Source organism: Streptomyces sp. NPDC001137 (genome assembly GCF_040298885.1).
In the GTDB taxonomy this organism is placed as follows: domain Bacteria; phylum Actinomycetota; class Actinomycetes; order Streptomycetales; family Streptomycetaceae; genus Streptomyces.
Map to the genome: position 1 here is coordinate 228,450 of NZ_JBEPBA010000011.1, position 53,795 is coordinate 282,244.

Sequence of the window (53,795 nt, forward strand, 5' to 3'; positions counted from 1 at the left end):
GCCGGCACTGCCCGTCTGCAACACCACATGCCATCCCGGCAGATCCGTGAACGCGGCCACACACTGGTGGTAGATCTCCTGCGCTCCGTGGTACGCCGAGCCGGCCAGCGACACCAGCAGCACCTTCTTCGCCTCGGCGGGCCGCGTCCAGCCGTCCTGCTCCCGGTCGACGCCGAGGCACGGGCCGACGAACGTCACCGCCTCGGTGTCGACACGTTCCGCGTACGGCTGCAGGGCGCGCGGGATCATGGCGAGCACTCGCTCCGGGCGGCCGGTGAACTCCTCCACGTCCGTGGTCACCGCACCGCACCGGACCAGCCAGTCGGCGAACCGCGCCCGGTACGCGGGGCCGTTGGGCAGCTGGGCGTATGCCGCGGCGATCTCCTCCCGGACGCCCTCCCAGGCCACATGCCCCGCGGCCAGCTGCACATGGCCGCGGCCCTGCGCCTCGGCCAGCGCGCGGCCCGCGTACGCGCCGACGTCGTAGAGATAGAGGTCGGCGGGATCGTCGTCGTACACGGCGTGCAGCTGTGGCAGTACGGCCATCGCCTCGTCGAGGAAGCGGGAGGCGGATCCGATGGGATCCTGCGGCCAGTCCTGGCCGGCGACCGTGAGGGTGGACGTGACGCCGATCACCTCGGCGCCGGTGGAGGCGACCGGCTCGGCGAGGGGGCCGGCGTTGGCGTACGTCACGCGATGACCGCGCGCCACAAGCTCACGGATGATCTCCAGGCTGGGCAGCACATGCCCGACCAGAGGCGTACCGACCATGGCGATATGAGCAGAACGGGGCATGTCAGGACTTCCTTGGATAGAGGTCTCTACGACACAGCAACGCCAGGAAGCCCGCTTGAGCAACGCACTCCTCACCCCCAACCGCCCACGCGCGCACGCCGCGGCCGGCCGCGGGACGTCGGCTCCGGGGGCTCGCGATCACGGTGGCGGCGAGTGCAGCCACCACCCCCGGCACCCGTTCCCGGCGGTCGCCGCATCCCATTCCCCCGTTCCAGGGTGGCCCTGTTCTCCCAGGTCAGAGTGCGTTTCGGTGTTCCATCGTCCCCAACTCCCCGCTGGGCGTGGCCGTTGGGACGGATCGCCTCACATGCTTCGGTCATCCGATCAGCACCACCACCCGAACTCCGAAGGGGCACAGCAACATGTCCGGTCTCCGTACCTCCCGCACCCGTCTCGCAGCCGCCGCCACAACCGCCGTTCTCGCCGCGCTCTCCCTGACCGCGTGCAACAACGGAACGGGCGCCCACGACGAGGGCGCGGCGGCGACGCCCTCCACGAGCGCTTCGTCCGGTGCGACTTCGCCGGGCGCGGCCTCCGGCTCCACGGGGTCGACCGGCTCCACGGGCTCCACCGGCTCCACGGGTTCGGGCTCCTCCGGCGGCGGGTCCACCACCGGATCCAGCACCGGTTCGAAGCCCGCCGGCGGCACCTCGGCATCGAAGGTGCCCGGCTCGGCAGGCAGGCCGGTCACCTGCGAGGGGTCCAACACCAAGACGGTCGCGGCCCCCCTGAACCGCCCGGTGAACCACATGCTGCTCACGGTGACCAACACGGGCAGCAGGACCTGCTTCCTCTACGGCTACCCGGCCGTCCGGTTCACCGACGCCCAGTCCGTTCCTCCGGTCATCGAGGACTCGCAGCCGCAGGCCGTCGTCACGCTCGATCCGGGCCAGTCCGGATACGCGGCCATCAGCCTGTCCGCCACCGACGGCGGCAGCGGCAGCGGCAGCGGCCACACCGCGAAGTCCCTGACCGTCTACTTCCAGGGCCGCTCCATGAGCGGGAGTGTCGGCACCGCCGCCCACCCGTCGCTGCCCGCCCAGGGCGTCCACATCGACGACTCGATCAAGGTCACGTACTGGCAGCAGGAGATGAACGACGCCACCAACTGGTGACCCGTCGGCGCCAGTTCGACGACCAGCACCTCACCGACGCGGAAGGCAGGCACCCACCATGCGCAGGATCACCCGCTTCCTCACGGCCTACGTCGGCGCCGCCTTCCAGGTCGTCGTCATGGGCAGCACGAGCCGCGTGGCCGAGGAGGCGGGGGTCCGACCGCCGGCCCTACTGCTGAGTCATTCACATGTCGAGGGACTCGTCGGGCCGGACCACGCACAGGGCCCAGATGATGAACCCGGAGAGCGCGATCATCACGACGGACCACACCGGGTAGTACGGCAGGGAGAGGAAGTTGGCGATGATGACGAGTCCGGCGATGGCCACGCCGGTGACGCGCGCCCATGTCGCGGTCTGGAACAGCCCGAGGCTGACGATGACGGCGACCGCGCCCAGGGCGAGGTGAACCCAGCCCCAGCCGGTCAGGTCGAACTCGAAGACATAGTTCCGTGTGGTGAGGAAGATGTCGTCCTCGGCGATGGCCATGATGCCCCGGAAGATGTCGAGCAGGCCGACGAGGATGAGCATGACGCCCGCGAAGGCCGTCAGCCCCCCGGCCCACCCCTGCTTCGTCGCGTCCGCCTGCCGTGTGTGTGTCGCGGTCATGCCGGTGCCCCTTCGCGTGTCGTCCTGCGCGTGTCAGCGTCCGTGGGCGGAGGGGGTGGTGCCCGAGCCGTTGGCCGGCCCGTGGCCGGACAGGACCAGTTCCTTCGCCTTGCTGAACTCCTCGTCGGTGATGTCGCCGCGAGCGCGGATCTCGGACAGCCTGGCGAGTTCTTCGACGCTGCTGCGTTGCCCCTGGTCGCCCACGGCCTCCCTGATGCGGGCGTCGAAGGCGTCCTGCTGTGCTCGGGCCTGCGCTATCTCTCGGCGGCCCATGTTCTTGCCGCGGGCGATCACGTAGACGAAGACACCCAGGAAGGGCAGGACGATGGTGAACACCAGCCAGCCCGCTTTCGCCCACCCGTTCATGTCGTCGTCACGGAAGATGTCGACGATGACGCGGAAGAGCAGGACGAACCACATGATCCACAGGAAGAACAGGAGCATGCTCCAGAAGACGCTCAGCATGGGGTAGTCGTACGCCAGGTACGTCTGCGCGCTCATCTCACTCCTCCATCCCGGGCGCTCGCCCGGACGCCATTGCGTGCTCGCTTCAGTGTGGGCAGGGGCCAGGGCGCGGTGCCTCACCCTTCGTGGGTGAGCGTGCGGGCCGTCCGGTCCGCCCGGTCGACGTGCTCCCGCGGTCGGTTCAGGGGCCGGTCGTCAGGTCGTCGCGGAGGGGCCGTCGGAGCCTGGGCCGCGCGCCCTTCGGAGCGCGGCCCGCCATGCGAGGGCGACCGCGGCTTCGGCCAGAGCGAGCAGGACGAGCCACAGGCCGAGCAGCCGGGTCAGGGCGCGGGCCGATTCAGCCGGCAGGGCGAGCACCACGATCCCCGCGACGATGCCGAGCAGCGCGACGCCCAGGACGACGCCGCGGTGCGGCATGTCCTTGGCGGCGATGCACGTGTAGAGGGTGAGAACGCCGGACACCAGCCAGACGACGCCGACGATCAAGGACAGCGCGGCGATGGTCTGCAGCGGGTTCCGCAGGCACAGCACCCCGGCCAGGACGTACAGCACGGCCAGCAGCAGCCCCGGGAGCCGTTCGCCGTGTTCCTCCCGGCCGAAGCAGGTCACGAACCGGAACGCCCCGGTCACCAGCAGGTGCAGGCCGATGAGGACAGCCAGGATGTGCAGGGTCTCGTCCGGCCAGACCAGCACGATGACGCCCGGCACCAGCGTCGCGACCGCCGAGCCCAGGATCCAGGTCCACGAGCGGCCCAGTCGCGCCAGTACGTCCTCGGCCTCACTCACCGGGCGGGGGGCCGCCCCGTCGGCAGGGGGTTCCGGTTCGGCAGGCGACGCCGGATCACGCGACATGGTCATGGCTCCTCCTCGCGCGATCGTGCGGGTCGCTCCCGGACCGCCGACGGGACGGTGCGTGGGAACCCCTGGCTGCCTCAGCGTCCCGCCGGCCGGCCGACCGGCGGGTCACCCACGGCGGGTGATCGGGCGGCACCACCGTGGTGAGCAGGGCGCGGAACCCGGTCGCGGGCGCCCACCGGCCGGGACTGAGCCGTCCCCCTCCCGGCTCGGGTCCCCGAGTCACCACCCAGACCCGGCTGCTCTCGTCTCGGGATCGTCAGTCGGCCCGGTCCTCCGGCAGTCGCCGCATCTCCAGGACGCGCAGTCCCAGCGACTGCAAGCGGGCCAGCAGCCCGTAGAGGTGCCCTTCGTCCACGACGGGGCCGAACAGGACTGTCTGACCGGACATCACCACGTGGCCCAACTCCGGGAAGGCTTTGGTCAGCGTTTCCGACATGTGTCCCTCGACGCGGATCTCGTAGCGCATGGGCAGTTCTCCCGCGGACGGCGTGGGGGGCAGGCGGACGGCGCCCTTCCCTGCGATCGTCCACCCCCCTGCCTGGCCGGACCTCACCCGGTACAGGTGACCCGCCGCCCGGTGCATGTGTGATCTCGTGTGATATCCGACGGCGCGGGCCGGGGCCCCGGCCCTGCGGCACCGGCCGAGCCGCGGTGGAGACGCTCGTCGTGCCATACGAGGAGAAGCCATGGACGACTACCCCCCGATCGCCGATCACGGGCTCGTCGGCGACCTTCAGACCGCGGCGCTGATCGCCGCCGACGGCACCGTCGACTGGTGGTGCACCCCGAGGTTCGACTCTCCCAGCGTGTTCGCCTCCCTGCTCGACAGCGACCGCGGCGGTCACTGCCGGCTGGCCGCCGACCCCGGTGACGAGGTCACCGTCCGCCAGCTCTACCTTGCCGACACCGCCATCCTGGTGACCCGCTACATGGCCCCGGACGGCGTCGGCGAGGTCGCCGACTTCATGGAGCCGAACCCGTCGACGACCCCCTCCGCCCTGCACCGCCTGATCCGGGTGGCCCGTGTGGTGCGCGGCAGCCTGCCGTTCGAGCTGATCTGCCGGCCGCGCTTCGACTACGGCCGAGCGGCGCACTCCCTGGACCGCCTCGACGACGGGTCCGTCGTCTTCCACGGCCCCGACACGGACCTGCATCTGCAGGCCACCGCCCCGGTCGACCTCCACCCCGACGGCAGCGACGTCACCGCCCGCTTCACCCTGCACGCCGGTGAACTGGCCGCGATCGTCCTCACCAGCGAGAGCGGCGACGCCTCCGCCCGCAGCGGGCGGCCCGGCGGCCCGGCTCCCGACGCCGAGGCGACCGCCGCGGCCTTCGACGACTGCCGCACGTTCTGGCTGTCCTGGCTGCGCTCCTGCCGCTACCGCGGCCGCTGGCACGAGATGGTCGTACGCTCCGCGATCACCCTCAAACTCCTCACCTACGGCCCCACCGGCGCCCCGATCGCCGCCGCCACGATGGGACTGCCCGAGCAGGTCGGCGGCGAACGCAACTGGGACTACCGCTACACCTGGATCCGGGACGCTTCGCTCTCCGTCCGCGCACTGATCGACCTCGGTTTCACCGACGAGGCGGGCGCCTTCCGCCGCTGGCTGCGCGACCGCCTCGATGCCGGTACGTCCGCATCCGGCGAACCGCTCCAGATCATGTACCGCGTCGACGGCGAACCCCACCTGGTCGAGGAGGTCCTCGACCACCTGGAGGGGTACCGCCGTTCGGCACCCGTCAGGGCCGGAAACGCGGCCGCCGACCAGCTCCAGCTCGACATCTACGGTGAGGCGGCCTATGCCCTCGCCCAGGCCGAGGACATCGGCGGCATCCGGGGCTGGAAGGCCTTCGGCGGCCTTCTGGACTGGCTGGCCGACCACTGGGACCGTCCCGACGAGGGCATCTGGGAGACCCGCGGAGGCCGCCATGACTTCACCTACAGCCGACTCATGACCTGGGTGGCCTTCGACCGCGGCGTCCGCCTGGCCACCACCCACTCACGCCCCGCCGACCTCGACCGCTGGCTGGCCGCCCGCGACAGCGTCTTCCAGCAGATCGTGGACCGCGGCTGGAGCGAGAAGCGCCGTGCCTTCGTCCAGCACTACGACACGGACGTCCTCGACGCCTCCCTGCTGCTCATGCCACACGTCGGCTTCCTCGCCCCCACCGACCCCGACTGGCTGTCCACCCTCGACGCCATGGACGAGGAACTCGTCAGCGACAGCCTCGTCTACCGCTACGACCCGGCCGCCTCCCCCGACGGGCTGCTGGGCTCCGAGGGCACCTTCAACCTGTGCAGCTTCCTCTACGTCGAGGCACTCGCCAAGTCCGGCCGTATCCACCAGGCCCGCTACGCCTTCGACAAGATGCTCACCTACGCCAACCATGTGGGTCTGTTCGCCGAGGAGATCGGGCCGTCCGGAGAGCAACTCGGCAACTTCCCCCAGGCGTTCACCCACCTGGCCCTCATCGACGCCGCGATCGCGCTCGACGAGAAACTCGACCGGGCAGAGGACGCGGCCCGCTGACCGCCGGGCGTACGACACGACGCGAGGGAGCGCAGGGACCATGACCGCGCAGAGACCCCCAGTCGGCACCCGCCCTCCGCCGCAGGCCGGTTCCCACCGGCGGGCCCTGGCCCCGCTCGCCCTTGCGCAGTTCATCTGCAGCTTCGCCGGGTCGAACATGAACGTGATGATCAACGACATCAGCCACGACCTCGACACGACCGTCCAGGGCGTCCAGGTCGCCATCACGATCTTCCTGCTGGTCATGGCCGCGCTGATGATCCCCGGCGGCAAGTTGACCGACATCCTCGGCCGTAGGCGCTGCTTCCTGACCGGCCTCGTCGTGTACGGGATCGGTGCCGTGCTCAGCGCGGTGGCGCCCGGCCTCGGCGTGCTGATCCTCGGCAACTCGATCCTCGAGGGCGTCGGCACCGCTCTGCTGATCCCGCCGGTCTACATCCTCACCACGCTGCTCTTCGCCGACCTGACCTCACGCGCACGCGCTTTCGGCATCGTCATGGCGGCCGGCGGCATCGGCGCGGCGGCGGGTCCGCTGATCGGCGGTCTGATCACCTCGGCGATCAGCTGGCGGGCCGCGTTCGTCTTCCAGGCCCTGGTGATCGTGCTGATCGTCGTCCTGAGCCTCTCGCTCGAAGACCCGCTGCCGCCCGATCCGGGGCGGCACTTCGACGGCCCCGGCGCCGCGCTCTCGGCGGCCGGCCTCGTACTGATCGTCACGGGAATCCTCGCCGCCGACAACAACCTCTGGCTGATGGCCGCGCTGCTGGCGGCCGGGACCCTCGTCCTGGTCTGGTTCCTGCGGTGGGTCCGCAGAGAGGAGAAGGCCGGGCGGGAGCCGCTGCTGTCGACCGGCCTGTTCCGCAACCGCACGTCCAATCTCGGCCTGATCACCCAGAACGCCCAGTGGCTGGTGCTCATGGGCACGTCGTTCACCGTCGCCGCGTTCCTGCAGGTCGTCCGCGGCTACGACGCCGTCGACACGGGCGTGATCTTCACCGCGGCCACCCTCGGCCTGCTCGTCTCCTCGCTCGCCGCCGAGCGCCTCGCGAAACGATGGCCGCAGCGCTCACTGATCATGAGCGGGTTCGCCGTGGCCGTCGCGGGGATCGGCGTTCTGATCGGTCTTGTCGCCGGCTCCTCCGGACCGTGGGGGTTCGCCCCGGGCCTGCTGCTGATCGGCCTCGGGCTCGGCGTGATGCTGACTCCCTCCGTCAACGTCGTCCAGTCCGCCTTTCCCGAGCAACGCCAGGGCGAGATCTCCGGTCTGTCCCGCAGCGTCTCCAACCTCGGCTCGTCCTTCGGCACCGCCATCGCCGGCACCATCCTCGTCGCCGGCCTGTCGAAGAACGCCTACGCCTGCGCGATGGCCGTCCTCGGTGTCGTGGGGCTCGGCGGCCTGACCGCCGCCGCCTTCCTTCCCCGTACCACCGCGCCGACCGCGGGCCACCACCCGGCCGACCTCCGGCAGACGCCGGGACCACATCGGTAACCGGCCCCAGATACCCGCAAGTCGCTCGTCGGCCCGTTCACCGACGCCGGTTCACAGCAGTTCGAGGTCGCGCGCCCGGCGCACCGCTTCGTTGCGCCGGTTCACCCCCAGCTTCCGGTAGACGCTCTTGAGGTGGGTCTTCACCGTGTTGACCGACACACAGAGGTCGGCGGCGATCTCCTCGGTCGACATCATCGCGGCCAGCCGCTCCAGAACGTCGTGCTCGCGTCGGCTCAGCCCCGCCGCGACGAGCGACAGGGGCCGCTCACCGACCGCGGCCGGCTCGCCCGGTCGTGACGGACCAGGCGTGAGCCAGCCCGCAGCCAGCTCGCGCAGTGGCTCGGTGGAGAGGAAGGAGCTGATCCACGGCCGGGCGTCGAGGAACGGTCTGCGAAGTCGCTCGCGCCGGGCATCGAGGAGTGCCTGCTCGACGAGCCTGCGGGCGGTCGCCGTGTCCCCCGCCGCGTCCGCGACCCGGGCTCTGACCAGGCCGCCCCGAACGGACACCGCAGGCCCGGTCCGGCCCCGGAGCACCGCGATGCTGTCGAGCAGGTCGACCGCCGCTGACGGACGGCCCGCGGCGAGCAGCGTCCGCGCGGCCTCCACGGCACATGCCGGTTGGTCACCGGACACCCCCTGGAGCACCTCGGCGGCCCGGTCCGGCCGCCCTTCGGCCAAATGCGCGGCGGAGGCGACCAGCGCCTCGTGACCCGCTGCCCAGGGCGAGGGCACGACGGCGCGGACGTCCGGGTGCGCCGCCTCGACGGCCGTACGTGCGTTGCCCTGGAGCAGCAGCAGACGAGCCCTGGCCATGGCTTGTCCCGCGGCCATCACCGGATCGTGTGCCGTGGAGGAGAGCAGGTCCGTCTCGTCGAGGAGAGCCTGGGCCCGGTCCAGCTCGTCGCGGTCGACGGCCACCGCGGCGAGCACCAGCAGTCCTATGCCCGTGCCCGCGACCGGTCCGGAGGCGCACGGCTGGGACGGACCGAGCCGCCCCGCCTCGGAGACCCCCGCCAGAGCCTTGCGCTCCGCGCGGCCGATCCAGCCGTTCAGGTAGTCGATCAGTGCCAGGTGTCCCATCGACTCCTCACGGGGGAGCACGGTGGACGATCCGCCAGGAGTACCGGCCACCGTGGTCAAGGCGGCCCGCGCGTCCTCGAAGCGCCCGGCCCACAGGCGTGTGGAGCCCAGATGGGTCAGCAGGAGCGCGGTGACTTCGGGATGCTTGTCCAGGAGATGTCCGGGGACCTCCCGCTGGAGTTCATCGGCCGCCTCCGCGGCCTTCTCGGCCCGTTCCGGAGAACCGGTCAGCCGGGCGGCCAGTGCCTCCAGCAGCGCACAGCTCAGTTTCGCGGCCGGCCCGACAGGCGCCGAGGCCAACCGCTCCTCGGCTTGGTGCAGGTGGGAGAGACCGCGCTCGACATCGCACCGGGACAGGTCGCGGGCCGCCCGCACGAGGTCCGTCGCGGGGCCGGTGGCCTCGAGGTCCATCCCGGCGAACAACTGGTCCAGGTCATCCGAGCGCAGGCCGGTGAAGAGCTGTCCGATCGCCAGGTCGTCGACGAGGGCACCGGCGGTGAAATCCCAGTCGCCCGAGGCCGCGCCGTGAGCCAGTGTCTCCGGGAGGGATCCGCAGCTGAGCAGCCACCGCGCGGCCCGCCGGTGGAGTTCGGGCTCCAGCCCGGGCAGGCGCACCCGCAGATGGGCCCGGAGTATCTCCCCGAACAGCGGGTGGAGCCGGTACCACGAGTGTCCGAGGTGCTCGACGAACGCGTTCGCGCGGTGCAGTCCGACGAGAATGGGTTCGGCATCGGTCCGCCCGGTCAGCGCGTTCGCCAGGTCCGGGCAGAAACGCTGCAGGACGCTGACGCGCAGCAGGAGGTCCTGCGCCTCGTCCGTCTGCCGCTTGAGCACCTCGGCCAGCAGGAAGTCCGCGACCGTACTGCGGCCCGCCTCGAACTCCTTCAGATACAGCTCCGGGTCGGCGCTCTCCCGCGCGGCCAGGGCGCACAGGCGCAGGCCGGCGGCCCAGCCCCGGGTGCGGTCCACCAGGGCGTGCGCGGCGTGGACCGGCAGGCTCAGACCGTGCAGCTCCAGCAGGGCGACGGCCTCCTCGGGGGTGAAGGCCAGCTCCGCCGCGCGGATCTCCGTCAGTTCGCCGGCCGTCCGGTAGCGGTGCAGCGGCAGCAGGGGTTCCGTGCGGGTGACGAGGACCAGGTGCAGGCCCGGGCCGGCGTGGTGCAGGACGAATTCCAGCTGCTCCGCCACCTCGGGGGCGGTCACGCGGTCGTACTCGTCGAGCACGACCACGAGGGGCTGGTCCAGTTCGTTCAGTTCGGCGGCGAGTGTCGCCAGCACCCTGTGGTCCACCCCGGCCGCCTCGGTCAGAAGCCCGAGGGCACCGGCGGCCGGCACACCGCACGTGCCCAGAGCCTTCAGGACGTACGCCCAGAACACACCGGGACGCACGTCCCCCTCCTCAGCGGTGAGCCAGGCGACCGGCTCCCGCAGTCCGGCGGCCCAGTCGGCGGTCAGCAGGGTCTTTCCGGTTCCGGCCGCTCCGTTGACCAGGGTCAAAGGCGTCCGAAGAGCCTGATCCAGGTGCCGGACGAGCCGCTGCCGCCGCAGGTATGTCGCCGGCCTCGACGGCGGCGCGATCCGGGTGCGGAGAAACGGGTCCCCCAGAGGATCGACGCCCACACCAGTGGGATCGGTCGGTCCTCGAGCACGGTCGTCGGCATCGGCCACGGCGCTCACCACCACTGTCCGTCGAAGTCGCGTCCTGGGCAGCGCTCTTTCCTCCAGCATCCCAGTGTTCCTGCTCCCGCGCGCGGGATCAGGGACGTGCGTGCTGGTCAGCCCGGGACCGAGCCGTCCTGGAGGTCGGGCCGGAAGGTGCCGATCATGTCATTGCCCGGCTGGATGACGCCGTAGCTGTTCTCCGGTACCTCGTTCCAGGCGCCGGGGAGGTCGCCCAGTGGTTCGGACACGACGAGGCGGGTCTCGTCGGAGATGTCCCGGAGGTACTCCGCGTCCGGGTGGAGTGCGCGCAGGGTGTCCACCCTGGTACTGAAGTACAACGACCGTGAGCGCCCTTCACTGGAGTAGCGGAAGGCCCATACGCGCTCGCCGTCGGCCACCGCGACGGTCATCTGGAGCGGGTGCCGGACGCCGTGCGCGTGCCCCGTTCTCTCGACGAGGCCCGCCATGCGTGCCACGGCTTCGGGCGGATTCTCCGGCAGGCCGAAGGTCAGGGCGAGGAAGAACATGAGCTCGGAGTCGGTGGACCCCTCGATGTCGGGGTACAGCGCCGGATCGACGGCCAGGGCGAGATCGCGCCTCAGGAGGCGGAATCCGTCGATCATCCCGTTGTGCATCCACATCCAGCGGCCGTTGCGGAAGGGATGGCAGTTGGACTGCTGCACGGCTGTCCCGGTCGCCGCCCTGATATGGGCGAAGAAGAGACCCGAGCGCACGTGCTGGGCGACCTCCCGCAGATTGCGGTTGTTCCAAGCCGGCCCCACGTCTCGCACGATCGCCGGAGTGTCGGCCGTGTCCTGGGCGTACCAGCCGATTCCGAAGCCGTCGCCGTTGGTCGTCTCCACCCCCATACGGGAGTGCAGACTCTGGTCGATCAAAGAGTGGGCCGGCTTCAGCAGAACCTGGCTGAGAAGGACGGGGGTGCCCGAATAGGCGATCCAGCGACACATCTGGGATCCCTCCACTCCTGGGGTCAACAGCCGTTTCGCCGCCTTCGCAGAGGCCGCTGATCGGTGGCTGTGCGGTGCTGAGGGGCCGACGCGGCGCGGGCGTGAAGAGCGACATCGACGCCCCCGACGACGCTGAATGCGGCGTTCCGCGATGCGGGGGCGGACGGAAGCGAATCCGGCATGTACTCAGCAGTATCGCTTGCGCGCGCCCCCGGGGCACGCGGGCCGCATCACGCCGGGGCCTCAGTGGGGGCGACGCCCCGCCGCGGTCCGTCCCATCGTCCTCGCGAGCCGCCCCACCTGGCGCCAGTTCATGGCGGGTCTGCCAGGGGGGACACCGGGACGGTGGCGGGGCACGCGTACCCGGAGGGCGCGCGGCTCGATCCGGCAGTGGACGGGGGTCCGCAGGACGAGGGCCTCACCGTCGACGCCCACGGGAACGCTGGGCGCGTCCGCGGCCACCACGACGTCCTGGGCGGTGAGTGAGACGAGGCCGGGTGAACGCCTGCCGCGGAGCATCCCGGCCGCCTGTGCGGCGTTGTCGACCTTGACGCCGAGCACCCCGAGAACACCGGAATCCAGCCGCTCGCGACGTCCCAGCCCCGCCGGATCGTCCGTCCGGTAGGGGTTGTTGCTGACCAGTACGGCCTGTGGTGCCTCGATGACCGCCTCACCGTCCGCGGTCTGCGCGTGGACGGTGAGGCGCGGGCCGCTGTGACGGGTCAGCAGGTCCGGGAGCAGCTGGAGGGCGGTGCGGGCCTTGTCCTCGCGGTACGCGGGGCTCTGGACGACGGTCGCGTAGGCGCCGAAGGAGGCGTTGTTGACGAAGACCCGGTCGCCGACATAGCCCAGGTCGATGCGGAGTTCGACGCCGTCGGTGAGCGCGTTCAGGCACAGTGAGGGATCCTCCCTGTCCAGGCCGAGGTCCAGGGCGAAGTGGTTGCGGGTACCGGCGGAGATCACCATGAACGGCAGCCCGCGCTCGACCGCCACTCCCGCGACCAGGGCCTGGGTGCCGTCGCCTCCGGCGACGCCGAGCAGGTCGGCGCCCTCGTCGGCGGCCTGCCGGGCGAGCGCGGCCACGTCCTGGTGATGGGCCGGGTCCAGGACGACGACCTGCGCGCCGAGGTCCTTCGCCTTCTCCTCCAGATGGAAGCTGCCGACCTTTCCGCCGCCCGAGCGCGGGTTCATGATGAGGAACGGTCGCCGGGGGGAGGCGACCGCGCGTTCCCGAACACCGGTCGGCCCACGGTCGGCGGCCAGCGCGGTCCGGCCGCTGAGGACGGCCAGCACCCACAGCGCGAGCGAGACGAGCGCAACCCACAGCAGTCCGGACACCGCGTAGAGCACGACCACGGCGACGGGCGAGCCGAGGGCGAGCACGACGGCCAGCGCCCTGGCCGGGCCGGTGCGGGCCAGCGCCCACCACACACCCGCGGCCGCGATCACCAGCCCGGCCAGCCCCACTCCCACCAGCAGAACGCTCTGGAGCCCGGCGAACAGCAGCAGGACCACCGCGGCCGCCGTTCCCGCGGCCAGGGACAGGCGCGCTGTCCAGCGCGGAGCCGGGCGTCTCCTCACGAGTGCTGCCCACTTCATGCGACCTCCCACGTGCGGACGTGCCTGTCCCATCACATCGGAGCCCGCTTGAACCGGAATCACCCGCCAAGGGCGATCCGGTGGACAAAGACCCAAGGGCCCGGGTCAGGAACCGAGCAGCTTGCGCTTCTGGTCCTCGAACTCCGCTTCGGTGAGAACGCCCTGGGCCTTGAGGTCGCCCAGCTGCTTCAGCTGCTCGATCTTGCTGGTCATGTCGGTGGCCGGGGGAGCGTACTGCTCGGCAGGAGGTGCCGGCTGCGGTGCGGGCGCCTGGTACTCCTGCTGGGCCGCCCATCGCCCCTGCTGCCGGCGGGATACACGGTTCGACACGGCGGTCGCCGTTCCGGCGACGACGGCCGTGCGGGCGATTCCTCGGAGGAGTCCCGGCATGGCGATCTCCCTTCTCGCTTCCAGTTGCTCGTCAGGGCGAGGTCTCGGTCGCGTCGAGCGCGGCCAGAACGGCCGGCGCGGGAATCCTTCCGGAGGCGACCAGCTCGGCACCGCCGCGGTGCAGGGCGGCGGCGAACGGGGCGGCCCAGAGGTTCTCGTAGATCAGGACGCCGGCGGAGTTGCCGGGTTCCAGGGCGGCGGCTGCCTCTTCGAGGTCGTCCTGGCCCAGCAGCCCGGAGGACGCTCCTTCGAAGACGGCCAGGTCGAGTCGGCCGTCTTCGGTGAGATCCCCGATCTCCAGGACGGTCACCGATCCGTCGGTGTCCTTCCGGATGAACGTCAGGTCGAGAATCCGGATGAGGCCGCGGTCCACCAGGTCGACCAGGATGGGGAAGCCCTCGCCGGTCATGCGGTTGCCGGGAAACTCGACGACCAGATAGTCGATCGGTCCCATCTCGCCGGATGTGTCGACTTCGTCGAATGCGTCGCTCACGGCGTCACCTCTGAGCTCGTGGCCGTCCCCCCAAGCCATTGCATCATCGGACCGTGCCGGTCGCACGTCGTGCGCGGTCACTCGTCGGGCTCACCCGGGTCGCGCCTGCGGCATCGCATGGGTCTTCTGGTGCCCATGGCACCCACAGCTGACGAGCCGCTCTCGAACCGCGAGCGCAGCGAACTGGACGAACTGCGGCACCGCGTGGGTGCCCTCGAGACTGGCGTGCGCCCGCAGGCGGCCCGGCATCACCCGTTCCGGTCCACGGGCTCCGTCCTGCTGATCCTCCTCGCGGCCCTGCTGTCGCTGCTGTCCGTCGTCGCGGTCTGGGCGAACAGCATCGTGCGGGACACGGACCGCTACGTCGCAACGGTGGGACCCCTGGCAACCGATCCGGATGTGCAGAAGGCGGTCACCCGGCGGGTCACTGACGCGGTGCTGGCACAGATCGACGTGGATGCGCTGGTCAAGCAGTTGCAGGACACCGTGTCGGAGAAGGGCGTCCCACCGAAGGCGGCCCAGCTGGTCGGCAATCTGCAGGCACCGATCACGAACGGTCTGAAGCAGCTGGTCAGCGGCACCGTCGAGCGAGTGGTCACCAGCAGTGCCTTCGAGACGGTCTGGGTGGAAGGCAACCGCAGAGTGCACTCGGCCGTCGACAAGGCCCTGACGGGCAGAGCCGACGGCGCGGTCTCGCTCGAGAACAATCAGGTGGCCATCGACGTGGGGCCGATCGTGGCCAAGGTCAAGGAGCGGCTGGTCAGCGCCGGGCTCGGCGTGGCCGCGAAGATCCCGGAGGTCCACACGAACTTCGTGGTGTTCGAGTCGAAGGACATCGGCAAGATCAGGACATACATGAGGGTGCTGCAGATCATGGGCGGCTGGCTGCCCGTCATCGCCCTGCTGGTCGCCGCCGCTGGGGTCTACACCGCGTTCAACCGCCGGCACGCGCTGATCGGGGCCGCGTTGGCGGTGTTCGCGGCCATGCTGATCCTCGGCATCGCGCTCACCGTCTTCCGTGACGTGTACCTCGACCATCTGCCCGCGGGCGCCTCGCCGGCCGCCGCCGGAGCGGTGTACGACGCGCTGATCAAGTTCCTGCGCGCAGGTGTACGGGCGCTCGGTGCCGTAGCCCTCATCACAGCCGTCGGCGCTTTCCTCAGCGGCCCGTCCCGGATCGCCGTCCTCGTCCGCACGAGCTGCCGCAGGAGCATCGGCGCCGTGCGTGACGTGGCGGTCTCCGGAGGGCTTCGAATGGGGGCGGTCGGGCGGTTCGTGCACCGCTTCAAGCGGTGGATCGGGGTCGTGATCGTGGTGGTCGCCGCGATCGTCCTGTTCACCTGGAACTACCCGACCACGATGGTCGTGGTGTGGACCGCGGTCATCGTGCTGGCGTGCTTCGCGATCCGCGAATTCCTGGACACCGGATCCGCACCTGCCGCCACCGACTCCCGGACGACCACCGCTCCCTGACGTATCGCCAGGGCTGTCTCGTGGATACCGCGCGTCGCCCGCGTGTTCAGGCGGATCCGGAGCCGGCGCGGTCCACCGATTCGCCGGCGGCGCGACGGTACTCGGCGTTGATGCGCTGCGCTTCCTCGAGCTGGTCCTCGAGGATGACGATGCGGCACGCGGCCTCGATCGGAGTCCCCTTGTCGACGAGCTCCCGGGCACGCGCGGCGATCCGCAGCTGGTAGCGGGAGTACCGGCGGTGCCCTCCCTCCGAGCGGAGCGGAGTGATCAGACGAGCCTCACCGATGGCCCGGAGGAAGGCCGGGGTGGTGCCGAGCATCTCGGCTGCCCGGCCCATTGAGTACGCGGGGTAGTCGTCGTCGTCCAGACGATCATTCAGGGGGTTGTCCGATGTCATGTCACCTCGCTGTGCAACGCGTCGAGGGGCCCTGGTGCCGTACGGCACCAGGGCCCCGAAGGAAATTGAACACCATCTGTCGGCCCTACTGCTGTGCCGACCTTCTGTTTCCGCTACCCGGCTCGGCAGAGGGGGGTGCGGGGGGATCGCAACTGCTTGACCGGGGATCACCATCCATTCGGGGGTCCAGCGGTACCCGGGCCGAGCTCCTCGGACCGGGCGTTCCTGATGGCGTCTGCCCGCCAGTTCGTCTCTGGCGGCTCTTGTTCGACCGTCTCGTACGAGAAGAAGCATACCCAAGCCAGGGGCGAAAATCTACTCCCGCGAGAGAAGGTTTCACTCTTCCGGTGGAGTAAGAACCCTGCCGTGACCGGACCTCATCGGTGGGCGGACGCCGCCTGCCTGTCACCGGGCGCGGTGACTTCGGGCCCCGCGGGGGTTTCGGGTGCGGGTGGGCCGCATAAGCTCTGCTGTCATGTCGAACCCTGATGAGCTGCTCGTCGCCATCTCCGCCGCGGTGGAGTCCGAGCGAAGCAATCAGATGTCACTGACCGTGGTCGTCGGCGGCGCCGTCATCACCGGCCGGCTGGCTCCGGAGGCCGTGTGGAGGGAGCGGGTGGCGGAGGTCCTGAAGGACTCGGACCGTCTCGGCCCGTTCGCGGACGTCTTTGCGCGCGGTCCGCGAGGGAACCGGTCCGGTCACGGCGAGGCGCCCACGCATCTGCACTTTCATCTCGCCCGGATCCTGCAGGGCACCCTCGGAATTCCGGAGACGGGTGGCATGTACCGAGTCGCGATCGAGGACGTCAGCGCATGGACCGTAGGAGATCTCATTCACTTCGACCGGTGAGACGCCGCCTCCGCCCACCGGGACAGGGGTGAATCACCCCGGGAATAGAACGAGCTGGGGCCCGCACCTCAAGGTGCGGGCCCCAGCTACGAAGTATGCGTCAGTGCCGGTGCGTCAGGCGGGAACGATGTTCTCGGCCGTCGGGCCCTTCTGGCCCTGCGCGATGTCGAACGACACCTTCTGGCCCTCCAGCAGCTCGCGGAAGCCCTGGGTGGCGATGTTCGAGTAGTGGGCGAAGACGTCGGGGCCGCCGCCGTCCTGCTCGATGAAGCCGAAGCCCTTTTCCGCGTTGAACCACTTCACAGTGCCGTTAGCCATTGTTTCTCCTTCGGAGGCGGTGTACGGGAATACGCCCTGTGCGCATTCCGTGTCGCCGTGATGATCAGCCGTCGGAAAAACCTTCTGGCAACCACACCTGCAACTGACTTCGACAGTAGCACGGCGCGATCGGCCTTGCGTGCTGGAAAATACCGCTCCACCAGATGGTCGAGAAATACTCGCCGTACCCCGCACCTATTTCTCATTTCACGGCTACAGATATTGCTTTCCGTGGACGCGGCTTTCCTGCTGTGACTCAGTGGCTGAGCCGGTTGACGGCAGCGGCGGCGATGCCTTCCACGTAGCCGGGGTCGTCGCTGGGCTGACCGGTGAGTTCGACGATGCCGAACCTGTGGCCGCTGCGGATCACCGCGACGCCGCCGGCGACCTTGCCGTCGCCGTTGAAGGCCGGGTACCAACTGCCCTCGCCGGCCTTGACGGTGATCGCGTGCCCCTTGCCGTAGTACCAGTGACCCTGAGGCTCGTCCTGGCAGGCGCGCACCAGCTTGTCGAGCTGCTTCTTGTACGAGGCCGCCGATGTGTCGGTGGAACCGTCCGCGGCGGATTCGGTCAGCGAGGTGCCCTTGGTGTCGAAGGCCCAGGTCACCTCGGCATAGGCGGCGGCCTTCCCCTTGGTCAGTTCTCGCATCGTCTCCTCGCCGGAGCATGCCGACAGAGCTTGCTTTCCGGTCAGGCCCACCGTCGCGCGGACCGGAACCAGGCCCTGCTGGAAGAAGTCGTCACTCTGCAGCAGACCGGCGGAGCCGAGGCCGGGTCGGGCGGGAGCGGCGGCAGGCGCGGTTGCCGACCGGTTCGCGGAACCCGTGTCGGCGCCGGCGGCGGGAAACGCGCCGATGCCCACCGCTATCAGTGCGGCACCGACGGCGGCGGCCACTCCTGCGGTACGCCCGCGACGCGCGAACTTCCTGTGGCCTGCCTGGTTGTCGAACATCTCATCTCCTGTCTGGTCGCGACGCGGTTGGCGTCGTCGTACGTCTGGGAGATGCCGGAGGTACGGGAGATGTTGGATGGCGATCCGCCGCAATCGGCGTGATCCACGTCACATCTGTCGGCGGGATGGGCGGAGGTGGTCTCAGAGCCGTGTCACGGCCGCACGGACGATCCGCGTCATCGCGGCGGAGCCCAGGCAGGCATCGACCTCCAGGACCCCGTAGTGCGAGCCGTTGCGGAGTACGGCAATGCCCCCGCACGGCTCCTTGCCCCGGGGAGCGGTCCCTGTGGTGTTCAGATCGCCGCTGTAGACACCCATCCAACTCGCGGTGATGTCCGCGGCGACATCAATCGTGTGCGTCGGCCCGTACACCCAGTGCGTGGCCGGTTCGCTCTGGCACGGCACCTCCTCCAACAGCAGGCGTTCGGCGTAGTTCTGGGCCAGCGCCCGGCTTCCGGCGTCGTCGGCGACTTCGCGTGCGACCTGATCGTCGATGTTCCCGGCCTGGGTGGGGTCGCCGTCGGTCCCCGCCTTTTCGTTCGTCACCAATCCGCGGAAGTGCGCGCCGTACGCTCCCAGGGTCTCCCCGAGGGTCTTCTCGCCGGTGCAGGTCGCGTTGGCGTAGTTGCCGTCTCCGACACGGTCGCGCACGTAGATGCGCTTGGAGAGACCGACTTTCCTGAACTCGGCCGCTGTCAGCAGGTGCCGGTTCGTGATGGGACCGCTCGCGGGCCTCGGCGCCGGAGAGCCGCTGCCCGGCGAGGACGCCGCAGCGCTCGGCGTCGTCCTCGGCGTGCCCGCGGCAGAGGGCGCGGGCAGCACGAACCGGCCGGTCAGCAGGCCGAGTCCGACGGCTACCGCCAGGACGAGGACGATCGTCCGAGGCCGCACGGCAGCACCTCCCGGCCCGCGGTCGCGCTGATGCCGGGTGGAAGCGGGGAGCCGGGGCGTCTCAGAAGCCACCGCCGAGGCGGTCCCGCATGAAGCGACGAGCCTGATGGATGCGGTCCTTGACCGTGCCCAGAGGAGCGTCGGTGATCTCGGCGACCTGAAGATAGGTCAGATCTCCGAGATCGCGGAGCACGAAGGACTCCACGAGGGCCGGGTGCCGCTCCTCCAGCGCCGCCAGCGACTCCATCAGGTCCAGGCGGGTCCCCGCGATGACGCTCGTCGTCCGGGGGTCGACACCGTCGGGAACGACCGCATGACTGTCCTCCGCGCGCCGGCGCATCGAGCGATACGTTGCCCTGGCGGCGTTTGAGGCGATCACGGTCACCCAGCCGAGGAACGAGCCCCGTCCGCTGTACTCGTGCAGATGCGTGCTGATGGAGAGCAGGGCGTCCTGCGCGGCCTCTTCGGCGTCGGCGTGGTGCGGAAGGAACCGGGAGCAGCGGCGCATGACGGTGGGCCGAAGCCTGACGAGGAGGCGGTCCAGGGACGCCCGGTCACCTGCCTGGGCAGATGCCACGAGCTGCGTCAGCTCATCCTCCTCGAACACCCTGCAGTCCCCCCGCTATCGTCCGCCCTGGACCCCCACTGGGTCGCACGGAAGCCCCCACCTCGCCCCGGAAAAATGTTGCCACATGCAGAAGCTAGGTCGTTATCTCCTCGAGGACAGGCTGGGAGCCGGTTCGTTCGCCACCGTCTGGAAGGCATACGACCCCGAGCTCGACACCGATGTCGCGGTCAAGGTGCTGGCCGACAACTGGGCGTCGAACGCCGATGTACGGCAGCGCTTCCTGGCGGAGGCGAGGCTGCTGCGCCGGATCTCCAGCCCCCGCGTCGTGCGGGTTCACGACGTCGGCGTCCAGGACGACCGGCCCTACTTCGTCATGGACTACGTCCGCGGTGGCACGCTGGCCGAGCAGACAGGGCACTGCCGGCCCGCGGAGGCGCTCCGGCTCGCGGCCGAGGCCGGGTACGCGGTTCAGGTGCTCCATGACGCGGGTGTCGTCCACCGCGACATCAAGCCGTCGAACCTCCTGCTCGACGCCGGCCGCACACCTGCCGCCGTACTGGTCGCGGACCTCGGCAGCGCGAAGCAACTGGCCGACGCGTCGGGGCTGACGGTGACCACCGGCACTCCCGCGTACATGGCGCCCGAACAGGCCTTCCAGACCGGCGGGTTCGACGGTCGAGCCGATGTGTACGCCCTCGGTGTCGTCGCGTTCGAGTTGCTGACCGGACGCAAGCCGTTCGGGTCGGGCGGTCGCACGGTCCTGGCGACGCGGCAGGCGTCGACGTCGTCGTTGCCGGCCCTTCCCGGAGAGCTGGGGGTCCCGGACGGCGTCGAAACACTGCTTCGTGCCGCGCTGTCCATAGAGCCTGACGAACGACCGCAGACCGCACAGGCCTTCGCGGACGCGCTGCTGAGCGGGGGGATCGAGCAGCGGACGTCGGTCAGGTCCTCGGGCCCGACGCGCCTGACGGTCTGGCTGGCGGCGGTCGTCGTGTTCCTGGTGACAACGGCACTGACCTGGTTGCTCCGCTGAACCCACGGGCGGCGACAGCGTCCCCGTGGTCCGCCGCGGTGCCTCGGGCCCGCCGGGGCCGGGTATCGCCCGTGCACTGGGTGTGGCAGGCGCTAGGTGATCAGGGCGACCACCATGGCGATCAGCCCGATGGCCACCAGCGCCACGACCGCCATGATCAGGGCGAGCGGCATGGCGCCCCACCCCTTGCGTAGTTCGGGCGGCTCCGGATGGGAGATGCCGTAAGTGCCTCCTTCGGCGGGTGGTGTCTCACCGGGGGGGGGCACACCGCCGCCTGCTTCGATTCCGGGGGTTCGTCCCGGGTCGGGATCAGGAGTCGTCATGGCGCACGCTCCTTTCCTGGCTCAGCCGGTTGTCGCTGGTTCCGGGGAGCGGTCCGATCGAGTCGGGTCGCAGCCGCCCTCCTGGGGACGAGGACGCCTCACTTGTTCGGCCTCGCGGCGCTGATGTCGCCGAGGGCCGACTCGGAGTCGCGCTCGATGGCCAGGTCGCCGATGGAGACGATGCCCACCGCGTGCTGTTCCTCGTCGACGACCGGGACACGGCGCACCGCATGCTCGCGCATCACTTCCACCGCGCGGCCCACATCGTCGTCGGGCCGAACCGTGACCAGGTCGTCGCTGCATGCGTTCGCCACGGTCGTCTCGTTCGGGTCCGCGCCCTCAGCCAGCGCGCGGACCACCAGGTCGCGGTCACTGACCAGCCCCCGCAGCCGCTCGCCCTCGGCGACCAGAACGGCACCGATGTTCTCGTCCCGCATCAGCCGGGCCACGGTCGTCAAGGACGTCTGCGGTCCGACGGTCGTCGGGGCACCGGTCATGATCTCGCTGACATGCTGGGTCATGAAACTGCCCGCCCGTGGAATGGGCAGTGCTTTCACCGCCGCTCGGTCTGCCGAGTACCCCTTGGGCAGCCAGACCCACACGTCCTTCAGCGTTCCTCCGTCCGGGCGTGCTCTTGGACTCCCGCGGTCACGGACTCGCCAGGATCGGGCACCGTCGTTCAACGAGCCCCGCTCGCGTGTGCCGACGGGCACGACCGCCGAATGCTTCGGGCTGCCTCCCCGGGGAACTCGGTCGATCCGAAAGACCTCCGACGCAAGCGGGGTGCACGTAGATGTCCAATCCACAGCAACCGGAACAGCGGCGCAGTGAGAAGGGCGGCGCGACCCCCCAGGATGTCGCCGAACTCAAGGCCCGGCAGTCCGAGTCAAAGGGCGGCGGACGTGCCCACGGCACCGACAAGGGGGACAAGGGCGGCGGCGAAGGCGGCGGGGTACCGCCGGACCAGCAGGCCGAGCACCCGTGATCCGGTCACGTACGAGCTCTACTCGCGCACGTCAGCATGGCAGGCGTGAGCGCGCGACGCTGATCATGTAGCAACCGAACTCAATGCCGCCGAGGCTTGGACACGACTGATCCGCGCCGGTCGTGTCAGCCCTCGGCGGCGCTGTCGCGGTTCAAAGGTTCAAAGGGCCCCAAGTGGCTTCTTGCCTTCGATGCCGAGCGGGGTCGCGGACAGGCCGGGGGGCGCAGCTCGACGGCCGGCGTTCATGCAGCCGTGGTCAGTGCGGTGGCCGTCGCGATCGCCGTGTCGGCGCGGGCGTGGACGACCAGGCGAATGCCCTCTCCGGTGTCGGCGCCGGCCGCGAGGAGGCGTCGTAGGGGGGCGCTGTGGGTGGCCACGGACATCACCAGGTCGAGGCGGCTGCACAGGCGGTGGGCGCGCAGGACCACGCTGAGCGTGGCTTGGGTCGGCGCGGGATGGTCCAGGACGATCACGACCGACGCCGGCTTGTATCCGTGGACGAGGTCGCTGATCTCAGCGAGCAGTGCCGCCCTCATGTCGACGCCGGGATCGTCGTGCACCGTGATGACGAGCACACGTTGCTCAAGCATGTGAGACACCATCACGTTTCCCCTCTTTCATGGAAGAGCGCCTGATATGCGGATTCCCCGGCAGCGGGATTTCCATGTGTTGCGCGGTCCGAGAAGTGGCGAGGCAGACGTACGCCGTCAGCCGCTGCCCCGGGGCGAGTTGGTCGACGGCGGCATGAGATGCCGGGCGAGCACGTCCAGTGCCTGCGTGACCTCCCTCGACCTGACGCCGGTGCGCGAAGGCCCTGGCCGAACGCACCGGGTATGGGCTGCTGGACTTTCCCGGCGGCCACAACGGCAACACCGGCCACCCCCGGGCCTACGCGGCCCGCCTCAGGGACGTGCTGAACGGTGCGCCATGAACGCCGCGTCGGGGCGGCAACCTTTTCGTCCTCTGCGGCAACTGGGAGCTGGAAGGCCGAGTCGAACTACCGGATGGACGGGCATGAGGGCAACGAAGCACGCCGCGCCGCAACCGTGGCGCAGGCGCGGACTGGTCACGGGCACTCCCTTGGCGCTGCCGGTCGTCGGTGTGCCGGCGTGCCGTACCTCCGGGAGCGGAACCGGTGTCGGGCTCACCGACATCCACGGGGAGCGGCTGCCCGTCGACGGCACCGGCGTCCGGTGCGGCCGGCATTGACCAGCCCGCCGGACAGCCTTCACCGGTCCGCAACCGAGCACTACCGCCGTTCGAATCCCGGGCCGGTCACTGTTAGGCTGCGCCCCCCGATGTTGTTCAACGCGCAACCAACGCGCACATCATTGCCAGGAGAGGGCGACCGGGGGATGGTCCTCGATGACGCGTCCGCGGAGTTCCACGAATTCTTCGAACGCCACTATGCCGAACTCGCCCGTCTGGCCCACCTCCTGACCGGCGAGACCGACGCGGCGGACGACCTCGCGGCGGATGCCCTGGTCGCCCTGTGGCAGCGCTGGGACCGGTTCCGGCAGGCCGACCACCCGCTCGCCTACGCCCGCGGTGTGGTGGCCAACCTGGCGCGCGGACGGGTCCGCAGCGCGGTGCGGGAGCGACTGAGGATCACGCTGTTCTGGTCCCGCAGCCCCGAGAAGGTGGAGGGGCCGGACACGGCGGCCGTGCTGGACGTCCGCGCGGCGCTCGCCCGGCTGCCGTACCGCAAGCGCGCCTGTGTGGTGCTGCGGCACGCCTTCGACCTGTCGGAGAAGGACACGGCGGCAGCGCTCGGCATATCGGTCGGAACGGTGAAGAGCCAGACCTCGAAGGGAATGGCCGAGCTGGAAAGGATACTGGGCGCACGAGCGGCCGGGGACCTGGTGGCAGGGAGGAGGAAGCGGTGAACGACGAGATCGCCCGTCAGCTGCGCGAGGCCGCCGAGGCCCACCGGCCCGACCGCGCACGGATGCTGGCCCGGGTGCAACGCGGCATGGCCGGCCCCGCCGTCCGGCACCGGGCGCGGCCGTTTGCGAGGTCCGGGACCAGGGTCGCGCTCGCCGGGCTCGCCGCCACCGGCATCCTGGCGACCGGCGGCCTCGCCGTCGCCGCCATCGTCGCGCACTCGTCGCCGCCGACCACCGTGACCACGCCTGCCACGACCCCGTCCCCGACCGTCAGCTCCCCGCACCCGACATCGGCCCGCCCCACCCCTGTCGCACCGGCCCCGGCCACCACCACCCCGGGCAGCGCGCGCCCGACTCCGCCGACCGCCAGTCCCTCGCCGACCGCCGGCGGGAGCCAGGACGGGCCGCTGTGGTCGGCCGGCTCGTTGGACCCGCGCAGCAACGTCTACTGGACGCAGAGCGACCTCGCCCTCAAGACGACGCAGCCCCTCACCTCGCTCACGGTCGAGATCCGGATCGTGCAGACCGGCGGCACGAAGATCACCGGCACCTGGCAGACCCTGCCGAGCGCTGACTTCACCGTCACCACCCAGGAGGCCGGCGGCACGCTGGTCTACCGCTGGGTCCTCAAGCCGGGCCTGACCGTGCCGGCCGGGAGCCATGAGTTCGCCGCCCAGTTCAACAACGGCACCGGCGTGCGCCGTGTCGCGGGCGACGGCTACCGCGTCGACGCGCAGGGTTCGAGCGGCTCCGCGTCGGTCCGGGGAGGGTTCGTCCCGGCCCGGTGAACGTCGGCAGGCCGCCGTGGAACTGGGTGGGGACGGTGACGGCGGCCGCGCCAATTCTTCCCTCGATCGCGGCAACCTTTGTGTGCATGGCGGCAACTGGCAGGTAACCGGGTCCGGATCAAGGCCCGCTGCGCCAGAAGGACATGCCGTTGTCAGATCAGAACCGTTCTCATCGCCGCCGTCCGGCCACCCGCCGCGTGGTGGCCGCCGCCGTGGTCCTCGCCGCCGCGGGGGCCGCCGTACCGCTGGTCGCGCTTGCCGCACGCACGCCGGATTCCGCCGCACCGGCCACGGCCGCCGACGCGGCGGCCGGCAGCGGCCGTTACTTCGGCACCGCAGTGCCCGCGGGCAAGCTCGGCGACTCCGCGTACTCCACCATCCTCGACCGGGAATTCAAGATGATCACCCCGGAGAACGAGATGAAGTGGGACGCCATCGAACCCTCCCGCGGAAACTTCACCTTCGGGTCCGCCGACCGGATCGTCGACCACGCCACCGCGCACGGCCAGCGCATGCGCGGCCACACCCTGGTGTGGCACTCCCAGCTGCCCGCCTGGGTCAAGTCCATCACCGACGCGGGCACCCTGCGCTCGGTGATGAAGAACCACATCACCCAGGAGATGACCCACTACAAGGGCAAGATCTACGCCTGGGACGTGGTCAACGAGGCCTTCGCCGACGGCGGCAGCGGTCAGCACCGCAGCTCCGTGTTCCAGGACGTCCTGGGCAACGGCTTCATCGAGGAGGCGTTCCGCACCGCCCGGGACGCCGACCCCGCCGCCAAGCTCTGCTACAACGACTACAACATCGAGAACTGGTCCGACGCCAAGACGCAGGGCGTCTACAAGATGGTCAAGGACTTCAAGGCGCGCGGTGTGCCCATCGACTGCGTGGGCTTCCAGAGCCACTTCAGTGCGGGCGGCCCGCCGGCCAGCTTCCAGACCACCCTGTCCAACTTCGCCGCGCTCGGTGTGGACGTGCAGATCACCGAGCTCGACATCGCCCAGGCGTCCGCCACGGCGTACACCAACGCCGTCCAGGCGTGCATGAACGTCGCTCGCTGCACGGGCATCACGGTCTGGGGCATCCGCGACAGCGACTCCTGGCGCACCGGTGAGAACGCCCTGCTGTTCGACGCGAGCGGCAACAAGAAGCCCGCCTACAGCGCCGTGCTCACCGCCCTGGGCGGCAGCAGCGGTGGCGGTAGCGGGAGCGGCAGCGGCGGTGGCACACAGGCCGTGGGCATCACCTCCGGCACCGTCTACACGCTCACCAACGCGGCCGCCGGACGCGTTCTCGACGAACCCGCGGGACAGAACGACAACGGCACCCCGCTCCAGGTGTGGGACGCCAGTGGCGCCGCCAACCAGCAGTGGAAGGCCACCCAGAACAGCGACGGCTCCTTCACCCTGACCAACGTCGCCAGCGGCCGGGTACTGGACGAGCCGGCCGGCCGGACGGCCAACGGGACGAAGCCGACGGTCTGGGACGCCAACGGCGGCGCCCACCAGCACTGGAAGGCGAGCCGGAACAGCGACGGCTCCTACACCCTGATCAACGTCGCGTCGGGCCGGGCCCTGGAGCTCCCCGGCGGCAAGACCGCCAACGGCACCCCCGTCCAGATCTGGGACACCAACGGCGGCGGCGCCAACCAGCGCTGGACCTTCCAGGCGGCCGCGGCGCCGAAGAGCGACACGACCGCGACGCCGACGAGTGCCACGACCGGGGCGCCGACGAGCGCCACGTGTGCTCTTCCGTCGACGTACCGGTGGACCTCGACGGGCGCGCTGGCGCAGCCGGCGAACGGGTGGGCCTCGCTGAAGGACTTCACCACCGTCACCTACAACGGCAAGCACCTGGTCTACGGGTCCAACTTCTCGGGTTCGTCCTACGGCTCGATGGCGTTCAGCCCCTTCACGAACTGGTCGGACATGGCATCGGCCCGTCAGACCGGCATGAGCCAGAAGGCGGTGGCGCCCACGCTGTTCTACTTCGCGCCCAAGAAGATCTGGGTGCTGGCGTCCCAGTGGAGCGGCGGCTGGGCCTTCAACTACCGCACCTCCAGCGACCCCACCGACCCGGGCAGCTGGTCCGCGCCGCAGCCGCTGTTCACCGGCAGCATCCCCAGCAGCGAATCCGGCACCGGCCCGATCGACCAGACCCTGATCGCCGACGACAAGAACATGTACCTGTTCTTCGCCGGTGACAACGGCAAGATCTACAAGGCGTCCATGCCGATCGGCAACTTCCCCGGCAGCTTCGGCTCGTCGTACACGACCGTCATGAGCGACACGACGAAGAACCTGTTCGAGGCGCCGCAGGTCTACAAGGTGCAGGGCCAGAACCAGTACCTCATGATCGTCGAGGCGCGCGGCGCGAGCGAGCAGCGCTACTTCCGCTCCTTCACCGCCACCAGCCTGAACGGCCCGTGGACGGCGCAGGCCGCCACCGAGTCCAACCCGTTCGCCGGCAAGGCCAACAGCGGCGCCACCTGGACCAACGACATCAGCCACGGCGACCTGGTCCGCAGCAACCCCGACCAGACCATGACCATCGACCCCTGCAACCTGCAGTTCCTCTACCAGGGCAAGGACCCCAACTCGAACGCCTCCTACGACAACCTGCCGTACCGCCCCGGCATCCTCACCCTGAAGCGCTGACTCTCAGCCCGACGAAGACAACGAAAGGCGCCCCCATCGAAGAGATGGGGGCGCCTTTCGTTGTCTTCACCACCCAAGCGACTACTTGAGCGGGGTACCGCCCGAGTTGTGATAGGCGATCACCTTGTTGATCAGGTTCCCGCCGTCGGACTCGACCGTGGTCTGTTCCTGCTGCCCAGGCCCGAAGAACAGGCCGGCGATGTGGGCGTCAGCGACCTGGTCCATGTGGGAGAAGAACCAGTCCACCTTGTCGTCCTTGTAGTGGTTGAGGGTGTTGTTCTGCGCCATGTTGCCCACGGGGATCTGCCACAGGACCACCGGCTTGCCCACGGACTCGGCCATCGTCTTGTAGAACTTCATCGTGGCGGCGGCCTTCTGGTCGTTCCAGAAGTGGTCACTGCCGCCGTGGGCCGGCTGCGCGTACCAGCCCGCGTCGCGGTCCGACACGTCGGTGGCCAGGAAGTCGGCGTTCTTCGCGCCGAAGCTCTCGTAGGACTTGACGCAAGCCTGCGTGTTGGTCTCCCAGTCGAAGCAGGAGAGGTGCATCCCCGCCTCGGTGTTCGGCGCGTACTTGTGCGCCATCGAGATCAGGCACTGGGCGAGCCCGGTGGCGCTGTTCTCCTGCGATCCGCAGTCCGTCGGATTCGCGCTCTTCACCTGCGCGGGAACCTGGTGCGGATCGCCGAGCGAGCGGACGTAGCCCCAGAAGTCGGGCTCGAGGTCGATCGCGGCCTGCGTCTTGCCGATCTTCTGGAGGAAGAAGCGGTAGTCGTTCAGGTAGCGGGTGAGCAGGTCGGTCCGGTTGATGGCCTTGACCTCACCCGGACCGTCGCCCTCGCCCGCCGCATCGCCGAGGTCGCGCAACGAGTACCAGGTCCACAGCATCTTCTGAGGACGCGAGCTGCCCTTGTACGTCGCCTGGGACACCACGTCGTCCCGCCAGGTCACGTACGTGCCGGGCGCCGTGGTGCTGCCGTTCCAGCAGCCCCACCAGCCCGACCAGTCGTCGTGGCATTTCGCCGCCGTGTAGTAGTCCGACGAGGGCGCGGGCTGGCTGTGCACATAGGCGTAGCGCGCGTCGAACGGCGCGGCGTTCGCCGAGGCGTCGGACATCGAGCCGCCGATGACCACCTTGTCACTGCCCAGGAAACGCCTCGCCGAGCTGCCGCCACCGGCCGTGGGTGACGGAGACGCGGACGAGGGCGAGGACGACGGTCGCGGGGCGCTCGGAGCCGGGCTCGCGGGCGCGCTGCTGCTCGGCGTGGTGGGCGTGCCGCCGCTGACGTTCCCGACCTCGACGAGCTTCCACTGCTGATCGGCGCGGCCCCGGTCGCGGTTTTGGACGACACCGCTCCCGTTGGTCTTGGCGGCGTTGTGGACATCGACGGCCATGCCACTGAAGCGGTTGACCAGACGCACGTAGCCGTCCGGCGACTTGGCCAGTTTGAACTGCTGGTTGGTGCCGTTCTGGTCTTTCCACTGCACGACGGCGGAGCCGGCGGTCTTCGACCAGCCGAGGTCGTCCAGGACCTTGCCGGAGGTCCGGTTCTGCAGCCGGAAGTAGCCGTCACCCGCGTCGATGAACCGCCACTGCTGGTTGGGGCCGCCGTGACGGCTCCACTGCACCACCGCGGCGCCGTCGTTCTTGGCGGAGGCGCGGTCGTCCAGCACCTTGCCGCTGTTGCGGTTGACCAGCACGTACCACTTCTTCAGGTCCGGAGTCTTCTTCTGGTCCGCCGAAGCCTGGCTGACCACGACAGCCGAGCCGGCCACGACCACCATGGCGAGACCCGCCCACAGACCCCGACGCGCGAGCAACCGACGGCCACGATGCTTGCGGCGACCACCGGGCGCACCACCGTCGGCAGGGTGGCCGCCGACGGGCGTGGGTGGGCCGGGGACATGTCTGTGCTCTCGTTCCAGGGACATGCCTGCGCTCTCTCTTTCAGCCGTTGCATCTGACCGGACCACTTGGCCGGACAACACTCAGTGGTCCGAGAGGCCGAAAAGGTTGCCGCGAAGATTCACAGATTTTTTCGCCTTGGGGTCATAGCTGTGTGGCCGTGCGGATCAGCCCGGCGAGGGCGAGCGAGCGGCTGTGCGCGGGCCAGACGATGTGGGTGACGACGGGGGGTGCGTCGGTCAGGGGGACGGCGGTGTGCTCGGCCCACAGCCAGGCGCGGGCGGAGTCGGGGAAGACGGCCACGGTGCGTCCGAGGGCGATCAGTTGGGCCAGCTGCGTCTGGTCGTGGATCTCGGGGCCCGGGCCGGGTGGGTACGTGCCGTGGCGGGGCCAGCGGGCGAGCGGAAGGTCGGGGATGTCGCTGACGTCGGCCAGGGACAGAGTCCTGCGTGCGGCGAGGGGGTGCCGGGCGGGCAGGATGGCGATCTGCCCCTCGGTCGTCAGTTCCTCGCTGTCGAACCCGGCGAGGGAGTTGAACGGTGTGTGCATGAGCGCCACATCAGCGCGGCCGTCGCGCAGCATCTCTCCCTGCTCGCACGTGCCGCTCGGCAGCACCTCGATCTCGGCGGCGTCGGGCTCGGCCGCGTAGGCGTCGAGGAGCTTCTGCAGCAGCTCGTGAGAGGCGGCGGCCTTCACTGCCAGCACCAGGCGGTTGCGTCGGCCCCCCGGACTGTCGGCACCACCGGCGCGACGGGTGCGGCGAGCGGCGGCGGTGGTCGCGTCGAGGGCTGCGCGCCCCTCGTGCATCAGCACCTCTCCGGCGCCGGTCAGGGATACGCCCCGGCGGTTGCGTTTCAGCAGGGAGACACCGAGGCGCCGCTCGAGCTGCTGGATCGCCCGGGACAGCGGTGGCTGGGCCATGCCGAGCCGCTCGGCGGCACGGCCGAAGTGCAGTTCCTCGGCGACGGCCATGAAATATCTCAGCTCGCGGGTCTCCAAGGTGTCCATGGCCCCAGCGTACGTCGGTGATACCTACCGGGTATGACAGGGCACTGTATCGGTGTTGGATGCGCCACTCGACCGCGAGCGAGCATCGACGTCATGAGCGAAACGAAGATCGCGCTGGTGACCGGCGCGAACAAGGGAATCGGGTACGCAATCGCGAACGGGCTGGGCGCTCTCGGCTACCGCGTGGGCGTGGGAGCCCGCGACGCCGCCCGGCGCGAGGCCGCCCTTGAGAAGCTGCGCGCCGCCGGGGTGGAAGCGTTCGGGGTGCCGCTGGACGTGACCGGCGATCAGAGCGTCACCGATGCCGCGGAACTGATCGAACGGCAGGCCGGGCGTCTGGACGTCCTGGTCAACAACGCCGGCATCTCGGGGGATACGGGCCCGGGGTGGGTGCAGGATCCGACCACGCTCGACCTCGATGTGGTCCGCGCGGTCGTGGAGACCAACGTCATCGGTGTCATCCGGGTGACCAACGCGATGCTGCCGCTGCTGCTGCGGCGCTCGCCCTCGCCGCGCATCGTCAACGTCTCCAGTTCCGTCGGCTCCCTGACCCGGCAGGCGGACCCGGACATCGAGATCGGACCTGTCATGGCGGCCTACGCGCCGTCGAAGTCGTTCCTCAACGCCGTCACCGTGCAGTACGCCCGGCAGTTCGCCGGTACGAACATCCTGATCAACGCCGCCTGCCCGGGCCTGGTCGCGACCGACTTCACCGGCTTCCACGGGCCGCGCACTCCCGAGCAGGGCGCAGCAACGGCGATCCGACTGGCCACGCTGCCCGACGGCGGTCCGACCGGTTCGTTCTTCGAGGACGACGGCGTCGTCCCCTGGTGACCCCGAAACCGTTGGGGACCCGGCTCGGTGTCCGTGCCGCGCTCGCTCAGCCGCCCTCGCCGATACGGCGCAGGAAGGCGCGTGTGCGTGCGTGGGCGGGGTCGGTCATGAGCTTCTCAGGGGGGCCTTCCTCCAGGACGGCCCCCTGGTCGAACATGACCAGCCGGTCCGCTGCCGAGCGGGCGAACCCCATCTCGTGCGTGACGACGATCATCGTCATGCCGTCGTCGACGAGTTCCTTCATCACGGCGACGACCTCGCCGACCATCTCGGGGTCGAGGGCGCTGGTCGGTTCGTCGAAGAGCATCAACTCCGGCTTCATGGCGAGGGCGCGGGCGATGGCGACGCGCTGCTGCTGGCCGCCGGACAGGGCCGACGGCCGCGACGACGCCTTGTGTTCGAGGCCCACCCTTGCCAGGAGCGCCTGCGCCTGCTCCCTGGCCTCGGCCTTCGGCATGCCGAGGACCTTCGTCGGCGCCACGGCCACGTTGTCGAGCGCGGTCAGATGGGGAAAGAGGTTGAAGCGCTGGAAGACGAAGCCGATGTTGCGGCGGCGCTCGGCCACCACCTTCGGCCGCTCCTCCACCGGCCGAGCGGACACCGGCTGATCGGAGCCGGACCGCCGTGGCCGGTAGCCGACCGGGAGGCCGTGGATGAGGATCTCGCCCTCGTCGATGCGTTCGAGGTGGTTGAGGCAGCGGAGGAACGTGGTCTTGCCGGACCCGGACGGCCCCACCATGACCACGACCTCGCGGGCCCGGACGTCCATGGAGATGCCGTTCAGCACCCGGGCGTCGCCGAAGCGCTTGACCACCCCGCGTGCCGACATCACCGCCGACGCGTCAGCCGGACTTGTGATCGGTTCCATGTCAGTGGGCCTCCTTGCCCACGAGCGCGGCGTCCTCGCGGCCGGTGGTGCGGCGCAGGCCGCCACCGGCGAGCCGTTCCCGCAGCGAGGGTGTGGTGATCACCTGTCCGGGATCCGCGAGTCTGCGCTCGATGAACCGCTGGACGAACGACCAGACCGTCGTCAGCGCGAGGTAGTAGCAGGCGGCGACGAGGAAGATCTCGAAGGTCTTGAAGGTCGCCGAGTTGATCGACTGCGCGGTCAGGAACATCTCCTGGAGGCCGATGACCGACAGCAGGGAGGTCGACTTCATCATCAGGTTGAACTCGTTGCCCAGCGGCGGAACGATGATCCGGATCGCCTGCGGCAGCAGCACGACCCGCATGGTCATCGCGGGGGTCATGCCCAGCGCCTGCGCCGCCTCCGCCTGCCCCGGATCGATGGCGTCGAGGGCCGCGCGGAAGATCTCGGCCATGTACGCGGCCTCGTTCACGGCGAGCGTCAGAATGGCCGCCTGCACGACGCCGAGGAGCACGAGCCCGCCGACCTGGAGGTCGGCGAAGCGGTAGATGCCCGCCGCCGCGAGGCCGTTGTAGACGAGGACGAGCTGGACGAGCAGGGGCGTGCCGCGGATCAGCCAGACATAGGTACGGCCGCCCCAGCGCAGCGGGGCGAAGCGGCTGCGCTGGGCCAGCGCGACGGCGAAACCGAGAATCACACCGAGCAGTTGGGCGATGACCGATATGTAGACGGTGCGCCAGAGTCCGTCGAGGAACGCCCCGGAGGGCGAGAACAGGTAGTGCCAGAAGAACGGCCAGTCGAAGCCGGCCGGCTGCCCCGCGTCGGCGAGCACGGTTGCGTGGGTCACGTCGTCCTCTCTCTGCGCGCCTGCCGCGGAATCAGTTGGCGATGTCGTCGCCGGACAGGTTCCACTTCTTGAGGATCGCGTCGTACGTGCCGCTCTTGCGTACCGCTGCCAGTGCCTTCGTGAGCGCGTCGTGCAGGGACGCGTCGTCCTTGCCGGTCGCGGCTCCCACCTTGATGCGATTGAACGGCTCGCCCACGAGGCCGAAGGTGCCCGGCTGCTGCTTCAGCACATACGCGGCGGTCTCCAGCGTCGTGCCGTAGGCGTCCACCAGTCCGAGGCGCAGTTGCTGGAGGGCGTCGCTGTCCTTGGTGAACTGCCGGATGTCGATCTTCGGCTTCCCGGCCGCCGCGCACTTCTCGGACTGGTCGGTGAGGTACTGGACGATGGTCGTGCCCGTCTGCCCGGCGGCCTTCTTGCCGCACAGGTCGTCCGCGCTCTTGATGGTCTTGGCGTTCTTCTCGGCCACGACGAGGGTGTTGGAGGCGTACATGTACGGGACGAAGTCGACGACCTTCTCCCGTTCCGGCTTGATGTAGAGCTGGCTGATGATCGCGTCGCACTGCTTGGCCTGCAACGCCGGGATGATGCCGTTGAAGCTGGTGTTGGCCCAGTTCGCCCGGACCCCGAGTTCGGCGGCCAGCGCGTTCCCGAGTTCGATCTCCGCTCCCACCGGCTTCTGCGCGGCGTCGTAGTACGTCAGCGGCGGCGCGCTGATGTCCGAGCAGTAGGTGATCTGACCGCCCTTCACGAGCGCACCCGCGGGCACCTTGACCGACGCCGCCTTCGCGGCGGTGTCGGTGCCGCCGGAGCTGTCGGCGCATCCGGTGAGGGCCATGGCGGCCGCGGCGGCGGCGCCGGTCAGCACGGACACCGATCTACGGGAGAAGGAGAGCGACCTGGCCATTTCCGAACCCCTTTGAGAGTTCGCGCTGTTGCGCGGCGATGGAAGTCAATGCCATAGTCGATAACGTTGACTATGACTGGGAAGCTAGGCCCGCCGCTCTTGGACTGTCAAGAAGTCCCCTGTAACGCGGCGGTTAAAGAGGCCGCACCCCAGGCGGCCGCCGGCGCACTCGGGAAAGAGAACGATGTCCGCACTCACCGAACGTCAGCTCGCCGCGAGGGGCGGGGAATGGGCCGTCGCCACACCTCACGCCGCGGCGAGCGACGCGGCGGCCGAGGTCCTGCGCGGGGGCGGCAACGCGGTCGACGCGGCGCTCGCCGCCGCCGCCATGCTGACGGTGGTGTACCCCAACCAGTGCTCGGTCGGCGGCGACCTGCTGGCCCTGGTGGGCACCCGGGACGGCGACGTCCGCTTCGTCAACGCGAGCGGCCGGTCCCCGCGCGCGATCGACGTGGCGTCGCTGACGGCGGCGTACGACCTGATGCCCGTGCTCGGCGCCCTGCCGGTGACGGTTCCCGGCGCGGTCGCCGGGTGGGGCGTACTGGCCGATACCTGGGGCACCCGTCCGCTCGGCTCGGCGCTCGCGCCCGCCGAGGCCGCCGCCCGTGAGGGGGTGCCCGTGGCGTCCGGACTGGCCCACGACCTCGCCCGCGAGAGCGGCAACCTGGCGCGCGATCCCGGCATGCGCGGCGTGTTCTTCGCCGACGGCGAGGTCCTCACGGCCGGGCAGACGCTGCGCCAGCCCCACCTCGCCCGCTCCCTGGCCCGGATCGGCTCGGAAGGCCCCGCCGCGATGTACGGCGGCGAGGTGGGCGCGAGCCTGGTGAAGCTGCTCGCGGCAGGGGGATCCGCGATGACGGAGGAGGACTTCGCCGCACACACCGTGGAACTCTCGCCGGCGCTCGCCGTGGAGTACGACGGTGTCGAGTACCTGTCGGCCGGCGCGAACTCGCAGGGCCTCTACTTCCTCCAGGGCCTCAAGGCGCTCGACGTGGTCCGCACCCTCCGCGGGCCGCTCGACCCGCTGGGACGCGACGCCGGCGTGGTCGCCTCCGTACTCGCCTGGACCGCCGGCGACCGGGACCGCCACTGCGCCGACCCGGAGTGGAGCAGCGCCCCCGTCGACCACCTGCTGTCCGACGCGTACGCGCGGCGCGTCGCCGAGCACGCCATGGCCGGTACGGCGGTCGACCTGCTCGGCCGGCGCAAGGCGACCGGTGACACCGTCGCGGTGGTGGTGGCCGACGCGGACGGCACCTGGGTCTCCCTGATCCAGAGCGTCTTCCACGGCTTCGGCGCCGCCCTGCTCGACCCCGGCACCGGGATCGTCCTGCACAACCGGGGTGCCTCGTTCTCCCTCGACCCCGCCTCGCCCAACCAGCTGGCCGGCGGGAAGCGGCCGCTGCACACGCTCATGCCGGTTCTGGTCCGCGAAGGGGGCGAACTCGTCGGTGCGCACGGCGCCATGGGGGGACGCGCGCAACCCCAGGTGCACACCCACATGGCCCTGCACCTCGCCGCCGGTTCCGCTCCCGAACACGCCGTGTCGGTGCCACGCTGGGTCCTCGGAGCCATGGAGGCGGGGGTGACGACCGGCGCGGGAGTCGTCAGCACCGAGCGGGACGTCCCCGCCGCCGGCGTCCGCGCGATCGAGGGGGCGGGCTTCACCGTCCGCTCGCTCGGCGCGAACGACGACGGGGTGGGGCACGGCCAGTTGGTCCGGCGAGTCGCCGGGGACGGCCGACCGCACCTGGCGGCGGCCACCGATCCGCGCGCGGACGGTTCGGCGGTGGCCGGCATGACGCCATGCGGGTGCGAGACCATGGGAGCGATCGACGTGGGGAAGGAAGCATGACCGACAGCAGTGCCAGGACGACCAGGAGGGCGAGCCGGAGCCGGCTGCCGCGCGGCACCCTGAGCCAGGAGCTGATCGTCCAGGCGGCGTTCCGGGTCGCGGACTCCTCCGGCATGGAGAAGCTGACGTTCCAGGCCCTCGGCCGTGAGCTGTCCGCCCATCCGACGGCGATCTACCGGCACTTCCGCAACAAGGACGAACTGCTGCTGGCGCTCATCGACGCCCTGCACGAGGAGGCCCTGGCCAACACCCCGCCGCCCACGGACGACTGGGCCCACGACCTCATGCAGATCGCGATCCACACCCATGCGGCGTTCCTCCGCCATCCCAGGGTCGGGGCCCTGGCAGCCGCGCGCACCGCCCGCCGGGAGAACGAGTTCCGTTCCGTGGAGCGCAAACTGGACTGCATGCGCCGGGCCGGCCTCGACGACGCCGAAGCCGCCCGCTACTACCGGGTCTTCGCCGACCTGGTGCTGGCCTACAGCGCCATGGACGCGAGCCTGGCCGCGCTGTCCCCGGAGCTCCGGGACGCCGATCTGCACGCCTGGAAGACCGACTACCTCACGCTGCCGCCCGACAAGTACCCCAACATCGCACGTGTCGCGCCACGGTTCGTTGCCCTGGACGACCCCCAGAACTTCGTGACGGCCGTCCAAGCGGTCATCGACACGGTCCGCGCGAAGTCGGAGCACGAGACCCGCTGCACCTGAGCCGCCTCGACAGCACTCGCGCAGCCCCGGGGCATCCCGGCACACCTGCCCCTCCACGTCCTGGTCGGCGACCGGGACCCGCTCAAGGCCGGTCTCGCGCTGAGTGACCTGCTCGTCGCCCGCTACGGGCAGGCCGGCCTCACCGACATCACCTGCCGCGTCCACCCCGAAGCGCGACACGAACTGTTCAACGAGACCAACCGCACCGAAGTCGAGGGTGATCTTCCGGCCTGGCTGGAGCGGATACTCACGCACATCGGAAACGAGGCGGTGCTGCCGTGAGCACGCGCAACTGCCGCAGGTGCACAGTTGGCCAACTCCCTCTGGAATCCGGGTCGATGGCGTGCGCGAACCTGTGATCTCCGTCCCTTACTTGTGAGTTATCTTTTGGGGGCCGTGGGGTTCATGTGACCACTTGTGGGGCGCTGATCCTTTCGCGCCACTGAGTCAGACCCCCCACTACATCGGCTTGACCTCCTTCCGCCGGCGTACATCACGGAAAGTCCCCCATGAACCCCGAACCCGAAGCCGTGCCCCCATCCGCCTTCACCCCGGGCGGTCGCCACCGGCATCGCAAGCCGAAGCAGCTCGGCGCGGGCGCCCGCCGAGCTCTGGTCCTCGCCATGGCCGTGCCCGTCGCGTCGGCGGTGCTCGCCGGGCCCTCGGCCTTCGCCGCCGACGCAAACACCACCGCGACCACGCCCGACGCGGCCCCGAACGCGGGCGAAGACCTCGATCCTGCCGACCAGGCGATCGCCGCGAACCTCAACACCCGCGTCAACGACGCCCGCTTGGGCGGCAACGTCAGCGGCGTGGTGCTGGACGCCGAGTCGGACAACACCGTCTGGGACCACAACGGCGCCACCGCGCTGATGCCGGCGTCCAACACCAAACTCGCGACCGCGACCGCCGCCCTGACGGTGCTCGGCCCGGACCACCGGTTCAAGACGAAGGTCGTCTACGGCGACGGCACCCTCACCCTCGTCGGCGGCGGCGACCGGACGCTGACCACCGCGGACCTCGCCGACATGGCCAAGGACGCCGTGGCCGGGCTGAAGGCGGCGGGTCTCACCGGCGTGAAGGTCGCCGTGGACGACAGCCTCTTCTCCGACTCGACCCTCGCCCACGGCTGGAAGCCCGACTACTTCCCGGGCGACGTCGCTCCGGTCCGCGCCCTCGTCGTCGACGGACACGCCGTCGACGACACCTCGATCGACGCCGGACAGGTCTTCGCCCAGCAACTCGCCGCCGACGGCATCACCGTGGACGGCGACGTCACACGCCGGACGGCGGACATCACCGACGTACCGGTGGCCCGTCACAGGTCCGCCCCGCTGTCGGACATCGTCCACCACATGCTCAAGGTCAGCGACAACAACATCGCCGAGACCCTGCTGCGGATGACCGCACTGGGCGCCGGGCAGCCGGCCACGTTCGAGGGCGGCACGGCGGTCGTGCGCGACGTGCTGAGCCGGCGGTACGGAGTGTCGCTGGAGAACTTCGAGGTGTACGACGGGAGCGGCCTCTCCCGAGCCAACCGCATCCCGGCCCGGACCCTGGCGGAGATCCTCGACCTGCTGACGGAGAAGCGCTACGAGGACATCCTGGGCTCGATCCGCGACGGCCTCCCGGTCGCGGGCGAGGCCGGCAGCACGCTCGGCCCGGAGTGGGGCCGCTTCGACGACGAGAACTCGAAGTGCGCCGTCGGCAAGGTGTACGCGAAGACCGGTACCCTCACCGGCGCCATCGCCCTGAGCGGCCTGACGGTGGGCAAGGACGGCCGGTGGAAGGTCTTCTCCTTCATAGAGAACGACTCGACGGCCAGTAACAGCGCCATCAAGGACGCGATGGACGGCCTCGCCGCGACCGTGAACGGCTGCTGGGCATAACGGCCGCCGGGCCTGACGCGAACGTGTGCCCCGGGTGCGTCGGAGAGAAGGGCGCTCCGGGGCGGCCGGGGACGGCGAGGTTGCGGTGTTCGTCCGCGGCCCCAAGCATGGGGTCGGGGAACAGCGACAGCGCCCCTCAGGAGGCGCCTCCCAGGAGGACATGAGAGCCATGACGTTTCCTGCGCCCCGGTCCGCAGGCCGTCGCGGGACACAGCGCACTCAACAGGCATGCGTGCGACGGGCATGACCGACGACGACCGTCCGCTGCGCTGTCTGGTCACCGGCGCCACCGGCTACCTGGGTGGAAGGCTGGTGCCGGAGTTGCTGGCCGCCGGGCATTCCGTGCGCTGCCTGGCCCGCTCGCCCGGCAAGCTGCGGGATCATCCGTGGGCCGGGCAGGCGGAGGCCGTGCGCGGGGACGTGACGGACGAGGGCGCCGTGCGCGCGGCCATGGAGGGCATGGACGTCGCGTACTACCTGGTGCACGCGCTGGGCACCGGTCGGGGCTTCGAGGAGACCGACCGGCGCGCGGCACGGATCTTCGGTGAGCAGGCGCGGTCAGCCGGAATCCGCCGGATCGTCTACCTCGGCGGACTCAGCCCTTCCGGAGTACCCGAGCACGCACTGTCACCCCATCTGCGGTCCCGCACCGAAGTGGGCCGCATCCTCCTGGCCTCGGGCGTGCCGACCGCCGTACTGCGGGCAGCCGTGATCATCGGCTCGGGTTCGGCCTCGTTCGAGATGCTGCGGTACCTGACCGAGCGCCTGCCCGTGATGGTGACCCCGAGCTGGGTGCGCACCCGCATCCAGCCCATCGCCGTCCGCGACGTGCTCCGCTTCCTCGTGGGATGCGCGAGGCTGCCGTACGACGTGAACCGCGCCTTCGACATCGGCGGACCGGACATCGTCACGTACGAGGAGATGATGCGGCGGTACGCCGTCGTCGCCGGGCTGCCGAAACGGGTCATCCTCCCGGTTCCGGCGCTCACCCCCCGGCTGTCCAGCCTCTGGGTCGGTCTGGTCACCCCGGTGCCGGGCGCTCTCGCGCGCCCGCTGGTCGAGTCGCTGAGGCACGAGGTGGTCTGCGCCGAGCGGGACATCGTCCGCCATGTGCCGGACCCACCGGAGGGACCGGTCGGTCTGGACCGGGCGATCCGGCTGGCTCTGCGGCGTGTGCAGGACGCGGACGTCGCCACCAGGTGGTCCTCGGCCTCGACTCCGCGCGCCCCCAGCGACCCGCTGCCCACCGACCCCGACTGGGCGGGCGGCAGCCTCTACACGGATCACCGCGAGCGTACGGTCGCGGCGTCGCCGCAGGCGCTGTGGCGGGTGGTGGAGGCGATCGGCGGCGAGAACGGCTGGTACTCCTCGCCGCTGGCCTGGTCCCTGCGGGGCTGGCTGGACACCCTCGTCGGCGGTGTCGGTCTGCGCCGGGGCCGCCGGGACGCGACCAGGCTGCGGGTCGGCGACAGCCTGGACTTCTGGCGAGTGGAGGAGATCGAGCCGGGCCGGCTGCTCCGGTTGCGCGCCGAGATGCGGCTGCCGGGCCTGGCCTGGCTGGAGATGGCCGTCGACCGGGATCCACAGGGGCGCACGGTGTACCGGCAGCGGGCCCTGTTCCATCCGCACGGCCTGGCCGGGCACGCCTACTGGTGGGGCGTGGCCCCCTTCCACGCCGCGGTCTTCGGCGGCATGGTCCGCAACATCGCCGCCGCGGCCGAATCGGCTGCCCCCGAACCGGCCCGCACTCACTGAGGGGGCTCGAGGAACTGTGAGCGTCTCGGTCGCCCTGTTCACCGCCGACCTGCGGGTGCACGACAACCCGGTCCTCCGGGCCGCTGTGAAGGACGCGGAACGTGTGGTCCCGCTCTTCGTCGTCGACAGCGGCATCCGCCGCACCGGTTTCACCGGACCCAACCGCGCCGCGTTCCTCGCCGACAGCCTGGCCGATCTCGACGCCGCCCTGCGGGCAAGGGGCGGCCGGCTGGTGGTGCGCGTCGGTGACGTGGTCGAGGAGACCTGCCGGGTGGCGGCGGAGACCGGGGCAGCCGTGGTGCACATCGCGGGCGGGGTGAGCCGCTACGCGGCACGGCGCGAGGACCGGCTGCGCACGGAGCTGGCCGGCGACCGACGCGAACTACGCGTCCACGAGGCCTCGTTGACGGCCGTGCCCCCGGGGGCCCTGACACCCGCGGGCAAGGACAGGGACCACTTCGCCGTCTTCACCCCGTACTTCCGCCGATGGGAGAGCTTCTCCGTGCGCGGCGTCCTGCCGGCACCGGACGCCGTACGGCTGCCGGACGTGGCCTCGGCCGGTCTTCCTCGCGCGAAGTCCCTCGCGTCGGGCTCCACCTCGCCGGGCCTGCCAGCCGGCGGGGAGTCCGAGGCCCGCCGCAGGCTGCGGGCATGGCTGGCGGGCCCGCTGTCCGCATACGAAGACCGGCACGACGACCTGGCCGCCGACGCGACCTCCCGGCTCTCCCCCTACCTGCACTTCGGCTGCCTCTCACCCACCGAACTGCTCCACCGGGCCCGTGCTCAGGACGATCCCGGTGCGCGGGCCTTCGTCCGCCAGCTCGCCTGGCGGGACTTCCACCACCAGGTCCTGGCGGCCCGCCCCGACGCTGCCGACCACGACTACCGGCCCCGGCACGACCGTTGGCGCCGCGCCACGAAGGAGTTCGAAGCCTGGCAGGACGGCCGCACGGGCTACCCCGTCGTCGACGCCGCCCTGAGACAGCTTCGCCACGAGGGCTGGATGCCGGGCCGTGCCCGCCTGCTCGCGGCGAGCTTTCTCACCAAGACGCTGTACCTGGACTGGCGGGCGGGAGCGCGCCACTTCCTGGACCTCCTTGTCGACGGCGATGTGGCGAACAACCAGCTCAACTGGCAGTGGGTCGCCGGGACCGGCACGGACACCCGCCCGAACCGGCTCCTCAACCCACTCGTCCAGGCACGCCGGTACGACCCCCGCGGGGAGTACGTACGCCGCTGGCTCCCCGAGCTCAGCCACCTCGACGCCACCGCGGTCCACCGCGTCGTCCACCTCGACACAGCCACCCGGTCGGGCCTGGACTACCCCGCCCCGATCGTGGACCTCGCCGCAGCCACCACCCGATTCAGGCAGCGGCGGAGAGCCAACTGACCGAACAAAGACAAACCCCAGGCGCGTGAGTCGGATTGCACCGTTGTCGACCGTCGGTTTCCGCTCTCCTGCCCGGCGACGGCCCGACCAGCGATATCTCCGTCACACTGTCCGCCGGAACCCTGCGGGCCATCCGTGAGCGGGTCGGCAAGCGGGGCGTATCGGCGTACCTGGAGAGGGCGGCCCAGCGGCAGATCGAGCGGGACAACCTGGACGAGCTGATCGCGGACTTCGACGAGGTGCACGGCCCGGCCGACCCCGAGGCCGTGGCAGCCAAACGTGCCCGACTGACCGGCGGCGCCTCAAATGCCGGGACGGCCGCGTGAGCGGTGCCCTGGTCCTGGACAGCGAGGGTCTGGCAAAGGCCGTACAGCGTGATCGGGAAATCCTCACTGCCGGACATCCACGCGTTGGTTCGGAGAAGGTCTGAGCCGAGGCGCTTTGCAGCCGAACTCGCGCTCTCAGCTTGGCAAGCGACGGCGCTTTCAGGTCGGAGCGCCTCTGACCTGGCCGTATGCATCTGACGTAGCGGCTGGGAGTGCGGGGTCGCACCGCTGTCGACCGTGGTTGACCGCTCGGTACGAGTGTCGGAGTGCCCTGCCGGGTGGGTGTGCACTCTCCGGCCCCGTCGGCGGGCGTAGGCTCGAAGGCACCGAGGGCACCTCGTGTGCCGGCTCACGCGCCGGTGCCGTTCTCGGCGAACGACGACGCCGGGCCGGACCCGTCCGGACCCGGAGCAGGGTTCGCCCATGACCGTGAACACGCCGGACCGCCCGCAGACCGCCCACCTGGGGACACCCGGCCGACAACCGGCGCTTACCGAGGCGCCGCCGCAGCGGCGCCGGCAGGGGCCCTCACCCGAGAAGGGCGAGTTCGTCCGCCCGCTGACCCGGTGCCAGATCGACGACCGCATGGAAGAGCTCGGCGAGCTGTACACCAACACCTCTTCCCACCAGGTGCGGGCCTCGGACGCGTCGGGCCAGGACCGGTCCGCCGTGTTCCGGCGACGGCTCGCGGGCCACATGCGGCGACCGGGGTTCGAACTGCTCGTGGCGGAGACCGCCGGCCCCTCGGGCGCCATCGGCCTCACCGCCTGCGCCTACGGTTTCCCTGTGCGTGGCGACGGGCCCTGGTGGGACGGCCTCGACGGGTGCCTCCCGCAGAGCCTGCTGCGTGTCGCCGCCTTCGGCAGGCTCTTCGCCGTCGCCGACATACTCGTGGAGCGACGGGTACGCACGCAGGACCAGAGCCGCGAGTGGAACCTCGCCCGGCGCCTGCAGAAGCGTCTGCTGAGCGATCACTCAGCCGCGCTCGGTGTCACGCTGGTCGACCGGGACAACGCGGACATGCTCGAAGCACTTCTGTCCTGGGGCTGGCGCTGCCTGTCGGCCGACGCCCGTGAGGCGTCGCATCTCGCTCCCGGCCGATTTCTGGTGCTCCGCTGACCGACGGGTGGCGACCAGCGACCGGCGGGCGTGGGCCCGTCAACCGCTCTCGGCCGGCACTCGTGTCGACCGCACTGCCCCTTCTCGTGTTCCACCCGTCCCGGATCCGTCCCGACCCTGGTGAGGCACCATGCGCTGTGTGATCGCCCGTTATCCCTTCGACCTGTCCAAGGCGGTCGTGGAGATGTCGATGGAGAACGTCCTGCCCGAGGCCCTGACGGGGGAATGTGTCGTCATCGGGGGCCGGGTGTACCCCGTCAAGCAGGTGGGAGTGGTGATCACCCGCCAGGACCCGCGCGACTTCACCGCCGCGGAGATGGTCCGGGCACTGGTCCGTCTCGGCTTCACCTGCCGAACCGCACCTCAGCAGCCCTCGCCGACGCCCGGCCTGTCGTACGGTTCCGTCGACCGGTCGCTCGGCTGACCCTCCCGTACGTCCGCCGTGATCCGGCCGATCCGTGACGCGGCGGCCCTTCTGCGCGCAGCCCGCCCGCGCAAAACCTGCGGCCGCCCGGCCACCGGCCGTCCGGCGTGCTTCGATCGTCCCCGGGCACGGGAGATCCATGCCCGGTACGGGCTGCCGTACGTCATCGGGCCTCTGGGTCGGCAGTACGTGTCGATATGGGGGCGAGTGCTGCGCCCCGCGCTGCCGTTGGCGTTCCGCGCCAGGCGTCCTGGGCGCTGGCGTAGGCGGGGAAGCGGCCGAGTACCCCGCCGTCCAGCATGACGAGTTCTATGCCACGGCTGCTGTGGACGACGCGGACCCAGCCCTGCCGGGCCCGGCAGTCGTCCCACGCCTCGCACAGCGGTTGCAGGATGCTTCCGTCCGCGAAGGTCACCTCGCGGAGATCGACGATGAGGAAGACGCGTCCGCACCCGGCGCGGGCACCCTGCAGAGCGTGCACCAGGCGAGTCATGGCGGTCAGGTCCAGCTGGCCGCGGGCGCACACCATCCGGCATTCGTCGAACAGTTCGGGCATACGGAAAGGCTCGGACGGGTCGTGATGAGCGCACATGCGCCCCATCTCCTCTGCCCGGTTGGAGCTTGGACGAACGCTGTCCGCCGTACGGGATCAGGCGTCCTGGAGGCCGGTGCCCCCGAGCGCTTCCGAGGCGGCCTGGAGGGGGCTACGGGCACCCGCGTCCGGGGTCGGTGCGGCCCCGGGACGGGAGTGACAGGTGAAGCCGAGGCGGGCCATGGTCCGGATGACCTCGCCGCTGGTGAAGTCGCGGCGGTCCTGCCGGGTGATGACCTCACCGACCTGCATCACGGGATAGCGGCGGCGGCCGATGGTCACGGAATCACCGGTGACGATCTCGGGCCTGACGCCCGCCATCGAGTCCAGCACTCCGTGCTTGGTCAGTTCGAACGGGTAGCGGGCGATGACACAGCGCATGGTGCCTCACAGGGAGAAGGTGGAAGGGCGGACGAACGGGCACGGTCCGTCGAGGACGTCTCGCAGCCGGACGTGGTCCGTGTAGGCGGAACTGTCGCGGTGCACGGCGAGTTGGGCCCGGGTGACCGAGCCGGTGCGCTCGTCGTCCCCGTCGCACAGGAGCAGGTGGTCCACACCGGCACCGGCCATGACAGACAGGGCCACCTCGACGGTCATGTCGTCGAACACACGCAGCTCGATCGCGTCCACGTGGTCGACCCGGGCCATGACCTCGGGAGTGCTCGGGTTTCGATGAGTCTGGATCGGTGTCACAGCTGCCTCCTGCGGTACGTGCGGATTCTCTGAGCGCGACGGGCTTGCGCAGGCGGTCCGTCGCCGACCGGCGACGGACCGGCGACATGTCATGCTGCGCGGCGCCTCGCCGCGGACCGGCCCCGGGCGGGGCGCCCCCGTCGGCTGCGGGCCGAGGCCGACGCACCGGACACGGCCCGCCGGGGCGGCTCCGCGGTCGGCGTGGAGATGACGACCGGGACACCGGACGGGGCCTTGGCGCCGGTGATGCGGCTCAGTTCCGCCTCTCCCGAGCGCACCGCGGTGATCGTCGGGCTGATGCCGGCCGAGGCCATCAGCCGGCTCATGTCACGGCGCTGGCCCGGGGTCACCAGGGTGACGACGCTGCCCGACTCGCCGGCCCGGGCCGTACGGCCGCCGCGGTGCAGATAGTCCTTGTGGTCGCCCGGCGGATCCACGTTGACGACCAGGTCGAGGTCGTCGACATGGATGCCGCGCGCCGCGACATTGGTCGCCACCAGCGCCGTCACCTGCCCGCTCTTGAACTGCGCGAGGGTCCGGGTGCGCTGCGGCTGGGACCTGCCGCCGTGCAGGGCGGCCGCCCGGACACCGCTGCCGAGGAGGTGCTTGGTCAGCCGGTCCACCGCGTGCTTGGTGTCCAGGAACATGATCACCCGGCCGTCGCGCGCGGCGATCTCGGTCGTCGTGCGGTGCTTGTCCGCCTCGTGCACATGGAGGACGTGGTGCTCCATCGTGGTGACGGCACCCGCCGACGGGTCGACGGAGTGGACCACCGGGTCGGTCAGATAGCGGCGGACCAGCTTGTCGACGTTGCGGTCCAGGGTGGCAGAGAAGAGCATCCGCTGGCCTGAGGGACGCACCTGGTCGAGCAGCGCGGTGACCTGGGGCATGAACCCCATGTCGGTCATCTGGTCCGCCTCGTCCAGGACGGTGACGGCGACCTCGCCCAGCCGGCAGTCGCCCCGGTCGATGAGGTCCTTCAGCCGCCCCGGCGTCGCGACGACGACCTCGGCCCCGTCCCGCAGCGCATGCGCCTGCCTGCCGATCGACATCCCGCCGACCACGGTGGCCAGCCGCAGCCGCACGGCGCGGGCGTACGGGGTGAGCGCGTCGGTGACCTGCTGGGCGAGTTCGCGGGTGGGTACCAGGATCAGGGCCAGCGGCTGCCGTGGTTCGGCTCGGCGGCCCGCCGTACGGGCCAGCACGGGGAGGCCGAAGGCGAGGGTCTTGCCGGAGCCTGTGCGGCCGCGGCCGAGTACGTCACGGCCGGCCAGGGAGTTCGGCAGGGTGGCCGCCTGGATCGGGAACGGCACGCTCACGCCTTGGTGGCCGAGCGCGGCCAACAGCGGTGCCGGCATGGCGAGTTCGGCGAACGACTCGACGGCGGGCAGTGCGGGCTCGATCGTCTTGGGCAGCGCGAACTCGCCGCCGGGCGCGGCCTGTCGGCTGTCGTGGACCTTGGGGCGGCGCCGGGCGCCGGAGCGGTTTGCGGGGGAGCCCTCGAAACGGTCGTAAGGGCGGGTGGCGCGCGGGGTTCGCTGGGGGCGTTGAGCGCGTGAAACGCGTGCTGTGTTCATGTGGATTCTTCCTCGATGCGGGCGCGTATCAAGGAATTCCCGCAGCATGATGAACGGCGCAGAGAATCGCGAGAACGAGCCGAAGACGACAGGGGCGATTTCCCCTGAAAATGCAGCGAGCTGGGGCCCGCACCCCAAGGTGCGGGCCCCAGCTGCGAAGTGTGCGTCGGTGCTGTGGTCAGGCCGGAACGATGTTCTCGGCGGTCGGGCCCTTCTGGCCCTGCCCGATGTCGAACGACACCTTCTGGCCTTCCTGCAGCTCGCGGAAGCCCTGGGCGGCGATGTTCGAGTAGTGGGCGAAGACGTCGGCGCCGCCGCCGTCCTGCTCGATGAAGCCGAAGCCCTTTTCGGCGTTGAACCACTTCACAGTGCCTGTAGCCATGTCATTTCTCCTTCGGAAACGGTGCTCGGAGTTCGCCCTGTGCGGCCTCCGTGTCGCCGCGATGATCAGCCCGTCGGAAAATGAACCTTTTGGCAACCACAACTGCAACCTGTCTCGACAGTAGCACGCGCATTGGGCCACCTGTCGCGAATAATTCCGCTCAACCGGATGGGTGGGAGAAATATTCCTCCTCCCCCGTGCCTAATTCTCTCTTCGAGGCAACAGATATTTGCCGATCAGCGGGTCAGCAGCGCGCTCGCGCCGAGGTGGAGCGCGGGGTCGGCCGCCGCGGTCATCAGCCGGGAGGCTTCGTCGGCGGACTCCTGGGGCGGGACGACGAGGAGCACGCGGCGTCCGGCGCTGTCGCAGTCCAGCGTGATGACATGCTTCTCGCCCGCGGATCGGGTCGCTTCCACGGTGATCACTCGGCCGGGTGCCATCACCGTGTGCGGTGCGTCGGGCCATTGAGCGGCGTCCACGGTGACGCACACCGTGGTGCCCAGGTCCGGCTCCAACGTGGCGACGAGTGACGGCAGTTCCAGTTCAAGCGCGTCGCAGCGCGGCCACCAGGCCCCGTCCAGCGGGCCGTGGCCGACTCCCGGGGTGAGAGCCAGACGGGGCAGGGGCATTCGGTAGTCGTGCCCGCCGTCAGTGGGCAGGTCTTCGGCAGGCGTTCCGCCGGGTTCCATCGTGCGCTCCCGTCCGGGAGCCGAGGGCGGCTGCCCGCTTGGTCACTCGCCGGGAACGGCACCGCCGGTCGCGCTGCGCGAAAAGCCCTCGGTCCGTCCAGGCTACGCCTGGACGGGGAGGAGCGGTTCGAGGAGCGACGCCCTGGCCGGTCAGGCCGGTCACAGCGCCAGAACCGCGCGCACTCTGTTGCCGCCCCCGTCGACCGGATCGATGTCGAAGCGCTGTGCCAGGCACCGCACCATGGCGAGGCCGCGCCCGCTCTCAGCCCACGTCGTCAGCGGCCGAACCTCGGGTCGGCCGGGGCTGCCGTCGTAGACCTCGACGGTCACCTGGGTGTCCGACACGTGCAGGCGCAGGCGGCAGCTGCCGCCGTGCCGCGTGGCGTTGGTGACCAGCTCGGAGACGATGAGGGTCGCGTCGCCGATGTGCTCGGCGTCGAGCCCCGCCGTCCGGCGGTCGGGCCGGGCGAGGAACCGCGAGGTCAACTTGCGCGCCCTGCCCGCCGATTCGGCCTCGTCGGGCAGCAGGTACTCGACTCGTGCGGAACGCCGATGGGTACGCCGACGCGTACGCATGGCGGATCACATCCCCTCCTGGGCCACCCGACCACCATGGCCGTGGCCGTTCCCCCGCCGCGGCATGTCCTGCCCGGCCGGGCCTGCCCGGTGCTGATGCCCGTTGCAGGTGATCGCCAACCGGAAACGGCTGAGCCGGGCACCGCCGGCGGGACACGCTGCCGCGCCGTGGAGGTCACGTCTCCCCTGCCGGACGGCGGCTTCCTCCCCCGTCCCGAAGGAGCGCGCTCGCGGTGAGGCGGAGCGCGGGATCGGCCGCGGCCCTCATCAGCCGCCCGGCCGTGGCGGTCTCGGTCCCGGGCGGAACAATCAGTAGGTCCCGGCGTCCGACGCCGTAGGCGAACAGCCGGATGGCGTGCGGGTCGAACCCGGATGTGAACCACCTTGCCCGCACCGTGTGGCCGGCGACGGCCAGGTCGCACGGTGCCTGAGGCCAGGCGCTGCGGTGTGCGGCCATACGAGTCACACGCCCCCACGACCTGTCGAACGCCTCGATGAGAGCGGGCAGTTCGGCCGGAAGATCGTCGGAACGGGGCCACCAGGCGCCGCTCACGGGGCCGTGCGGAAAGGTCGGCGGACGCAGGGTGAGACGGACGGGCCGAAGGGAAGAAGGTCGTATCCGCCCGGGCGAGGCGCGTTGACCGGTGGGCGCGTTCATGTCGCGGTCCCTGTCCCCGGGCCGCCGTGCGACGGACCGGTGTCGTGGTGCGCCGAGAGCGACGCCGACGGGGAGCCGGCGTACGGGCAACTCCTGGTCCGTTCCACGCTACTCCGCCCCGGCGCGTGGACGGGCGGGCCGCGCCCGGTGGATTCTCCATGGCCCTCAAGGGTTCTCACCCGGGGCGAGTCCACCTAGGCTTGCCGCATTCCGCCGTGCACACGTTTCGTCGGAACGCACGCCGGTCGGCAGCTCGTTGGCTGTCTGTGTCCCGAGCCCCGGGCAAGGATCGAGTCTCAGCCTCTGCAGAGCGGTCGGCTTTCGTCACACGTTGTGGTCGGCTCCAGTGCTCGCCACGTCCTGCTTCCCCTCGTCGCGAGACCGGCGCGGTGCCTCCCGCATGCCGTCGCGCGGTCCGATGCGGGGCACACGGCCCCCAATCGCGCGCCCGTGAAGGGGGCTTCGGCCGCGCGGGGAGTCCCAGACGGCCGCTGCCGGGGATCGAACAACCGGCGGCGGCCGTCGGAAGGCGCTTGCGCGGGCGGACCTGTGGCCGTTCGCGCGCGCAGCAGCCGCCCCGTTCAGGCGCGCAGCAGCCGCCCGGTGATCTCCCGGTACTCCCGCAGCGCGAGCCGGAGTTCGGCGGACTGCGTCTCGGGATCCCGGTCCTGCCAGCCCGCGCGCAGGGCGCGCCGACGTTCCGTAAGGGCGTTCACCAGCGCCTCGGTGGCTTCGTCGAAGGCGTTCTCGGCCTCCTCCAGGGCCTCGCCCGGAGCGTCCGCGAAGGTGTTCACGGCGTGTCCGAGGCGCCGGACGATCCTGTCCCGTTCGTCGGTCGGGAGCAGCGGTTCCACGCCCGGGGCGCGGCGCCCGGCGAGGCCCGGGGGCCGGTCGGCGGGTTGTTGGGCGCGTGTCTGGTCGTACATCGTCGTATTCACCGTTCCCGTGGTGATGGGGGCCGTCGCCCGAAGACGCCTTTGGCCTTCCCGGCGGCCTGCTTCAGGCTGCCTGAAGCCCGAACGGCCCTGCCATCACGGCTCTGCGCCGTCCCGTCAGTCAACGTCCGGCGACGATCCGTGTCAACGCGGCACCGGCCTGACCAGCGGTCTGCGAGGGCTTCCCGGCACGGGGAGTACGGTGGTGGGGAGAAAAAGGGTGCGTCGTGCCCATCCGACAGGTCGTCTCCAGTACGCCACCCATCCAACCACGGGCAGCCCGTGACCCCGGCCGCACCTCCGTCCCAGCGGCCTCCGCCGAGGTCAAGGAGCTCCTCCATGTCACCCGGCTCCACCACACCCACCGCGGCGACCCCGCCGGTCACCGCATCGCCGCCCCGGGATCGTGACGGCTCCTCCCCCCTTCCCGCCGGACGGCCCGTTGCCCGTGAGCGGCGGCGGGGAGTGGCTGTATGCGGCGGCGCCGACGGTGATCGTGGTGGCCGTTCCCGGCTCTCGGCCTGGGCGGCCGGCTGCTGCGGGGTCGGCTCACCCACACGCGTCGACATCCTGCTCGCCGTGGTCCTCTGCACGATCAAAACGATCACGGACAGCCGCATGATCGGTGAGCGCCCCTTTCGCATCAGTCACCACGACCGGGCCACCAGCCTGTGGCCGCCGGGCCCGCTCTCCTTCGGTGAGAGCCCGTACCCCCTCCACCACGCCGACCCCACCAGCGCACGGCACGGCGCCGACCGCGGTCGGCTCGCCCCGTCGGCCGCAGTCATACGACTCCTCGAACGCCTCGGCGGCTGCACGACGCGCGCCGGCCGACGCAGGTTCGGGCCGCGGCCTGTCGTGCCAGGCGTCAACCATCCCATTGTGCAAGGCAGTTGGCAGGAGCCGTCATGACCACCGCACTGCAACCCCCGCTTCCCTCCCAGCCCGCCCTGCGCCTGCGTCTGGCCCCGCACAGGGACCTGCCCCGGGCCATCGACGGCGCGTGGTGGCCTCGCTCGTACGACCTCCTCGCCGAACTTCCGCAACTGCTCGCCGGGTTGCCGCACGCGTGGGGCCACATCACCAGCGTCACGGTCAGCGGGGCGACCTGGTCCGCGGTGCCCGGCCGGATGCTCGTCTCCAACCAGGTCGTACGGCTGCGCAGGACACCGGCGGCATCCGCCCCGCGCACCGTCGTCCTGCTCGCCCCCGGCCGGGGGCGCTGGGACCTGCTCGTCGTGCCGCCGGACACGACCGAGGAGGCCGCAGAACCGCTCATGTCGGCTGCCGCGGACGGTCGGGGCTGACCCGGCCGGTGACCGGCTGCCGGGCCGCTCACCTGGCCGCCGGGGCACTGAAGGCCAGGGCGGTGAGCCGGCCGTCACATGCCCGCCGCCGGCCCGTCCGCCGGGCCGGTCCCGGTGTCGTACGACGAGGCTGTGCCGTCAGGCTCTTCCGCCGTCATGAGGGCGGACGCGGTCCAGTGCGGGCCCGTGCCTGCGCTCGCGGCAGCCATCAGCCGGGCGGCAGCCGCGTCGTCGGTCCCGGGGGGAACCACCAGGAGGTTCCAGGGGCCCGACGTGCCGGACAGCAGCAGGATCTTGTGCGGATCCAGCTCCGAGGTGAACCAACCCACCTTCGCCACATGGCCGTTGACGAAGATTCTGCGCGGAATGATGGGCCAGTAGCGGGGATTGAAGGCGATCCGGGTGATCCGGCCCCACAGCGGGTCCAGTACGTCGGCCAGCGGGGTGAGTTCCTGTGTCAGGTCACGTGAGCGGGGCCACCAGGCGCCGTCCAGCTCGACGTGTTCCGGGGAAGGGCTCACGGGTCTGAGGGCGAGGCGTGCGGTCGGAGCCCGGAAGGGTATGGCGCTCAGCGGAGGACGGCCGGTGGTCGCGGACATCGTGTGGACCCGTCTCCGGACTCCCTGCGCGTGGGCAGTTGTCCGGCGTCGTTGCTCACCAGGAACGACACCGGCATCGGGGTCGGTGTGCGAAATGCTCCCGATGACCTCACGCTACTCCTCGAACAGGCCGAACGGACCGCCCTGGCCGTCGCCTCACTCGCGCCGGCTGTCCGCTCCCGGGGAGCGGCTGGTCTCCAGCCAGGACCGCGCCGGCTCCGCCGCCCGCGTCGTGTCCACGACGAGCTCGAGGCGCGTTCCTCCCCAGGCGCCCGCGGGATAGCTGCGCTGCTCGGTCGCCGCGAAGCAACGTCGGAGCACTTCCGCGACACGGCGGGCGACCTCGGGTGAGGCCGCGACGATGCGTACGTCGGCGTGCCCTTCCGAGGGGGTTTGCCTGGTCTGCTGCATGGCGACCTCGGGTTGTCTGGGCACGGATGAACGGACCGGATGTTCGACTCTACTCCGGCGCGTCTCGCGGCTCACGCGCGTGACCAGCGGCCTTCCCGGCCGCAGTGAGCCGCGGAGTACCGTGGAACGAGGAATCCACTCCGCGCTTCCGCCGGCGGACAGACAGGTGAGTGTGATGCCCGACTCCGACTCCCCGCGTGCGACCAGGCTCCTGCCGGACACGCTCCACCAGGTGGCGAAGCCCGGGACGGCCGTCGTACGGCTGGAGACGACACATGAACGGCAGGGCGTTCTGGACGGGGCATGGTGGCCGCGGTCCCGTGACATCGCAGCCGAGCTGCCCGCCCTGATCACCGCTCTGACCGAGTATCTCGGGCCGGTCACCCGCATCGGCCTGGACGCCACCGCCTGGGAGGAACTGCCGACGCGACTGATCGTCGACGACCGTGTGGTCCACATCGACTCCTTCCCGGTCGGCGACGACACCGTCCTCGTCACCAGGGGCGAGGCGGACCACTTCTCTCTCCTCGTTGTCCCGCCGCACGCGACGCCCGAGGCGGCACGCGCCGCGATGGCCGAAGCGGTACGCGCCGACAACATCACCCAGGCCGCACAGATCCTCATCGACACCGGCACCGACCGGGTGGAGCCGCGGATATGACGACGGCCGGTCCGGCGCCGGGATGTCCGTCCGCGTCCGCTGCCGGGATGTCTGTCCGCGTCCGCTGCCGCGCGCTGGACGTCGACCTCGCCGACGTGGTGAACGTGGCGCTTGCCGGCGGCCTACCGCTCAGCGGGCTGAGGGCTCGCCTCCGGCCCATCCACGTGAAAGTACAGCTCAGCGCCACACTGAGACGTCAATGAGGCGCCTCCTCAAGGCGCGCATGCCCTCTGCGCGCCCAATCTCGCAGCGCACGAGTACCGGTAAGCGCAGCAACGGGTCCCAAATGAAACAAGCCCCAGGCCGCTGACCTGGAGCTTCAAGAAGAGCGGGTGACGAGAATGGAACTCGCGCTCTCAGCTTGGGAAGCGACGGCGCTTGCGGAGGCGAATAGCTTCTGACCTGGGTGTATGTGCTGTGACGTGACGTCCGAGAGGGCAGGATCGCACCGCTGTTGACCGTGGTTTACCGGTCTTAGGGGCACGCTATGGGCACGCTGACGACTCGGAGGCGCGGGGAGCGCTTCTTAAGGGCTGGCGGAAAGCCGGCTTCCGGAGACGAGCCCGGTTGGAAATATGCCGTTGCAGGAGCACATGGAGGCACTCATGACCCGGTCGTGCGTGGTGGGTCAAGAGTGGTCGCCACGGCTGCGGCCACTACGTGGAGCGCGGGCACCATTCCTCCCCTGCCACCGGTGGGTCCCTGTGGGATTCGAACCCACAACCAATGGATCAAAAGTCCTGGAGTGATCTTGATAGGTGGTTTCGGGCGCTTCTTCGGTGTCCGAAACCACCAGGTCAGAGCCGATGTGGCTCGTGACCCGGCCTTCTCCGTCATGGCCTGTGCGGCTCCCTCCGCTCACGCAGAAGCCCCTGCCCCGAAGGCTCCTCGCTGGGCCGGCCCAGGCCACCGGTGACCGGGGCGCCGTCCTCCTAAGCCGCGGGGTCGTCCTCGTCGTGGAGCGGAAACACCTGCCGCAGCGGGCTGCGTTCGAAGGCGAGCCGGACATTGGTGCTGGACCCGCTCAGGCTGAGGCTGCCCCCGGCGTGGTGGAGAGCCTGTCGCACTCCGAGCAGGACATAGAAGCTGGCGTTGTCGCAGCGGGTCACTCCGCACAGCACCAGCGTCACATGTCTGCTGCCCTCGGCCAGCACGACGGAGACCAGGTCGCACAGTGCGGGTCCACCGCACCGGTCGCCTGGGCCTTCTGGTACTTCGACCGCTCCTAGCCCTCGACGGGCACTCACTGACTCCCGCTCTGGCTGCACGAGCCCTCGGGAAGGCCCGGTTCCCCACCGGGGCGGGTTCAACAACTCCCCAGCGGCCAGAGCGGGATCCCCCAACCACGGCACAAACGCGCCCTGTCGCCGTGGCAGCAGCACCCCCGATGAACCCCCGTCCTGGCCGCCGGGTCTGCCCGCGGCCGGGACGGGTCCAGGGCTCCGCACTTCGCGGGGCTCGTCCACTCACTCCTTAGGAGAGGAACGACCATGAACATCGACGACCTGTTCACAGGTGACCTGATCACCGGCGTCCCCAGCATGGACGCGGCGCTGCTCGACAAGATGCCCGGGGGTGGCGACAACAACGGCGACCACTGCAGCTGATACGCTGGGCTCCCTCGTCTTCCACATCGCCCGGCAGTTCGGCTGGAACGGGCAGGTGCTGCTGAACTACGGCTCGATCGAGTTCCTCGGCCCGTAC

58 protein-coding genes (1 of these 58 only partly in view) are annotated in these 53,795 nt (G+C 70.4%); 23 read left to right on the top strand and 35 right to left on the bottom strand.

The window, feature by feature from the left end:
- A protein-coding gene (locus tag ABT254_RS23695; RefSeq protein ID WP_351473401.1) for a macrolide family glycosyltransferase crosses the window boundary here: on the bottom strand, positions 1 to 795 show its 5' portion. It extends 393 nt beyond the left edge of the window; only the first 795 of its 1,188 coding nucleotides appear in the window; its start codon is at positions 793 to 795; the stop codon falls past the left edge of the window.
- 362 nt (positions 796 to 1,157) lie between these two features.
- On the opposite strand from ABT254_RS23695, the gene ABT254_RS23700 reads away from it, so the two are divergent.
- Entirely contained in the window at positions 1,158 to 1,910 is a 753-nt protein-coding gene (locus ABT254_RS23700; protein ID WP_351473404.1) for a DUF4232 domain-containing protein, read from the top strand.
- Between the two features lie 184 nt (positions 1,911 to 2,094).
- On the opposite strand, the gene ABT254_RS23705 is transcribed toward ABT254_RS23700, so the two are convergent.
- From ABT254_RS23705 to ABT254_RS23720, 4 genes are all read right to left on the bottom strand, one after another.
- Positions 2,095 to 2,517, bottom strand: coding sequence for a DUF7144 family membrane protein (locus tag ABT254_RS23705; RefSeq protein WP_351473407.1), 423 nt, complete (start codon positions 2,515 to 2,517; stop codon positions 2,095 to 2,097).
- A gap of 33 nt (positions 2,518 to 2,550) precedes the next feature.
- Complete coding sequence (locus ABT254_RS23710) at positions 2,551 to 3,018, bottom strand: SHOCT domain-containing protein (RefSeq protein ID WP_351473410.1); 468 nt, start codon at positions 3,016 to 3,018, stop codon at positions 2,551 to 2,553.
- A 159-nt stretch (positions 3,019 to 3,177) separates the two neighbouring features.
- Positions 3,178 to 3,840, bottom strand: a complete 663-nt coding sequence (locus ABT254_RS23715) for an HdeD family acid-resistance protein (RefSeq protein WP_450748072.1) — start codon at positions 3,838 to 3,840, stop codon at positions 3,178 to 3,180.
- A gap of 256 nt (positions 3,841 to 4,096) precedes the next feature.
- Positions 4,097 to 4,306 carry a DUF8691 family protein gene (locus ABT254_RS23720; protein WP_351473413.1) on the bottom strand — a complete coding sequence of 70 codons (210 nt, stop codon included), beginning with the start codon at positions 4,304 to 4,306 and terminating at the stop codon, positions 4,097 to 4,099.
- A gap of 220 nt (positions 4,307 to 4,526) precedes the next feature.
- Between ABT254_RS23720 and ABT254_RS23725 the strand changes: the two genes are divergently transcribed.
- Both ABT254_RS23725 and ABT254_RS23730 read left to right on the top strand, forming a co-directional pair.
- Positions 4,527 to 6,374 (top strand): glycoside hydrolase family 15 protein, encoded by a 1,848-nt coding sequence (locus ABT254_RS23725; RefSeq protein ID WP_351473416.1) that lies wholly within the window; start codon positions 4,527 to 4,529, stop codon positions 6,372 to 6,374.
- 40 nt (positions 6,375 to 6,414) lie between these two features.
- Positions 6,415 to 7,863, top strand: a complete 1,449-nt coding sequence (locus tag ABT254_RS23730; protein WP_351473419.1) for an MFS transporter — start codon at positions 6,415 to 6,417, stop codon at positions 7,861 to 7,863.
- 51 nt (positions 7,864 to 7,914) lie between these two features.
- Here ABT254_RS23730 and ABT254_RS23735 read toward each other — a convergent pair whose 3' ends face one another.
- The 5 genes from ABT254_RS23735 to ABT254_RS23755 form a co-directional block, all read right to left on the bottom strand.
- Positions 7,915 to 10,626 (bottom strand): winged helix-turn-helix domain-containing protein, encoded by a 2,712-nt coding sequence (locus ABT254_RS23735; RefSeq protein ID WP_502972028.1) that lies wholly within the window; start codon positions 10,624 to 10,626, stop codon positions 7,915 to 7,917.
- A gap of 92 nt (positions 10,627 to 10,718) precedes the next feature.
- On the bottom strand, positions 10,719 to 11,573 hold the full coding sequence (locus tag ABT254_RS23740; protein ID WP_351473424.1) for a class II glutamine amidotransferase: 855 nt from the start codon (positions 11,571 to 11,573) through the stop codon (positions 10,719 to 10,721).
- A gap of 243 nt (positions 11,574 to 11,816) precedes the next feature.
- Entirely contained in the window at positions 11,817 to 13,172 is a 1,356-nt protein-coding gene (locus ABT254_RS23745; protein ID WP_351473427.1) for a diacylglycerol/lipid kinase family protein, read from the bottom strand.
- 105 nt (positions 13,173 to 13,277) lie between these two features.
- Positions 13,278 to 13,562, bottom strand: coding sequence for an SHOCT domain-containing protein (locus ABT254_RS23750; protein WP_351473430.1), 285 nt, complete (start codon positions 13,560 to 13,562; stop codon positions 13,278 to 13,280).
- A gap of 31 nt (positions 13,563 to 13,593) precedes the next feature.
- Positions 13,594 to 14,016 carry a DUF6325 family protein gene (locus tag ABT254_RS23755; RefSeq protein ID WP_351473567.1) on the bottom strand — a complete coding sequence of 141 codons (423 nt, stop codon included), beginning with the start codon at positions 14,014 to 14,016 and terminating at the stop codon, positions 13,594 to 13,596.
- Positions 14,017 to 14,190: 174 nt separating this feature from the next.
- Between ABT254_RS23755 and ABT254_RS23760 the strand changes: the two genes are divergently transcribed.
- Entirely contained in the window at positions 14,191 to 15,528 is a 1,338-nt protein-coding gene (locus tag ABT254_RS23760) for a hypothetical protein (RefSeq protein WP_351473433.1), read from the top strand.
- 46 nt (positions 15,529 to 15,574) lie between these two features.
- Here ABT254_RS23760 and ABT254_RS23765 read toward each other — a convergent pair whose 3' ends face one another.
- Entirely contained in the window at positions 15,575 to 15,925 is a 351-nt protein-coding gene (locus ABT254_RS23765; RefSeq protein ID WP_351473436.1) for a MerR family transcriptional regulator, read from the bottom strand.
- A gap of 475 nt (positions 15,926 to 16,400) precedes the next feature.
- On the opposite strand from ABT254_RS23765, the gene ABT254_RS23770 reads away from it, so the two are divergent.
- Positions 16,401 to 16,775 carry a GvpU-like protein gene (locus ABT254_RS23770; protein WP_351473439.1) on the top strand — a complete coding sequence of 125 codons (375 nt, stop codon included), beginning with the start codon at positions 16,401 to 16,403 and terminating at the stop codon, positions 16,773 to 16,775.
- 114 nt (positions 16,776 to 16,889) lie between these two features.
- Here ABT254_RS23770 and ABT254_RS23775 read toward each other — a convergent pair whose 3' ends face one another.
- The 4 genes from ABT254_RS23775 to ABT254_RS23790 all read right to left on the bottom strand — a co-directional run bounded on the left by ABT254_RS23775 (position 16,890) and on the right by ABT254_RS23790 (position 19,543).
- The gene (locus ABT254_RS23775) at positions 16,890 to 17,093 is read right to left on the bottom strand and encodes a cold-shock protein (protein WP_020134439.1); all 204 of its coding nucleotides are present in this window, start codon (positions 17,091 to 17,093) and stop codon (positions 16,890 to 16,892) included.
- Between the two features lie 256 nt (positions 17,094 to 17,349).
- On the bottom strand, positions 17,350 to 18,045 hold the full coding sequence (locus tag ABT254_RS23780; RefSeq protein ID WP_351473442.1) for a hypothetical protein: 696 nt from the start codon (positions 18,043 to 18,045) through the stop codon (positions 17,350 to 17,352).
- Positions 18,046 to 18,186: 141 nt separating this feature from the next.
- The gene (locus ABT254_RS23785; RefSeq protein ID WP_351473445.1) at positions 18,187 to 18,936 is read right to left on the bottom strand and encodes a hypothetical protein; all 750 of its coding nucleotides are present in this window, start codon (positions 18,934 to 18,936) and stop codon (positions 18,187 to 18,189) included.
- A gap of 61 nt (positions 18,937 to 18,997) precedes the next feature.
- Positions 18,998 to 19,543 (bottom strand): RNA polymerase sigma factor, encoded by a 546-nt coding sequence (locus ABT254_RS23790; protein ID WP_351473447.1) that lies wholly within the window; start codon positions 19,541 to 19,543, stop codon positions 18,998 to 19,000.
- A gap of 85 nt (positions 19,544 to 19,628) precedes the next feature.
- Here ABT254_RS23790 and ABT254_RS23795 point away from each other — a divergent pair, with 85 nt between their 5' ends.
- On the top strand, positions 19,629 to 20,537 hold the full coding sequence (locus tag ABT254_RS23795) for a serine/threonine-protein kinase (protein ID WP_351473449.1): 909 nt from the start codon (positions 19,629 to 19,631) through the stop codon (positions 20,535 to 20,537).
- Between the two features lie 92 nt (positions 20,538 to 20,629).
- On the opposite strand, the gene ABT254_RS23800 is transcribed toward ABT254_RS23795, so the two are convergent.
- Positions 20,630 to 20,860, bottom strand: coding sequence for a DUF6480 family protein (locus ABT254_RS23800; RefSeq protein ID WP_351473452.1), 231 nt, complete (start codon positions 20,858 to 20,860; stop codon positions 20,630 to 20,632).
- Between the two features lie 98 nt (positions 20,861 to 20,958).
- Positions 20,959 to 21,381, bottom strand: a complete 423-nt coding sequence (locus ABT254_RS23805) for a CBS domain-containing protein (RefSeq protein WP_351473455.1) — start codon at positions 21,379 to 21,381, stop codon at positions 20,959 to 20,961.
- A gap of 272 nt (positions 21,382 to 21,653) precedes the next feature.
- On the opposite strand from ABT254_RS23805, the gene ABT254_RS23810 reads away from it, so the two are divergent.
- Complete coding sequence (locus ABT254_RS23810) at positions 21,654 to 21,845, top strand: hypothetical protein (RefSeq protein ID WP_351473458.1); 192 nt, start codon at positions 21,654 to 21,656, stop codon at positions 21,843 to 21,845.
- A 242-nt stretch (positions 21,846 to 22,087) separates the two neighbouring features.
- On the opposite strand, the gene ABT254_RS23815 is transcribed toward ABT254_RS23810, so the two are convergent.
- Positions 22,088 to 22,435 (bottom strand): hypothetical protein, encoded by a 348-nt coding sequence (locus tag ABT254_RS23815; protein ID WP_351473460.1) that lies wholly within the window; start codon positions 22,433 to 22,435, stop codon positions 22,088 to 22,090.
- Positions 22,436 to 22,859: 424 nt separating this feature from the next.
- Between ABT254_RS23815 and ABT254_RS23825 the strand changes: the two genes are divergently transcribed.
- From ABT254_RS23825 to ABT254_RS23840, 4 genes are all read left to right on the top strand, one after another.
- The gene (locus tag ABT254_RS23825; RefSeq protein WP_351473463.1) at positions 22,860 to 23,054 is read left to right on the top strand and encodes a hypothetical protein; all 195 of its coding nucleotides are present in this window, start codon (positions 22,860 to 22,862) and stop codon (positions 23,052 to 23,054) included.
- A 146-nt stretch (positions 23,055 to 23,200) separates the two neighbouring features.
- A complete protein-coding gene (locus ABT254_RS23830) occupies positions 23,201 to 23,731 on the top strand; it encodes a SigE family RNA polymerase sigma factor (RefSeq protein ID WP_351473465.1) in 531 nt (176 codons plus the stop codon).
- Positions 23,728 to 24,519: a hypothetical protein gene (locus ABT254_RS23835; RefSeq protein WP_351473467.1), complete on the top strand. Its 792-nt coding sequence runs from the start codon at positions 23,728 to 23,730 to the stop codon at positions 24,517 to 24,519. The genes ABT254_RS23830 and ABT254_RS23835 overlap by 4 nt, the downstream gene beginning before the upstream one ends.
- Positions 24,520 to 24,662: 143 nt before the next feature.
- Positions 24,663 to 27,179 (top strand): non-reducing end alpha-L-arabinofuranosidase family hydrolase, encoded by a 2,517-nt coding sequence (locus ABT254_RS23840; protein WP_351473469.1) that lies wholly within the window; start codon positions 24,663 to 24,665, stop codon positions 27,177 to 27,179.
- Positions 27,180 to 27,260: 81 nt separating this feature from the next.
- Here ABT254_RS23840 and ABT254_RS23845 read toward each other — a convergent pair whose 3' ends face one another.
- Both ABT254_RS23845 and ABT254_RS23850 read right to left on the bottom strand, forming a co-directional pair.
- Positions 27,261 to 29,108, bottom strand: a complete 1,848-nt coding sequence (locus tag ABT254_RS23845) for an RICIN domain-containing protein (protein ID WP_351473471.1) — start codon at positions 29,106 to 29,108, stop codon at positions 27,261 to 27,263.
- Between the two features lie 118 nt (positions 29,109 to 29,226).
- Positions 29,227 to 30,090, bottom strand: coding sequence for a LysR family transcriptional regulator (locus tag ABT254_RS23850; protein ID WP_351473474.1), 864 nt, complete (start codon positions 30,088 to 30,090; stop codon positions 29,227 to 29,229).
- A 93-nt stretch (positions 30,091 to 30,183) separates the two neighbouring features.
- Here ABT254_RS23850 and ABT254_RS23855 point away from each other — a divergent pair, with 93 nt between their 5' ends.
- Positions 30,184 to 30,924 carry an SDR family oxidoreductase gene (locus tag ABT254_RS23855; protein ID WP_351473476.1) on the top strand — a complete coding sequence of 247 codons (741 nt, stop codon included), beginning with the start codon at positions 30,184 to 30,186 and terminating at the stop codon, positions 30,922 to 30,924.
- A 46-nt stretch (positions 30,925 to 30,970) separates the two neighbouring features.
- Here ABT254_RS23855 and ABT254_RS23860 read toward each other — a convergent pair whose 3' ends face one another.
- The 3 genes from ABT254_RS23860 to ABT254_RS23870 are packed head-to-tail and all read right to left on the bottom strand — an operon-like array spanning position 30,971 to position 33,510.
- Positions 30,971 to 31,792, bottom strand: a complete 822-nt coding sequence (locus ABT254_RS23860) for an amino acid ABC transporter ATP-binding protein (RefSeq protein ID WP_351473479.1) — start codon at positions 31,790 to 31,792, stop codon at positions 30,971 to 30,973.
- A 1-nt stretch (position 31,793) separates the two neighbouring features.
- Positions 31,794 to 32,639, bottom strand: coding sequence for an amino acid ABC transporter permease (locus ABT254_RS23865; protein WP_351473482.1), 846 nt, complete (start codon positions 32,637 to 32,639; stop codon positions 31,794 to 31,796).
- A gap of 31 nt (positions 32,640 to 32,670) precedes the next feature.
- A complete protein-coding gene (locus tag ABT254_RS23870; protein WP_351473485.1) occupies positions 32,671 to 33,510 on the bottom strand; it encodes an ABC transporter substrate-binding protein in 840 nt (279 codons plus the stop codon).
- A gap of 217 nt (positions 33,511 to 33,727) precedes the next feature.
- Here ABT254_RS23870 and ABT254_RS23875 point away from each other — a divergent pair, with 217 nt between their 5' ends.
- The 8 genes from ABT254_RS23875 (at position 33,728) to ABT254_RS23910 (ending at position 43,011) form a co-directional block, all read left to right on the top strand.
- Complete coding sequence (locus ABT254_RS23875; RefSeq protein ID WP_351473488.1) at positions 33,728 to 35,398, top strand: gamma-glutamyltransferase family protein; 1,671 nt, start codon at positions 33,728 to 33,730, stop codon at positions 35,396 to 35,398.
- Positions 35,395 to 36,108, top strand: a complete 714-nt coding sequence (locus tag ABT254_RS23880; protein WP_351473490.1) for a TetR/AcrR family transcriptional regulator — start codon at positions 35,395 to 35,397, stop codon at positions 36,106 to 36,108. Before ABT254_RS23875 ends, ABT254_RS23880 begins: the two co-directional genes overlap by 4 nt.
- A 509-nt stretch (positions 36,109 to 36,617) precedes the next feature.
- Positions 36,618 to 37,997: a D-alanyl-D-alanine carboxypeptidase/D-alanyl-D-alanine endopeptidase gene (gene dacB / locus ABT254_RS23885; RefSeq protein ID WP_351473493.1), complete on the top strand. Its 1,380-nt coding sequence runs from the start codon at positions 36,618 to 36,620 to the stop codon at positions 37,995 to 37,997.
- A 228-nt stretch (positions 37,998 to 38,225) separates the two neighbouring features.
- Positions 38,226 to 39,752 (top strand): SDR family oxidoreductase, encoded by a 1,527-nt coding sequence (locus ABT254_RS23890; RefSeq protein WP_351473496.1) that lies wholly within the window; start codon positions 38,226 to 38,228, stop codon positions 39,750 to 39,752.
- 16 nt (positions 39,753 to 39,768) lie between these two features.
- Positions 39,769 to 41,142 (top strand): cryptochrome/photolyase family protein, encoded by a 1,374-nt coding sequence (locus tag ABT254_RS23895; protein WP_351473498.1) that lies wholly within the window; start codon positions 39,769 to 39,771, stop codon positions 41,140 to 41,142.
- A gap of 35 nt (positions 41,143 to 41,177) precedes the next feature.
- A complete protein-coding gene (locus ABT254_RS23900; protein ID WP_351473501.1) occupies positions 41,178 to 41,468 on the top strand; it encodes a hypothetical protein in 291 nt (96 codons plus the stop codon).
- A gap of 423 nt (positions 41,469 to 41,891) precedes the next feature.
- Positions 41,892 to 42,587: a hypothetical protein gene (locus ABT254_RS23905; RefSeq protein ID WP_351473504.1), complete on the top strand. Its 696-nt coding sequence runs from the start codon at positions 41,892 to 41,894 to the stop codon at positions 42,585 to 42,587.
- A 130-nt stretch (positions 42,588 to 42,717) separates the two neighbouring features.
- Positions 42,718 to 43,011: an SCO5918 family protein gene (locus ABT254_RS23910; protein ID WP_351473506.1), complete on the top strand. Its 294-nt coding sequence runs from the start codon at positions 42,718 to 42,720 to the stop codon at positions 43,009 to 43,011.
- A 163-nt stretch (positions 43,012 to 43,174) separates the two neighbouring features.
- On the opposite strand, the gene ABT254_RS23915 is transcribed toward ABT254_RS23910, so the two are convergent.
- From ABT254_RS23915 to ABT254_RS23955, 9 genes are all read right to left on the bottom strand, one after another.
- Positions 43,175 to 43,567: an STAS domain-containing protein gene (locus ABT254_RS23915; RefSeq protein WP_351473509.1), complete on the bottom strand. Its 393-nt coding sequence runs from the start codon at positions 43,565 to 43,567 to the stop codon at positions 43,175 to 43,177.
- Between the two features lie 93 nt (positions 43,568 to 43,660).
- Complete coding sequence (locus tag ABT254_RS23920) at positions 43,661 to 43,984, bottom strand: SCO5918 family protein (RefSeq protein WP_351473512.1); 324 nt, start codon at positions 43,982 to 43,984, stop codon at positions 43,661 to 43,663.
- A gap of 6 nt (positions 43,985 to 43,990) precedes the next feature.
- Positions 43,991 to 44,296: a CBS domain-containing protein gene (locus tag ABT254_RS23925; protein WP_450748086.1), complete on the bottom strand. Its 306-nt coding sequence runs from the start codon at positions 44,294 to 44,296 to the stop codon at positions 43,991 to 43,993.
- An 89-nt stretch (positions 44,297 to 44,385) separates the two neighbouring features.
- On the bottom strand, positions 44,386 to 45,873 hold the full coding sequence (locus ABT254_RS23930) for a DEAD/DEAH box helicase (RefSeq protein WP_351473515.1): 1,488 nt from the start codon (positions 45,871 to 45,873) through the stop codon (positions 44,386 to 44,388).
- A gap of 178 nt (positions 45,874 to 46,051) precedes the next feature.
- The gene (locus ABT254_RS23935; RefSeq protein WP_351473518.1) at positions 46,052 to 46,255 is read right to left on the bottom strand and encodes a cold-shock protein; all 204 of its coding nucleotides are present in this window, start codon (positions 46,253 to 46,255) and stop codon (positions 46,052 to 46,054) included.
- Positions 46,256 to 46,491: 236 nt separating this feature from the next.
- A complete protein-coding gene (locus ABT254_RS23940; RefSeq protein ID WP_351473521.1) occupies positions 46,492 to 46,944 on the bottom strand; it encodes a DUF5994 family protein in 453 nt (150 codons plus the stop codon).
- Positions 46,945 to 47,103: 159 nt separating this feature from the next.
- The gene (locus ABT254_RS23945; protein WP_351473524.1) at positions 47,104 to 47,520 is read right to left on the bottom strand and encodes an ATP-binding protein; all 417 of its coding nucleotides are present in this window, start codon (positions 47,518 to 47,520) and stop codon (positions 47,104 to 47,106) included.
- Between the two features lie 175 nt (positions 47,521 to 47,695).
- A complete protein-coding gene (locus ABT254_RS23950) occupies positions 47,696 to 48,178 on the bottom strand; it encodes a DUF5994 family protein (protein WP_351473527.1) in 483 nt (160 codons plus the stop codon).
- Between the two features lie 581 nt (positions 48,179 to 48,759).
- On the bottom strand, positions 48,760 to 49,104 hold the full coding sequence (locus ABT254_RS23955) for a hypothetical protein (RefSeq protein ID WP_351473573.1): 345 nt from the start codon (positions 49,102 to 49,104) through the stop codon (positions 48,760 to 48,762).
- A 348-nt stretch (positions 49,105 to 49,452) separates the two neighbouring features.
- Between ABT254_RS23955 and ABT254_RS23960 the strand changes: the two genes are divergently transcribed.
- Together ABT254_RS23960 and ABT254_RS23965 are read left to right on the top strand one after the other, a co-directional pair.
- Positions 49,453 to 50,025, top strand: coding sequence for a hypothetical protein (locus ABT254_RS23960; RefSeq protein WP_351473530.1), 573 nt, complete (start codon positions 49,453 to 49,455; stop codon positions 50,023 to 50,025).
- On the top strand, positions 50,022 to 50,420 hold the full coding sequence (locus ABT254_RS23965) for a DUF5994 family protein (protein WP_351473533.1): 399 nt from the start codon (positions 50,022 to 50,024) through the stop codon (positions 50,418 to 50,420). The genes ABT254_RS23960 and ABT254_RS23965 overlap by 4 nt, the downstream gene beginning before the upstream one ends.
- 74 nt (positions 50,421 to 50,494) lie before the next feature.
- Here ABT254_RS23965 and ABT254_RS23970 read toward each other — a convergent pair whose 3' ends face one another.
- Entirely contained in the window at positions 50,495 to 51,019 is a 525-nt protein-coding gene (locus ABT254_RS23970) for a DUF5994 family protein (RefSeq protein WP_351473536.1), read from the bottom strand.
- A gap of 156 nt (positions 51,020 to 51,175) precedes the next feature.
- Positions 51,176 to 51,430: a hypothetical protein gene (locus tag ABT254_RS23975; RefSeq protein ID WP_351473576.1), complete on the bottom strand. Its 255-nt coding sequence runs from the start codon at positions 51,428 to 51,430 to the stop codon at positions 51,176 to 51,178.
- Between the two features lie 175 nt (positions 51,431 to 51,605).
- On the opposite strand from ABT254_RS23975, the gene ABT254_RS23980 reads away from it, so the two are divergent.
- Positions 51,606 to 52,091 (top strand): DUF5994 family protein, encoded by a 486-nt coding sequence (locus ABT254_RS23980; RefSeq protein WP_351473539.1) that lies wholly within the window; start codon positions 51,606 to 51,608, stop codon positions 52,089 to 52,091.
- Positions 52,092 to 53,023: 932 nt separating this feature from the next.
- Here ABT254_RS23980 and ABT254_RS23985 read toward each other — a convergent pair.
- Complete coding sequence (locus ABT254_RS23985; RefSeq protein WP_351473542.1) at positions 53,024 to 53,245, bottom strand: STAS domain-containing protein; 222 nt, start codon at positions 53,243 to 53,245, stop codon at positions 53,024 to 53,026.
- Positions 53,246 to 53,795: the final 550 nt, after the last annotated feature.

Excerpts from the sequence above, each read along its gene's own strand:
- ABT254_RS23700 (WP_351473404.1), top strand. The coding sequence starts at position 1,158 with ATGTCCGGTCTCCGTACCTCCCGCACCCGTCTCGCAGCCGCCGCCACA.
- ABT254_RS23705 (WP_351473407.1), bottom strand. The coding sequence starts at position 2,517 with ATGACCGCGACACACACACGGCAGGCGGACGCGACGAAGCAGGGGTGG.
- ABT254_RS23710 (WP_351473410.1), bottom strand. The coding sequence starts at position 3,018 with ATGAGCGCGCAGACGTACCTGGCGTACGACTACCCCATGCTGAGCGTC.
- ABT254_RS23715 (WP_450748072.1), bottom strand. The coding sequence starts at position 3,840 with ATGACCATGTCGCGTGATCCGGCGTCGCCTGCCGAACCGGAACCCCCT.
- ABT254_RS23720 (WP_351473413.1), bottom strand. The coding sequence starts at position 4,306 with ATGCGCTACGAGATCCGCGTCGAGGGACACATGTCGGAAACGCTGACC.
- ABT254_RS23725 (WP_351473416.1), top strand. The coding sequence starts at position 4,527 with ATGGACGACTACCCCCCGATCGCCGATCACGGGCTCGTCGGCGACCTT.
- ABT254_RS23730 (WP_351473419.1), top strand. The coding sequence starts at position 6,415 with ATGACCGCGCAGAGACCCCCAGTCGGCACCCGCCCTCCGCCGCAGGCC.
- ABT254_RS23740 (WP_351473424.1), bottom strand. The coding sequence starts at position 11,573 with ATGTGTCGCTGGATCGCCTATTCGGGCACCCCCGTCCTTCTCAGCCAG.
- ABT254_RS23745 (WP_351473427.1), bottom strand. The coding sequence starts at position 13,172 with ATGAAGTGGGCAGCACTCGTGAGGAGACGCCCGGCTCCGCGCTGGACA.
- ABT254_RS23750 (WP_351473430.1), bottom strand. The coding sequence starts at position 13,562 with ATGCCGGGACTCCTCCGAGGAATCGCCCGCACGGCCGTCGTCGCCGGA.
- ABT254_RS23755 (WP_351473567.1), bottom strand. The coding sequence starts at position 14,016 with ATGGGACCGATCGACTATCTGGTCGTCGAGTTTCCCGGCAACCGCATG.
- ABT254_RS23760 (WP_351473433.1), top strand. The coding sequence starts at position 14,191 with ATGGCACCCACAGCTGACGAGCCGCTCTCGAACCGCGAGCGCAGCGAA.
- ABT254_RS23765 (WP_351473436.1), bottom strand. The coding sequence starts at position 15,925 with ATGACATCGGACAACCCCCTGAATGATCGTCTGGACGACGACGACTAC.
- ABT254_RS23770 (WP_351473439.1), top strand. The coding sequence starts at position 16,401 with ATGTCGAACCCTGATGAGCTGCTCGTCGCCATCTCCGCCGCGGTGGAG.
- ABT254_RS23775 (WP_020134439.1), bottom strand. The coding sequence starts at position 17,093 with ATGGCTAACGGCACTGTGAAGTGGTTCAACGCGGAAAAGGGCTTCGGC.
- ABT254_RS23780 (WP_351473442.1), bottom strand. The coding sequence starts at position 18,045 with ATGTTCGACAACCAGGCAGGCCACAGGAAGTTCGCGCGTCGCGGGCGT.
- ABT254_RS23795 (WP_351473449.1), top strand. The coding sequence starts at position 19,629 with ATGCAGAAGCTAGGTCGTTATCTCCTCGAGGACAGGCTGGGAGCCGGT.
- ABT254_RS23800 (WP_351473452.1), bottom strand. The coding sequence starts at position 20,860 with ATGACGACTCCTGATCCCGACCCGGGACGAACCCCCGGAATCGAAGCA.
- ABT254_RS23805 (WP_351473455.1), bottom strand. The coding sequence starts at position 21,381 with ATGACCCAGCATGTCAGCGAGATCATGACCGGTGCCCCGACGACCGTC.
- ABT254_RS23810 (WP_351473458.1), top strand. The coding sequence starts at position 21,654 with ATGTCCAATCCACAGCAACCGGAACAGCGGCGCAGTGAGAAGGGCGGC.
- ABT254_RS23815 (WP_351473460.1), bottom strand. The coding sequence starts at position 22,435 with ATGCTTGAGCAACGTGTGCTCGTCATCACGGTGCACGACGATCCCGGC.
- ABT254_RS23825 (WP_351473463.1), top strand. The coding sequence starts at position 22,860 with ATGAGGGCAACGAAGCACGCCGCGCCGCAACCGTGGCGCAGGCGCGGA.
- ABT254_RS23830 (WP_351473465.1), top strand. The coding sequence starts at position 23,201 with ATGGTCCTCGATGACGCGTCCGCGGAGTTCCACGAATTCTTCGAACGC.
- ABT254_RS23840 (WP_351473469.1), top strand. The coding sequence starts at position 24,663 with ATGCCGTTGTCAGATCAGAACCGTTCTCATCGCCGCCGTCCGGCCACC.
- ABT254_RS23845 (WP_351473471.1), bottom strand. The coding sequence starts at position 29,108 with ATGTCCCTGGAACGAGAGCACAGACATGTCCCCGGCCCACCCACGCCC.
- ABT254_RS23850 (WP_351473474.1), bottom strand. The coding sequence starts at position 30,090 with ATGGACACCTTGGAGACCCGCGAGCTGAGATATTTCATGGCCGTCGCC.
- ABT254_RS23855 (WP_351473476.1), top strand. The coding sequence starts at position 30,184 with ATGAGCGAAACGAAGATCGCGCTGGTGACCGGCGCGAACAAGGGAATC.
- ABT254_RS23860 (WP_351473479.1), bottom strand. The coding sequence starts at position 31,792 with ATGGAACCGATCACAAGTCCGGCTGACGCGTCGGCGGTGATGTCGGCA.
- ABT254_RS23875 (WP_351473488.1), top strand. The coding sequence starts at position 33,728 with ATGTCCGCACTCACCGAACGTCAGCTCGCCGCGAGGGGCGGGGAATGG.
- ABT254_RS23880 (WP_351473490.1), top strand. The coding sequence starts at position 35,395 with ATGACCGACAGCAGTGCCAGGACGACCAGGAGGGCGAGCCGGAGCCGG.
- dacB (WP_351473493.1), top strand. The coding sequence starts at position 36,618 with ATGAACCCCGAACCCGAAGCCGTGCCCCCATCCGCCTTCACCCCGGGC.
- ABT254_RS23890 (WP_351473496.1), top strand. The coding sequence starts at position 38,226 with ATGCGTGCGACGGGCATGACCGACGACGACCGTCCGCTGCGCTGTCTG.
- ABT254_RS23905 (WP_351473504.1), top strand. The coding sequence starts at position 41,892 with ATGACCGTGAACACGCCGGACCGCCCGCAGACCGCCCACCTGGGGACA.
- ABT254_RS23910 (WP_351473506.1), top strand. The coding sequence starts at position 42,718 with ATGCGCTGTGTGATCGCCCGTTATCCCTTCGACCTGTCCAAGGCGGTC.
- ABT254_RS23915 (WP_351473509.1), bottom strand. The coding sequence starts at position 43,567 with ATGCCCGAACTGTTCGACGAATGCCGGATGGTGTGCGCCCGCGGCCAG.
- ABT254_RS23920 (WP_351473512.1), bottom strand. The coding sequence starts at position 43,984 with ATGCGCTGTGTCATCGCCCGCTACCCGTTCGAACTGACCAAGCACGGA.
- ABT254_RS23930 (WP_351473515.1), bottom strand. The coding sequence starts at position 45,873 with ATGAACACAGCACGCGTTTCACGCGCTCAACGCCCCCAGCGAACCCCG.
- ABT254_RS23935 (WP_351473518.1), bottom strand. The coding sequence starts at position 46,255 with ATGGCTACAGGCACTGTGAAGTGGTTCAACGCCGAAAAGGGCTTCGGC.
- ABT254_RS23940 (WP_351473521.1), bottom strand. The coding sequence starts at position 46,944 with ATGGAACCCGGCGGAACGCCTGCCGAAGACCTGCCCACTGACGGCGGG.
- ABT254_RS23945 (WP_351473524.1), bottom strand. The coding sequence starts at position 47,520 with ATGCGTACGCGTCGGCGTACCCATCGGCGTTCCGCACGAGTCGAGTAC.
- ABT254_RS23950 (WP_351473527.1), bottom strand. The coding sequence starts at position 48,178 with ATGAACGCGCCCACCGGTCAACGCGCCTCGCCCGGGCGGATACGACCT.
- ABT254_RS23955 (WP_351473573.1), bottom strand. The coding sequence starts at position 49,104 with ATGTACGACCAGACACGCGCCCAACAACCCGCCGACCGGCCCCCGGGC.
- ABT254_RS23960 (WP_351473530.1), top strand. The coding sequence starts at position 49,453 with ATGTCACCCGGCTCCACCACACCCACCGCGGCGACCCCGCCGGTCACC.
- ABT254_RS23965 (WP_351473533.1), top strand. The coding sequence starts at position 50,022 with ATGACCACCGCACTGCAACCCCCGCTTCCCTCCCAGCCCGCCCTGCGC.
- ABT254_RS23970 (WP_351473536.1), bottom strand. The coding sequence starts at position 51,019 with ATGTCCGCGACCACCGGCCGTCCTCCGCTGAGCGCCATACCCTTCCGG.
- ABT254_RS23975 (WP_351473576.1), bottom strand. The coding sequence starts at position 51,430 with ATGCAGCAGACCAGGCAAACCCCCTCGGAAGGGCACGCCGACGTACGC.
- ABT254_RS23980 (WP_351473539.1), top strand. The coding sequence starts at position 51,606 with ATGCCCGACTCCGACTCCCCGCGTGCGACCAGGCTCCTGCCGGACACG.